Annotated in this window: 55 protein-coding genes and 5 pseudogenes (2 of these 60 cut by a window edge); 47 read left to right on the forward strand and 13 right to left on the reverse strand. The window is 63.2% G+C overall.

Annotated elements, in window-relative coordinates:
• Window positions 1–22, forward strand: partial view of an aldo/keto reductase gene (locus HZY77_RS16850; protein ID WP_296817326.1) — the 3' portion only. Its footprint begins 1,016 nt before the window's first position; 22 of the gene's 1,038 nt are visible here — the last part of the coding sequence; its start codon lies off the left edge, out of view; the stop codon is at window positions 20–22.
• Between the two features lie 117 nt (window positions 23–139).
• Window positions 140–343, forward strand: coding sequence for a hypothetical protein (locus HZY77_RS16855; RefSeq protein ID WP_296817329.1), 204 nt, complete (start codon window positions 140–142; stop codon window positions 341–343).
• 72 nt (window positions 344–415) lie between these two features.
• Here HZY77_RS16855 and HZY77_RS16860 read toward each other — a convergent pair whose 3' ends face one another.
• The 3 genes from HZY77_RS16860 to HZY77_RS16870 all read right to left on the reverse strand — a co-directional run bounded on the left by HZY77_RS16860 (window position 416) and on the right by HZY77_RS16870 (window position 2,701).
• Entirely contained in the window at window positions 416–556 is a 141-nt protein-coding gene (locus HZY77_RS16860) for a hypothetical protein (protein WP_296633636.1), read from the reverse strand.
• A gap of 149 nt (window positions 557–705) precedes the next feature.
• Window positions 706–1,221 (reverse strand): hypothetical protein, encoded by a 516-nt coding sequence (locus tag HZY77_RS16865; RefSeq protein WP_296817332.1) that lies wholly within the window; start codon window positions 1,219–1,221, stop codon window positions 706–708.
• A gap of 127 nt (window positions 1,222–1,348) precedes the next feature.
• The gene (locus HZY77_RS16870) at window positions 1,349–2,701 is read right to left on the reverse strand and encodes a TrpB-like pyridoxal phosphate-dependent enzyme (protein WP_296817335.1); all 1,353 of its coding nucleotides are present in this window, start codon (window positions 2,699–2,701) and stop codon (window positions 1,349–1,351) included.
• Window positions 2,702–2,954: 253 nt separating this feature from the next.
• On the opposite strand from HZY77_RS16870, the gene HZY77_RS16875 reads away from it, so the two are divergent.
• Together HZY77_RS16875 and HZY77_RS16880 are read left to right on the forward strand one after the other, a co-directional pair.
• Entirely contained in the window at window positions 2,955–3,374 is a 420-nt protein-coding gene (locus HZY77_RS16875; protein ID WP_296817338.1) for an AF1514 family protein, read from the forward strand.
• Window positions 3,375–3,419: 45 nt separating this feature from the next.
• Window positions 3,420–4,085: an FAD-binding oxidoreductase gene (locus HZY77_RS16880; RefSeq protein WP_296817341.1), complete on the forward strand. Its 666-nt coding sequence runs from the start codon at window positions 3,420–3,422 to the stop codon at window positions 4,083–4,085.
• A gap of 83 nt (window positions 4,086–4,168) precedes the next feature.
• Here HZY77_RS16880 and HZY77_RS16885 read toward each other — a convergent pair whose 3' ends face one another.
• Complete coding sequence (locus HZY77_RS16885) at window positions 4,169–4,822, reverse strand: rhodanese-like domain-containing protein (RefSeq protein ID WP_296817344.1); 654 nt, start codon at window positions 4,820–4,822, stop codon at window positions 4,169–4,171.
• Between the two features lie 642 nt (window positions 4,823–5,464).
• Here HZY77_RS16885 and HZY77_RS16890 point away from each other — a divergent pair.
• From HZY77_RS16890 to HZY77_RS16915, 6 genes are all read left to right on the forward strand, one after another.
• Complete coding sequence (locus HZY77_RS16890) at window positions 5,465–6,160, forward strand: DUF2238 domain-containing protein (RefSeq protein WP_296817348.1); 696 nt, start codon at window positions 5,465–5,467, stop codon at window positions 6,158–6,160.
• A gap of 626 nt (window positions 6,161–6,786) precedes the next feature.
• Window positions 6,787–7,293, forward strand: a complete 507-nt coding sequence (locus tag HZY77_RS16895) for a Spy/CpxP family protein refolding chaperone (RefSeq protein ID WP_296817351.1) — start codon at window positions 6,787–6,789, stop codon at window positions 7,291–7,293.
• Window positions 7,294–7,600: 307 nt separating this feature from the next.
• Window positions 7,601–7,975: a DUF6677 family protein gene (locus HZY77_RS16900; RefSeq protein WP_296817354.1), complete on the forward strand. Its 375-nt coding sequence runs from the start codon at window positions 7,601–7,603 to the stop codon at window positions 7,973–7,975.
• A gap of 54 nt (window positions 7,976–8,029) precedes the next feature.
• Window positions 8,030–8,932 (forward strand): NYN domain-containing protein, encoded by a 903-nt coding sequence (locus HZY77_RS16905; protein ID WP_296817357.1) that lies wholly within the window; start codon window positions 8,030–8,032, stop codon window positions 8,930–8,932.
• 146 nt (window positions 8,933–9,078) lie between these two features.
• Entirely contained in the window at window positions 9,079–10,407 is a 1,329-nt protein-coding gene (locus HZY77_RS16910; RefSeq protein WP_296817360.1) for a diguanylate cyclase, read from the forward strand.
• On the forward strand, window positions 10,404–10,865 hold the full coding sequence (locus HZY77_RS16915) for a DUF3465 domain-containing protein (RefSeq protein ID WP_296817364.1): 462 nt from the start codon (window positions 10,404–10,406) through the stop codon (window positions 10,863–10,865). Before HZY77_RS16910 ends, HZY77_RS16915 begins: the two co-directional genes overlap by 4 nt.
• A 25-nt stretch (window positions 10,866–10,890) precedes the next feature.
• Here HZY77_RS16915 and HZY77_RS16920 read toward each other — a convergent pair whose 3' ends face one another.
• The 3 genes and pseudogenes from HZY77_RS16920 to HZY77_RS16930 all read right to left on the reverse strand — a co-directional run bounded on the left by HZY77_RS16920 (window position 10,891) and on the right by HZY77_RS16930 (window position 14,923).
• Complete coding sequence (locus tag HZY77_RS16920; RefSeq protein WP_296817367.1) at window positions 10,891–12,225, reverse strand: hypothetical protein; 1,335 nt, start codon at window positions 12,223–12,225, stop codon at window positions 10,891–10,893.
• 23 nt (window positions 12,226–12,248) lie between these two features.
• Window positions 12,249–12,718 (reverse strand): annotated as a pseudogene (locus HZY77_RS16925) (DUF1854 domain-containing protein).
• A gap of 6 nt (window positions 12,719–12,724) precedes the next feature.
• Window positions 12,725–14,923, reverse strand: coding sequence for an ABC transporter ATP-binding protein (locus HZY77_RS16930; protein ID WP_296817369.1), 2,199 nt, complete (start codon window positions 14,921–14,923; stop codon window positions 12,725–12,727).
• Window positions 14,924–15,255: 332 nt separating this feature from the next.
• Between HZY77_RS16930 and cphA (HZY77_RS16935) the strand changes: the two genes are divergently transcribed.
• The 9 genes from cphA (HZY77_RS16935) (at window position 15,256) to HZY77_RS16975 (ending at window position 26,588) form a co-directional block, all read left to right on the forward strand.
• Window positions 15,256–17,445 carry a cyanophycin synthetase gene (gene cphA, locus HZY77_RS16935; RefSeq protein ID WP_296817372.1) on the forward strand — a complete coding sequence of 730 codons (2,190 nt, stop codon included), beginning with the start codon at window positions 15,256–15,258 and terminating at the stop codon, window positions 17,443–17,445.
• A gap of 55 nt (window positions 17,446–17,500) precedes the next feature.
• Window positions 17,501–20,074 (forward strand): cyanophycin synthetase, encoded by a 2,574-nt coding sequence (cphA, locus tag HZY77_RS16940; RefSeq protein ID WP_296817375.1) that lies wholly within the window; start codon window positions 17,501–17,503, stop codon window positions 20,072–20,074.
• A gap of 162 nt (window positions 20,075–20,236) precedes the next feature.
• On the forward strand, window positions 20,237–21,172 hold the full coding sequence (locus HZY77_RS16945; RefSeq protein ID WP_296817378.1) for a hypothetical protein: 936 nt from the start codon (window positions 20,237–20,239) through the stop codon (window positions 21,170–21,172).
• Window positions 21,173–21,260: 88 nt separating this feature from the next.
• Window positions 21,261–21,785 (forward strand): DsrE family protein, encoded by a 525-nt coding sequence (locus HZY77_RS16950; RefSeq protein ID WP_296817381.1) that lies wholly within the window; start codon window positions 21,261–21,263, stop codon window positions 21,783–21,785.
• Window positions 21,786–21,829: 44 nt separating this feature from the next.
• Window positions 21,830–23,068, forward strand: a complete 1,239-nt coding sequence (locus HZY77_RS16955) for a sodium:proton antiporter (protein ID WP_296817384.1) — start codon at window positions 21,830–21,832, stop codon at window positions 23,066–23,068.
• Window positions 23,069–23,292: 224 nt separating this feature from the next.
• Complete coding sequence (locus tag HZY77_RS16960; RefSeq protein ID WP_296817388.1) at window positions 23,293–24,540, forward strand: chloride channel protein; 1,248 nt, start codon at window positions 23,293–23,295, stop codon at window positions 24,538–24,540.
• 59 nt (window positions 24,541–24,599) lie between these two features.
• Window positions 24,600–24,854: a hypothetical protein gene (locus tag HZY77_RS16965; protein WP_296633587.1), complete on the forward strand. Its 255-nt coding sequence runs from the start codon at window positions 24,600–24,602 to the stop codon at window positions 24,852–24,854.
• 89 nt (window positions 24,855–24,943) lie between these two features.
• The gene (locus HZY77_RS16970; protein WP_296817391.1) at window positions 24,944–25,615 is read left to right on the forward strand and encodes an alkylmercury lyase family protein; all 672 of its coding nucleotides are present in this window, start codon (window positions 24,944–24,946) and stop codon (window positions 25,613–25,615) included.
• A gap of 145 nt (window positions 25,616–25,760) precedes the next feature.
• Window positions 25,761–26,588, forward strand: coding sequence for an HDOD domain-containing protein (locus tag HZY77_RS16975; RefSeq protein ID WP_296817394.1), 828 nt, complete (start codon window positions 25,761–25,763; stop codon window positions 26,586–26,588).
• A 1-nt stretch (window position 26,589) separates the two neighbouring features.
• On the opposite strand, the gene HZY77_RS16980 is transcribed toward HZY77_RS16975, so the two are convergent.
• The 3 genes from HZY77_RS16980 to HZY77_RS16990 form a co-directional block, all read right to left on the reverse strand.
• A complete protein-coding gene (locus HZY77_RS16980) occupies window positions 26,590–28,242 on the reverse strand; it encodes a diguanylate cyclase (RefSeq protein WP_296817398.1) in 1,653 nt (550 codons plus the stop codon).
• 286 nt (window positions 28,243–28,528) lie between these two features.
• The gene (locus tag HZY77_RS16985; protein WP_296633574.1) at window positions 28,529–28,900 is read right to left on the reverse strand and encodes a TusE/DsrC/DsvC family sulfur relay protein; all 372 of its coding nucleotides are present in this window, start codon (window positions 28,898–28,900) and stop codon (window positions 28,529–28,531) included.
• Window positions 28,901–29,103: 203 nt separating this feature from the next.
• On the reverse strand, window positions 29,104–29,382 hold the full coding sequence (locus tag HZY77_RS16990; protein ID WP_296633572.1) for a hypothetical protein: 279 nt from the start codon (window positions 29,380–29,382) through the stop codon (window positions 29,104–29,106).
• Between the two features lie 166 nt (window positions 29,383–29,548).
• Here HZY77_RS16990 and HZY77_RS16995 point away from each other — a divergent pair, with 166 nt between their 5' ends.
• The 21 genes and pseudogenes from HZY77_RS16995 (at window position 29,549) to HZY77_RS17095 (ending at window position 49,639) form a co-directional block, all read left to right on the forward strand.
• Window positions 29,549–30,085 carry a flavin reductase family protein gene (locus HZY77_RS16995; RefSeq protein ID WP_296817401.1) on the forward strand — a complete coding sequence of 179 codons (537 nt, stop codon included), beginning with the start codon at window positions 29,549–29,551 and terminating at the stop codon, window positions 30,083–30,085.
• Between the two features lie 131 nt (window positions 30,086–30,216).
• Entirely contained in the window at window positions 30,217–31,380 is a 1,164-nt protein-coding gene (locus tag HZY77_RS17000) for an MFS transporter (protein ID WP_296817404.1), read from the forward strand.
• 39 nt (window positions 31,381–31,419) lie between these two features.
• Complete coding sequence (leuC, locus tag HZY77_RS17005) at window positions 31,420–32,823, forward strand: 3-isopropylmalate dehydratase large subunit (RefSeq protein ID WP_296817407.1); 1,404 nt, start codon at window positions 31,420–31,422, stop codon at window positions 32,821–32,823.
• A 34-nt stretch (window positions 32,824–32,857) separates the two neighbouring features.
• Window positions 32,858–33,052, forward strand: a complete 195-nt coding sequence (locus HZY77_RS17960) for an entericidin A/B family lipoprotein (RefSeq protein WP_363154669.1) — start codon at window positions 32,858–32,860, stop codon at window positions 33,050–33,052.
• On the forward strand, window positions 32,962–33,600 hold the full coding sequence (leuD, locus tag HZY77_RS17015; protein ID WP_296817411.1) for a 3-isopropylmalate dehydratase small subunit: 639 nt from the start codon (window positions 32,962–32,964) through the stop codon (window positions 33,598–33,600). Before HZY77_RS17960 ends, leuD begins: the two co-directional genes overlap by 91 nt.
• A 57-nt stretch (window positions 33,601–33,657) precedes the next feature.
• Complete coding sequence (leuB, locus tag HZY77_RS17020; RefSeq protein WP_296817414.1) at window positions 33,658–34,719, forward strand: 3-isopropylmalate dehydrogenase; 1,062 nt, start codon at window positions 33,658–33,660, stop codon at window positions 34,717–34,719.
• Window positions 34,720–34,791: 72 nt separating this feature from the next.
• Window positions 34,792–35,904 (forward strand): aspartate-semialdehyde dehydrogenase, encoded by a 1,113-nt coding sequence (gene asd, locus HZY77_RS17025; RefSeq protein WP_296817417.1) that lies wholly within the window; start codon window positions 34,792–34,794, stop codon window positions 35,902–35,904.
• A 130-nt stretch (window positions 35,905–36,034) separates the two neighbouring features.
• Window positions 36,035–37,948 (forward strand): FimV/HubP family polar landmark protein, encoded by a 1,914-nt coding sequence (locus HZY77_RS17030; protein WP_296817420.1) that lies wholly within the window; start codon window positions 36,035–36,037, stop codon window positions 37,946–37,948.
• 72 nt (window positions 37,949–38,020) lie between these two features.
• Window positions 38,021–38,467 (forward strand): FimV/HubP family polar landmark protein, encoded by a 447-nt coding sequence (locus HZY77_RS17035; RefSeq protein ID WP_296817424.1) that lies wholly within the window; start codon window positions 38,021–38,023, stop codon window positions 38,465–38,467.
• A 141-nt stretch (window positions 38,468–38,608) separates the two neighbouring features.
• Window positions 38,609–39,070, forward strand: a complete 462-nt coding sequence (locus HZY77_RS17040) for a CbiQ family ECF transporter T component (protein ID WP_296817428.1) — start codon at window positions 38,609–38,611, stop codon at window positions 39,068–39,070.
• A gap of 12 nt (window positions 39,071–39,082) precedes the next feature.
• A pseudogene (gene truA / locus HZY77_RS17045) lies at window positions 39,083–39,860 on the forward strand (tRNA pseudouridine(38-40) synthase TruA).
• Window positions 39,845–40,438, forward strand: a pseudogene (locus tag HZY77_RS17050) (phosphoribosylanthranilate isomerase); the annotation flags it as partial. The pseudogenes truA and HZY77_RS17050, both read left to right, overlap by 16 nt.
• Before the next feature lie 24 nt (window positions 40,439–40,462).
• The gene (trpB, locus tag HZY77_RS17055) at window positions 40,463–41,662 is read left to right on the forward strand and encodes a tryptophan synthase subunit beta (protein ID WP_296820946.1); all 1,200 of its coding nucleotides are present in this window, start codon (window positions 40,463–40,465) and stop codon (window positions 41,660–41,662) included.
• 42 nt (window positions 41,663–41,704) lie between these two features.
• Window positions 41,705–42,511, forward strand: a complete 807-nt coding sequence (gene trpA / locus HZY77_RS17060; protein ID WP_296817431.1) for a tryptophan synthase subunit alpha — start codon at window positions 41,705–41,707, stop codon at window positions 42,509–42,511.
• Between the two features lie 13 nt (window positions 42,512–42,524).
• A complete protein-coding gene (accD, locus tag HZY77_RS17065; RefSeq protein WP_296817434.1) occupies window positions 42,525–43,394 on the forward strand; it encodes an acetyl-CoA carboxylase, carboxyltransferase subunit beta in 870 nt (289 codons plus the stop codon).
• Between the two features lie 100 nt (window positions 43,395–43,494).
• Window positions 43,495–44,766, forward strand: a complete 1,272-nt coding sequence (gene folC / locus HZY77_RS17070) for a bifunctional tetrahydrofolate synthase/dihydrofolate synthase (protein WP_296817437.1) — start codon at window positions 43,495–43,497, stop codon at window positions 44,764–44,766.
• Window positions 44,747–45,376, forward strand: coding sequence for an SPOR domain-containing protein (locus HZY77_RS17075; protein WP_296817440.1), 630 nt, complete (start codon window positions 44,747–44,749; stop codon window positions 45,374–45,376). Before folC ends, HZY77_RS17075 begins: the two co-directional genes overlap by 20 nt.
• The gene (locus HZY77_RS17080) at window positions 45,373–45,864 is read left to right on the forward strand and encodes a CvpA family protein (RefSeq protein WP_296817443.1); all 492 of its coding nucleotides are present in this window, start codon (window positions 45,373–45,375) and stop codon (window positions 45,862–45,864) included. The genes HZY77_RS17075 and HZY77_RS17080 overlap by 4 nt, the downstream gene beginning before the upstream one ends.
• A gap of 21 nt (window positions 45,865–45,885) precedes the next feature.
• The gene (purF, locus tag HZY77_RS17085; RefSeq protein ID WP_296817444.1) at window positions 45,886–47,409 is read left to right on the forward strand and encodes an amidophosphoribosyltransferase; all 1,524 of its coding nucleotides are present in this window, start codon (window positions 45,886–45,888) and stop codon (window positions 47,407–47,409) included.
• 410 nt (window positions 47,410–47,819) lie between these two features.
• Window positions 47,820–48,992: an O-succinylhomoserine sulfhydrylase gene (locus HZY77_RS17090; RefSeq protein WP_296817446.1), complete on the forward strand. Its 1,173-nt coding sequence runs from the start codon at window positions 47,820–47,822 to the stop codon at window positions 48,990–48,992.
• On the forward strand, window positions 48,989–49,639 hold the full coding sequence (locus HZY77_RS17095; RefSeq protein WP_296817448.1) for a hypothetical protein: 651 nt from the start codon (window positions 48,989–48,991) through the stop codon (window positions 49,637–49,639). Before HZY77_RS17090 ends, HZY77_RS17095 begins: the two co-directional genes overlap by 4 nt.
• 54 nt (window positions 49,640–49,693) lie before the next feature.
• Here HZY77_RS17095 and HZY77_RS17100 read toward each other — a convergent pair whose 3' ends face one another.
• Genes HZY77_RS17100 through HZY77_RS17110 form a run of 3 tightly spaced genes read right to left on the reverse strand, consistent with a single transcriptional unit; the run spans window position 49,694 to window position 51,672 of the window.
• On the reverse strand, window positions 49,694–50,443 hold the full coding sequence (locus tag HZY77_RS17100) for a UDP-2,3-diacylglucosamine diphosphatase (RefSeq protein ID WP_296817450.1): 750 nt from the start codon (window positions 50,441–50,443) through the stop codon (window positions 49,694–49,696).
• A gap of 7 nt (window positions 50,444–50,450) precedes the next feature.
• Window positions 50,451–50,942, reverse strand: coding sequence for a peptidylprolyl isomerase (locus tag HZY77_RS17105; RefSeq protein ID WP_296633536.1), 492 nt, complete (start codon window positions 50,940–50,942; stop codon window positions 50,451–50,453).
• Between the two features lie 19 nt (window positions 50,943–50,961).
• Window positions 50,962–51,672, reverse strand: a complete 711-nt coding sequence (locus HZY77_RS17110) for a tetratricopeptide repeat protein (RefSeq protein WP_296817452.1) — start codon at window positions 51,670–51,672, stop codon at window positions 50,962–50,964.
• Window positions 51,673–51,695: 23 nt separating this feature from the next.
• On the opposite strand from HZY77_RS17110, the gene cysS reads away from it, so the two are divergent.
• The 7 genes and pseudogenes from cysS to HZY77_RS17145 form a co-directional block, all read left to right on the forward strand.
• Entirely contained in the window at window positions 51,696–53,063 is a 1,368-nt protein-coding gene (cysS, locus tag HZY77_RS17115; protein WP_296817454.1) for a cysteine--tRNA ligase, read from the forward strand.
• Window positions 53,064–53,118: 55 nt separating this feature from the next.
• On the forward strand, window positions 53,119–53,574 hold the full coding sequence (locus HZY77_RS17120; RefSeq protein ID WP_296817455.1) for a hypothetical protein: 456 nt from the start codon (window positions 53,119–53,121) through the stop codon (window positions 53,572–53,574).
• Window positions 53,575–53,658: 84 nt separating this feature from the next.
• Window positions 53,659–54,471 carry an ABC transporter ATP-binding protein gene (locus HZY77_RS17125; protein WP_296817457.1) on the forward strand — a complete coding sequence of 271 codons (813 nt, stop codon included), beginning with the start codon at window positions 53,659–53,661 and terminating at the stop codon, window positions 54,469–54,471.
• Window positions 54,434–55,254: pseudogene (gene mlaE / locus HZY77_RS17130) on the forward strand (lipid asymmetry maintenance ABC transporter permease subunit MlaE). Before HZY77_RS17125 ends, mlaE begins: the two are co-directional and overlap by 38 nt.
• A pseudogene (gene mlaD, locus HZY77_RS17135) lies at window positions 55,255–55,720 on the forward strand (outer membrane lipid asymmetry maintenance protein MlaD).
• Entirely contained in the window at window positions 55,717–57,078 is a 1,362-nt protein-coding gene (locus tag HZY77_RS17140; protein WP_296817458.1) for a TolC family protein, read from the forward strand. Before mlaD ends, HZY77_RS17140 begins: the two are co-directional and overlap by 4 nt.
• Window positions 57,079–57,142: 64 nt before the next feature.
• A protein-coding gene (locus HZY77_RS17145; RefSeq protein ID WP_296817460.1) for an ABC transporter substrate-binding protein crosses the window boundary here: on the forward strand, window positions 57,143–57,671 show its 5' portion. It continues 104 nt past the right edge of the window; the window shows 529 of its 633 coding nt (coding positions 1–529); its start codon is at window positions 57,143–57,145; its stop codon lies beyond the right edge, outside the window.

Here is a 57,671-nt window from a genome sequence, read left to right on the forward strand (position 1 = left end):
GTTCCCCAATCCGGCACCCTGAACCCGGGGCAGGCTGTTCGCACTGTCCGGTGCGCGCATTCGCTGTGGTGGAAACTTACCAGTTTTCTGGCATGGTAATCGCACCTCCCTGATCGTTGGATCACTCAGGAGGTGCGTCATGATGACGGCCAGAAATGCGCCACCGCACGCCGAACGAAGCGATATCGTGGAATCGGAACTATTGGATATGTTGCAGACGCTGATCGATGCCCACTGCGGGCTGTCGGCAATTCATCAACTGCTTGATGAGGCCAAGACAATGCCGGAAATCCGCGTCCGGTTTGCGCAGTGGCAGGCGAGCCAGCGCGAGCACGACACGTAACGGACAGGCCCCTGCAGATGCCGGCATGCGGATGCCGACCATGCACGCCCGCCAACCCCGAGGCGTCGATCCTTAGGTTCTGTCCTGTGGAACGACGGTCTCCGGTGCCGGAGGCGTCTCGGGCACCGTGGCTTTCTTGAGCGCCTTCTCAGCTTTCTTCTTCTTCTTTTCCAGCTCGCGTTGCCGTTTTTCGTACTGATAGTTGGGTTTCATACCTGAACAATAATGGGCGCCAGGCCAAACAACAATAGCGGAAGCAGGGCGGCGCAGGATGCCGCAGAATGAACGTCGCTGGTTGGGGACTGCGGATGGTGCGATGTTTGACGGCAGGGTCCGCATGAACCCTGCCCGAATGCATGACCTCAGGGATGGGCTTCGTTCGTAGGAGCGGCGCTGGCTGCGACGGTTGAAACGGCTCCAGTAGTAGCCTGTGGCTGTTGCGTTCCTTCTGGTTTTTCCGCAGGTGGCGCATCAATGGTGACTTTTTCGCCCATCAGGACAGTGATCATGGTTGGGTAGTCATACGCAGCGCCGCTTGCCACGTCGACGCCTGCACCGATCACGCCGCCAAAAATGATGTTGCCGAACGCCATGGCCTTGGTCGACGACTTCACGCTGGCCAGCCCCGGCTCCTGGTTTTCCTTCTCACAGTTGATCAGCAGATCTTCGTAGCTGCGCCTGACGGTCACCGAGCCAGGACTTGTGACAAACCAGGTGCCCTTGTTGTTGGAGAGCTTGCAGTTCGCGCTCATGACAGCTTCGCCCTGCTTGCTGCGTGTTTCCACCGAGACGCTCTGATTCTGGCCGGAAACAATCGAAGCGCAGCCCGAGCCCAGCATCGTTGCAGACATTAAAACGACTAGATTGATCTTATTCAAAATAACTCCTCCCTATGAACGCCTTTCCAGTAAAGGCGGGAGGATTCTATCTGCCTGCTTGTGGGAGCGATAGCTTGCCGGCAACCGGTTGGGCGACGTCCGGACCGTACCGGACGTCGCGGGGCGATCAACCCACTTTCGGCAAGCGATCGAGGGCGGCCCGGATCGCTTCTTCCGGATAGGCGAAGTCTTCGAGCTTCCCGCTGAAGTAGCTGTCGTAGGCCGCCATGTCGAAGTGGCCGTGGCCGGACAGGTTGAAGAACAAGGTCTTCGGTTCGCCGCTTGCCTTGCAGCGCAGGGCCTCGTCGATGCAGGCGGCGATGGCATGGTTGGACTCGGGCGCCGGAACGATGCCCTCGGCACGGGCGAAGGTGACGCCGGCCTTGAAGGTGGCGAGCTGGTGCACCGCCACCGCCTCGAGCAGCTTCTCATGGTAGAGCTGCGACACCAGCGCCGAGTCGCCGTGATAGCGCAGGCCGCCTGCGTGGATGCCGGGCGGCATGAAGTCGTGGCCGAGGGTGTACATCAGCATCATCGGCGTGAGCTTGGCGGTGTCGCCGAAGTCGTAGGCATAGTGGCCGCGCGTCAGGGTGGGGCAGGAGGCGGGTTCGACCGCGACCAGGCGCACATTCTTGCCGGCGGCCTTGTCGGCGAAGAAAGNGAAGGCCGCGCCGCCGAAGTTGGAACCGCCGCCGCAGGGGGCGAAGATCATGTCGGGGTAATCGCCGGCCTTCTCGAACTGCTTCTTCGCTTCCAGCCCGATCACGGTCTGATGCAGCAGGACATGATTCAGCACCGAGCCGAGGGCGTAGTTGGTGTCGGCACGCGAGGCGGCATCTTCCACCGCCTCGGATATCGCCAGGCCGAGCGAGCCCGGGTTGTCGGGGTCTTCCGCCAGCGCAGCACGGCCGGAGTTGGTTTCCCTGCTCGGGCTGGCGAACACTTCCGCGCCCCAGGTCTGCATCATCGAGCGGCGGTAGGGCTTCTGCCCGTAGCTGACCTTGACCATGTACACGCGCACCTCGAGCCCGAACATCTGCCCGGCAAGCGCCATCGAGCAGCCCCATTGCCCGGCGCCCGTTTCGGTGGCGATGCGCTTGATGCCGGCTTCGGCGTTGTAGTAGGCCTGGGCCACCGAGGTGTTGACCTTGTGCGACCCGGCCGGCGAAACGCCTTCGTATTTGTAGTAGATCTTCGCCGGGGTGCCGAGCACCGCTTCCAGGCGGTGGGCGCGGAACAACGGCGAGGGGCGCCACAGCTGGTAGATTTCGCGCACTTTTTCCGGGATCGGGATCCAGCGTTCCGCAGACATTTCCTGCTCGATCAGGCTCATCGGAAAGATCGCCGTCAGCGCCTCGGGGCCGATCGGCTTGCCGTCCGGACCCAGCGGCGGCGCCGGCCGGTTGGGCATATCGGCGACGATGTTGTACCAGTGGCTGGGAATCTCGGATTCGTCGAGCAGGAACTTGGTTTGCGGCATGGCATTCTCCTTTTTATGGGATCGTGTCGGCATTTCGGACAGGCAGGTCGACCAAAACCATCATCGACCAATCGCTCCGGGCCGTCAACGAAGCCGCGAGCCGGTACGGTCCGAATGAGGCGGGTGGCGGGCGGCAGATCCGCACGCGAAATTCCTGATTGTTTTTGTCGGGTATTGGCCTACAAATGAGTACAGGCCGCACGCTTATCCCGCACTGCCCCCCGATGTTCCCTTAACTCAGGAGACGTTCACCATGAGAAACGTACATATCGACTATCAAGGCCCGGACCAAGGCTTCCAGGCCGCCAGCCTGCTCGCGAAAGAGGCGGCGAAAGCGAACCAGATGAAGGATCCGACCATCATGTCGTGGCATCGAAGCGGCGGGATGGGCGAAACGCTGCCTTTCTACGACGGCGCCGATCCGGAAACCTGGTGGGAAAAATACGGGGAGGGCAACGGTGGCAGGCTGGAGGTCAGCGTGGGGGATGGCTACCAGTTCATCCTGATGGACACGCGCGGCTACGAGACCGTGGGCGATATGCCGCTGCGCAACCTGACGGATCGCGACGGCAACCCGTACCTCTGCTTTACGCCCCTGCAGGGAATGGATTCCCCGGTGCCCAAGCGGGAGGCCTGCACCCTGCTGGATGGCTGGATGGCCGATCAGTTTTGACGCATACCTGGCGCCAGGCATGCATGCCACAGGAGAAACAGGGCAATGAACCATACCGTCACACTGCTGAGGAGCCAGTTCGTTACCCACGACGTGAAGCATTTTATCGTCAGCAAGCCGGAAGGCTTCTCCATCGTTCCCGGCCAGGGGGTGGAGCTGGCGGTCAACCGGCCCGAACTGCGGGAGCAGGGCCGGCCGTTCACGCCTACCGGGCTGGCCGGCGACCGGGTGCTCGAGTTCACCATCAAGGCCTATCCCGACCACGCGGGCGTGACCCAGGCGCTCCACCAGCTGGAGCCGGGCGCCGAGCTGCTGATGTCCGAGCCGTTTGGCACGATCCGCTACGAAGGCCCTGGCGTGTTCATCGCCGGCGGTGCGGGCATCACGCCTTTTCTCGCCATCCTGCGCGATCTGGGGGACAAGGGGGCGTTGGACAGGCAGACCCTGATCTTTTCCAACAAGGCCCCACGCGACGTGATCTGCGAAAGGGAATTACGCCATGTGCTGGGTGAGCGCTGCATTCTGACCTGTACCGGCGCCACGGCGCCGGGGTATGANAACCGGCGCGTCGATCGTGCGTTCCTGGAAGAAAGGGTCAGTGATTTCACGCAGCGTTTCTACGTCTGCGGCCCACCGCCCTTCATGGATGCGATCAACGCTGCCCTGACGGATCTGGGGGCGCGTTCGGAAAGCCTGGTGTTCGAACGATGACTTCCCAGCTCGCTTGCCCGGCCGGCAGGCTTTCAAATAAAACGGGGCATGCGCCCCGTTTTATTTTTCGATCAGCCCGTTTCTTATTTCACCGGTTTGACGGTAGCCAGGCCCAATACTTCCCAGTCCTGCATGCCGCCGCGGTACCACTTGATCTTGTGCGCGGGATAGCCGATTTTCAGCAGGCCCTTGATGTTGGTGGGAGATTGTCCGCACCAGGGGCCATTACAGAACATGACGACCGTCTTGGCGTTGTCGAACATATAGAAGCCGTCCTGATTCTTCACGCCGAGCTGCTTCTCGAGGATTTCCTGGACCGTAATGGGGTCGGACTTGCCGATGTTGAGCTTGTCCCAGGGAATATTGACCGAACCCGGTATCGTGCCCTTTTCCACCCAGTCCGGCGTGCGCGAATCGACCACCAGGATGGACTTGTCGCCGTCGCTCATTTNTTTCAGGTAGTGAATGATTTCAAGCTCGCCGATGGTCTCGACTCCCGGTGCGAGTTCGCCTGGTTGAATGCAGAAGGGCGGGCACTTGCGCGAGGTCTTGGCGAAATCGGGATTGACGGTGTTCTTCTGATCCTGATTGCGCATGATCGTGACCTTCTGGTCGCCATGCATGACTTCGACGGAGGCCAGGTCGGCAGCAATGTTCACGTCCAGGGCGCTGGCGGNTATGGGCGCCGCAAGCGCGGCGAAAAGGGTAGTGGTGGCGATTAACGAGCGAAGCTTCATGTTGTCTCCTAAGGTTATGCGGGATATGCGATGGGTCGATCTAGTCCTAGTCGCATTCCGGTTCTTCGTGGGTGGCACTGCTCTTCTTGGATGTAGGTGAGGCGTTGTGGGTATCCTCCTTTGTGCTGGGTTGGCTTGGTTGATCGCTGACGGCTTCAGGCGAAGGATGAGGCTGGACGTCAGCGGCTGCATAGGCGTTGCCTAGCGTCAGGCAGAGTATGGCCGCTACGATGTGGGATGGGCCGGTCATGCGTGTCATAGAGGATCCTCCATGGATGGGATTGATTGTTTATCCGCCGTAAACGGGCTGGGTTTGGGGTCCCTGCCATGCATGTTTCGTGCCGGTTTGTATCTATATGATTCTTAATACGATCGGGTTTCATGTGTGTACGACTATGACACAGTTGTCAGGAAATATGTCATGACAAGAAGATAGCGTACCCTTAGATAAACAGTCGAATCTTGAGGTGTTCCTGTTCCCAGTAAGGCCTGAGGGCGGCAGTTGAACATCGGGCAGGTTTCATGGAGGATTCCAGGCTTTCCTACTGAAGCCGCAGCGCGGCCGGATATCCCCATGATGCGAAAACCTGTGTGGCGCAATGTACGGTTCGTCGCAGGCAAGCTCGTCTGGCGGCTCGCGGCGTGACGCGTTACCACGCCTTGTTGCTGGGTCTATTTGCGCTCGTATGGGGATGGGCTGCTATCGGGCCGACGTATCCGCACGACTGGCTGCTGGAGAATTACCTGGTATTCATCTTCGTGCCGCTCATCCTGCTGACCGCACGCTATTTCAGGCTATCCGACCTCTCCTACACGCTGATCACCGTCTTCATGCTGATGCATGTGGTGGGGTCGCACTACACCTATGCCGAAGTGCCATTCGGCTATACGCTTCAACAGTGGGTCGGGGCGAGCCGCAACATGTACGACCGGCTGGTGCACTTCAGCTTCGGCCTGCTGCTGGCCTATCCGTTACGCGAGGTCTTCATGCGCGTGGCAAAGGTGCGCGGACTGTGGTCGTACTGGTTCCCGTTCGAACTGGTGCTGGCTTTTTCGGGTGCCTACGAGATCATCGAGTGGCTGGTGGCTGTCCGGGTCGATCCGTCGGCCGGCCTCGCCTTCCTCGGCGCGCAAGGGGATATATGGGATGCGCAAAAAGACATGGCGTTGGCGGCTGTCGGCGCGGCGATCAGCCTGCTGATCGTGGCCCTGGTCCACTGGCGCTACGATCCGGCCTTCGGCAGCGATCTGCGCGCCAGCCTGAAAATCGATCATGGCGACCGGCCCTTGGGTGAGCAGACCTTGTGGGCGATGCTCAGGAACCGGCGCCGGCGCTGACGCTCAGGCCTGTCTCCCGGCGGGCGCCAGGCAGGCGGCGCTAATCCCGCCTGCGGTCGTCATGATCGCGGTCCCGCTCGCCTCCGCCATCGCGGCCTCTGTATCGGATCTCCCGGGGATAACGGTCCCGCGGCAGCTCTCTCCAGGGGCCTGTTCGTTCGTGCGAATAGCTCCACCGTTGATCGTGGTAGTAATAGAAAAGCCATTGTGGTAGTANGTAGGGCTCGACGCCCAACTCGACCACCAGCGGCAGTGCGGGTGCCACGACCCATTCGGACCCTCGGTGCGAGGGAGCTACGATGCAGCCGGAGAGTAGGAGCGCGGCGAGCAGTGCGATAGAAAACTTCCTGTGCATGGGTTTCTCCTGGTCAGCATCGTNGGTGCGGTGCCCGCCCCCAGCCTGCTGACAGGAACGTGCGTGCCGGGTACGCGGGTGTTCGAGCTTGAAACCTAGCGCAAGCCGATTGAACTTCAAGCAGCCGGGCAGGCCAGGNTTACATTCGGTTACAACTCGTTACATAGTCACGGGTCTCCGACATCCCGGGGATACATCGCCGTCCCAGAATGCGTTTCATGCCGACCTGCTTCGNGCCGGCTTCTTGACAATCTTTCTGAAGGAGAGCGCAATGAAACTGATCCCGGGTTCTTTTACCAAACGTGCATTGATGGTGAGTTTGATCGCCGGCAGCGGCATTCTGGCGGCATCGTCTTTCGCCATGACGGCAGGCGGGCCTGCCGGCAAGGATGGCTGCGATGCCCGACAGGGCCAGAAAATCCACGCCAAGTGGGAAGCGCGGCGAGCCGAGCATCTGTCCGAGTTGAAGGAAAAACTCAAGCTGAGTCCTGAACGGGAAGCCGCATGGAACACTTTCACCCGTGCTAGCCAGCCCGGCATGCGTCATGCAAGTGCCGATCGTCAGGCCATGAGGAGCGAGTTTGAAAAGCTGAGTACGCCGCAACGCCTGGACAAGATGATGGCCCTGTCGGATGCGCGCCGCACCCGAATGCTGGAGCGCAACCAGGCCATCAAGGCGTTCTATGCCCAGTTGAACCCCGAGCAGCAAAAGGTGTTCGATGCCGAGGCGATGCCTGATCCCATGCGGGCACGCGGGCATCACCGCTTCCAGTCCTGAGTCGTCAGGCAGGCGTGGGCGGCAAGCGCCCACGCTTTTTATGGGGCTGGCTGGCCTCGAATAAACAATGGCGGAATGGCCGAGCTTCCAATACTATTTCCCGCATAAAAAATAATGGAGGAGGAGTTCATGTTCATCGGAACGTTATCGAATCGATCCGGCCGCGTGGCGGCCGCCTGGACGAAACGGACGATTACGCACGCGCCACGTCGATGATGTATTCGACAAGAAGGCATCCTGATCGCGCGGTAAGCGACGGCCCGGACTGGGTGCGTGATCAGCCGTGCGGACCCGGAAGTGCGGCACGATGAGCCGGTCGACGACCGCCGTCTTGCTGTCCGCATTCATATTGCCCGGCGCCGGCCATCTCTATCTGAAACACTATCCGCGCGGGCTCGCCCTGATCGCGATCAGCCTTGCATGCCTCTGGGTTTTCGTGGACCGGGCGATGCAGCAGGCGTCGTTGGTTCTCGATCAGGTGGTATCCGAAGGCGCAGCGGTCGATGTCGGCCGGTTATCGGAACTGGTCACACAGACGTCGAATGGCCCGGGCAGTCTCGTCGTTACGGTGGCTTCGCTGGTGCTGGCCGGCTGCTGGGCGATCGGGATCGTCGATGCCTACCGGATCGCACGAAACCAGCAGAACCAGAATGCAGCGTCCCGCAGTCCGGCGAGGCGATAAATAATTCGTCGCTCCCACGCGAGGAGGGAGCGAATGATCTGGAAAGGAAGAACGATGGCCACACCGGATATCCGCAACATTGCCGTATTTTGTGATTTCGAGAACGTGGCGATCGGTATCAAGGAAGCCAGCTATCCCGAGTTCAAGATTCGCCCAGTGCTCGAGCGCCTGTTGCTCAAGGGCAGTATCGTCGTGAAGAAGGCCTACTGCGACTGGGACCGCTACAAGGAATATAAGCGCGACATGCACGAGGCGGCCTTCGAACTGATCGAGATCCCGCATGTGCGGCAGTCGGGCAAGAACTCGGCGGACATTCGCATGGTGGTGGATGCGCTCGACCTTTGCTATACGAAGTCACACATCGATGCCTTCGTGATCATCAGCGGGGACTCGGATTTCTCGCCGCTGATTTCCAAACTGAAGGAGAACGGCAAGAGCGTGATCGGCATCGGGGTGCGCGGTTCGGCCTCGTCGCTGCTGATCGGCAACTGTGACGAGTTCATCTTTTACGAGGATCTGGCACAGATCAAGGCGCCGGCGAAAGCGCCTGCCAGAAAGCCGGCGCCGGCTGCACCGGCCAAAGAAGCGGCCGTCAGCACACCCAAGAGTCCGACCCGGCGGCGTACCCGGCCGATGGTGGAAAAGCCGGTTGCGGCCGACGAAGGGCGGGCCGCAGGAATGGTCGAGGCGACTGCCGAAGACAAGAAGAACCAGGCGATCGAACTCGTGGTGGGCACGGTCGAGCAACTGGTGGCGGAGCGCGGCGGCGAGGGTTCCATCTCGGCGTCGCTGATCAAGAGCACCATCAAGCGGATCCGTCCGGGATTCAGCGAATCGGAATACGGCTACAGCGCATTTGGAAAAATACTGGACGATGCGCACAANAAAGGCGTACTGGTGGTGGACAAGAAGGAGGGGGCGCCGTCATTNGTCAGCCTGCCGCCCTCGCGGGGCTGAAGTATGAGCGGACGTTCCGGTCTTTGCCGGAAGGAAAAACACTAAGCTGCGTCGGGATTGATGGGCCCCGATCATGAAGGCCACGCCGAGAACGACAACCCAGTCTGGCGGGTTTCACGGCTGAGGGTGGATTTGGAGCAAGACAGATGCTTTTTCCGTTGATCGACGAATTGGCCACGACCGACATCGTGAGCGTGCCGCCCCGCGTTGCAGTCCGCCATGCGTTGCAGAAGATGTCGCAGTACAAGGTGCGCAACGTGGTGGTGGAAGAGGAGCCGGGCGGCTACGGGTTGCTGACTGCGTCCGATGTGGTGCGGCTCCGCTTCTCGCAGCTGGGGCTCGATACCACGATCGGCGACGCGGGCTACCACGCCCTTCCCTACATCGCCAAGGGGAGCAATCTGCTGGATGTGATCGAACTGTTCGACGACGCACATGGCTACGCGGCGGTGATCGACGAGTCGAACAAGCTGTTTGGCATTGTCTCGAACACCGACATTCTCGCCAGCCTCGATCCGCAGACCATGTTGCAGCGCCAACAATTGCGTGATCTGTTGCGTCGCCACGAGGTCAAGAAGATGCCGCATGACACGCCGATCGGCGACGTACTGACCTGTCTGGTCGATCAGGACGATGCGGTGGTCGTGACCGAGCAGGGCGTGGGCGTCGGCATCGTGACGACGCGCGATGCCATCCGCCTGCTGCACGACGAGGTGGCGCTGGTGGACCCGGTGCATGTACACATGTCTATTCCGCTCCGTACCGTGACCTGCGACCTGACCGTGGGCGAGGCGGTGGCAGCCATGCGCGACCTGAATTTCAAGCGGCTGGTGGTGGAAGACCCGCGAAGCCGGGAATTGATCGGCATCATCACCCAGCATGATCTCATCGGCGTGGCCTACAGCCGGTGGGCCGAGCTGATGCACCACCATGCGCTGGAACTGCGCGAAATCATCCATGTGCTGGAAAACAAGACGGCACGATTGGAGAAAATCGCCGCGACCGANCCCCTGACCGGGATGGCCAACCGGACACGCTTCGAGGAATTGTTGCTCACCGAACAGGAGCGGCACAGCCGCCTGCCTACGGTGCCGTTTTCGGTGCTCATCGTCGACGTCGACCGTTTCAAGCAGGTCAACGACACCTGGGGGCACAACCAGGGCGATATCGTGCTGCGTGGGGTGGCGCAGCATATCCAGGGACAGTTGCGCCACATCGATACGCTGGCGAGATGGGGTGGTGAGGAGTTCGCGGTATTGCTGCCGCAGACCGATCTCGAAGCCGCCCATCTGGTTGCAGGCAGGATCTGCCGGTCGCTGGCGCAAAACGTGTTCGAACGTGTGGGGCGCGTGACAGCCAGCTTCGGCGTCGCCATGTACCAGACGGGCGAATCCGCGTCGGCGCTGCTCGGCCGTGCCGACGAGGCGCTGTACTGCGCGAAGCGCAATGGCCGCAACCGCGTCGAGAAGGGATGAACAGACTTCTGTTGATTGCCGCGCTCGCAGTCGCCGCCTACTTCACGTTTGCCCCGGGCCACCATACGCCGGGCAGCCGCGAGGCCCCAGCTTCGCACGGCGTGTCGCAGGCGGGGCAAGACGACAGCGATGCCGCCCTCGAACACGCATTCACGCATCGCATCGGCAACCTGCAAGTGGCCGGGCAGGGGACGGTGGTGAAGCTGCTGCCGGATGACGCCAGCGGCAGCCGGCATCAGCGCTTCATCCTGCGGCTGGCATCCGGCCGTACGCTGCTGGTAGCGCACAACATTGATCTGGCGCCACGCATCGAGACATTGCAAGCNGGGGATACGGTGGCCTTCTACGGCGAGTACGAATGGAATCCGAAGGGCGGCGTGATCCACTGGACACACCACGACCCGCAGGGGCGCCACGCTTCCGGCTGGATCAAACACGGCGGACGGATCTACCAGTAGGGACCAGGCCTGCCCGGCCTCGGCATTACCTGGAGTGGATGCCCAGATAGGCGGCCAGGTCGGTTTCGATCCGGGCGAATTGTTCCACGTGGCAGACCTCGCGAATTTCCTCGGAAAGGGAGTGGGCGGCTGCAGCATGGTGGCTGGGCGCAAGGAGGGGCAGACTGAAGCAGATGGCGACCCTGAGGCGGGTGCGGGCGCGCAGCAGGCGCAAGAATTTTTCCCAGCGTTCGACGGGCCGCTCGGGTAGCCGGATGTCTGCGGTGGCGGGATGGATGCAGCGAGGGTATTCCCGGGACGTGTCGATGCAGCCCCCTTCCTGATAGACCCCTTTGGGATCGCGCAGCCGCAGCATGCGCTGCAGGATGTACGCCTTGTCTGCCGGGTCGTTCAGCGAGGCTCGGACCCGTGCCTCGACGAGGCCTTCGTCCATCTGCGGCTCGCCGTGTTCGTCAACGTAGACGCCATGCCGCCAGTGATAGATTTCCAGGCATTTCGTCGTCAGGCTGAACGGCTGGTCGCGTTTCCAGAAATTGCTGAACAGGCCGTCTCCGAGATAGAACACCCATGAGCCTTCATAGCCGGTTACATCGGCGGAGCGTTCGTCGGGGTTGCGAAACCAGAGACGATCGCCCGGGACATAGTATTTCGGCGGCAACGGGGTTTCCATGGCGCCGTATTCATGCAGGAAGACATCGTGGAATTGCCCGGACATGATGGGCCGGCTCTCCCACTGCAGTTGCAAACGATGCAGCAATGCGGGGTTGCGGGCGGCCAGTTCCTGGGCCAGGCCCAGCAGAATGATGTATTCCGTCGCCCGATAGCAGGAAAACGCGTAGAGCTGGCCGGACACGTCGGGCTGGGTGGCCTTCACCAGACCTTCGATCAGCGATCGGCCCGGCAGGATGGTGAAGCCTTTGTCCTCGACGTAGGTCCAGTAATCATCGGGGCGCTCGGCCTCGGTGGTGTGGAAATCGAGTGCGGTCCGGCGTGCTGCCTGGACGATGTTGCGGCGGATATGGATGGCCGACATGGCTTCGGCGGCACTGGGAAACACGAAGGCCACCGGCCCCAGCAGCATGGCCACCAGGATTTCCCGTTCCAGGTCGCCGACGCGGGCAACTGGATCAAGATGGAGCTGCCCGCACAACCGGCTGGTGTCGAAGTCGGGCGCCCATGCCTGAGCGAGACTCGACGGCAGTCGGAAGCGGAGGTCGAGGCCTTCCTGGCAGGTCTCGACCTGATCATCGAGTTCCAGCGAGGCGAGATAGGTGAGGAAATCGCGGCGAGCGACGGCCAGGTTGGCTTCATCCTGTACCTGGATCAGGATGCCGCCGCAGGAAGCGTGAATACGGGTCATGGGAAGTGCCGCCTTGTTCGGGATTACATGAAGCGGTCGAGCAGCCGGCGACTGGTCTTGTCCAGCCTCGACAGGTCGCGGATCAGGTACTGCGCGCCGTGACTGTCGCTGATGAGCAGGGCGGCTGCGCCGAGGCGGCGGATATCTTCCTCGCCCTTGAGAATGAAGCGGGTCTCGCCGCGGTCGGTCTCGACCGTCCAGGTGCTGGGTGTGGCGAACGTGGAGACCTGCTGCAGCCGGTGGATCTCCGGCACGAATTCGCGACTGGCCAGTTCGGCTTCGATCAGTTTTCGCGTCACGTCGGGCACGTCGTCCAGATGATCGATCCAGGCCAGTTCGTGGCCGTCCGTGCCCATCAATGCAATGCCCTCTGCCGGCGCAGCGAGGGAAAAGCACGCACGGGCTGCACGCCTGCGTGCTCGCTGCCGTCCGAAGCCGTCAGCAGAAGTCGGCCATGCGGGTCGCGGGTGAGTTGGAAGGGAACGGGTGTCATGGCGGGTCACTTCGGCATAGGGGGCTTGGCCTCGGCGCTGGCCGTGGGCAGTTCGTCCAGGTCGGTGTCGACGTTGCGGGCCTGGGCTTGGTAGAGGCGGTAATAGTGTCCTTCGCGCGCCATCAGGTCGTCGTGGTTGCCGACCTCGACGATGCGGCCGCGATCCATGACGACCAGCCGGTCGGCCTGACGCAGGGTGGACAGGCGGTGGGCGATGGCGATTGTGGTGCGGCCGCGCACCAGGTTGTCGAGCGCCTTCTGGATTTCCTTCTCGGTCTCGGTGTCCACCGACGAGGTGGCCTCGTCGAGGATGAGGATGCGCGGATCGATCAGCAGCGCGCGCGCGATCGAGATACGCTGGCGTTCCCCCGACAGGCCCTGGCCGCGCTCGCCCACCAGCGAGTCGTAGCCGTGCGGCAGGCGCAGGATGAATTCGTGGGCATGCGCGGCGCGGGCGGCGGCGACGATCTCGGCCCGGCTGGCGCCGGGCTTGCCGTAGGCGATGTTCTCGGCGATGGTGCCGAAGAACAGGAAGGGCTCCTGCAGGACGAGGCCGATGTGCCGCCGGTACTCCGCGACCGGCAGGGAACGGATGTCGACGCCATCGAGGCGGATCGCGCCATCCGACAGGTCGTAGAAGCGGCAGATGAGGTTGACCAGGGTGCTCTTACCCGAGCCGCTGTGGCCGACGAGGCCGATCATTTNCCCGGGCCGGATATCCAGGCTGAGGCCACGGATCACGCTGCGGTTGCCGTAGCGGAAGAACGCGTCGCGGATCTCGATGCGGCCCTGCACCTGGGGCAGATGCACCGGCCGGGCAGGCTCGGGAACGCTGGAGACGTGGTCGAGGATGTCGAAGATGCGCTTGGTGCCGGCCGCGGCCTTCTGGGTCACCGAGACGATGCGGCTCATCGAGTCGAGACGGCTGTAGAAACGGCTGATGTAGGCGAGGAAGGCGGTGAGCACGCCGACCGTGATCTGGTCGTGGGCGATCTGCCAGATGCCGAAGGCCCACACCACCAGCAGGCCGACCTCGGTGAGCAGGGTGACGGTGGGGGAGAAGAGCGACCAGGTCTTGTTGAGGCGGTCGTTGACGGCCAGGTTGTGGCGGTTGGCCTCTCGGAAGCGCTGAGCCTCGCGCTTTTCCTGGGCGAAGGCCTTCACCACGCGGATGCCGGGAATGGTGTCGGCCAGCACGTTGGTGACTTCCGACCAGACGCGGTCGATTTTCTCGAAGCCGGTGCGCAGCCGGTCGCGCACGACGTGGATCATCCAGGCGATGAAGGGCAGCGGCAGCAGGGTGACGAGCGCGAGCGCGGGGTTGATCGAGAACAGGATCACCGCGGTCATGACGATCATCAGTACGTCGGTGGCGAAATCGAGCAGGTGCAGCGACAGGAAGACGCAGATGCGGTCGGTTTCCGAGCCGATGCGCGCCATCAGGTCGCCGGTACGCTTGCCGCCGAAGTACTCCAGCGAGAGCTGCAGCAGGTGTTCGTAGGTGGTGGTGCGCAGGTCGGCGCCGATGCGTTCGCTGACCCGGGCGAGGATGTAGGTGCGGGCCCAGCCGAGGCCCCAGGCCAGCAGGGCCGAGGCGAGCAGGCCGGCGAGCAGCAGGGCCACGACTCCGGTGTCGATCGGCTGGCCGTTCTGATAGGGAATCAGTACCTTGTCCATCAGGGGCATGGTCAGGTAGGGCGGCACCAGCGTGGCGCCAGTGGCGGCCAGGGTCAGCAGGAATCCGGCCAGCAACTGGCCCCGGTAGGGCCCGGCAAAGCGCCACAGCCGGAACAGGGTCCAGGTCGACGGCGCCTCGTGCAGTTCGCGGCTGCACAGCGGACATTCCGTCTGGTCAGGCGGCAGCGGCGTTCCGCAGGTGGGGCAGAGGGTTTCATCCGGGGACGGTACCGGCTGGCCGGAGAGGTGGGCTGCCAATTCCGCCGCAAAACGGTCGGCCAGCCGCAACGCGGCCCCGTTATGCGCCAGCGTGAAGCGCCAGCTGGCCAGGCGCGAGCTCGTGTCGTGGAGTTCCAGCGTGCCCACGCCGGCATGGTCGTGATGCTGCAGGGACAGGCTTGGCCGCAACGGCCAGTCTGCCCAGCCGGCGTCGCCCGCCGACCGGGCCAGCAGGCGCCGGTCGGTCAGGACTAGCCGGCCTGTGGCAAACGCCAGATGGGCGTCGAGATCGAGCGCCAGGGTGGCCACGACCGGCTCGCCGGGCGCAAGTTGGGCGTCCAGGTCGGCTTGCCAGGCGGCAGCGGCGCCAGGGAGGTGAGGGGGTACGGGTCATGAATGAATGGCATCGAACCGGGGAGGGCATACCCGCAGGCGCGGCAATAAATTTTTTCATTTTTCCCTGTGTATCGGCATCCGACCAGCCCCCGGCAAAGCGGGGTTTATTGTATGCTGCGCGGCGTGGTTCCGTGTAACCTGAACGTAGCAAACAACCATCTTTTCCGGCGAAGCCCCAGCGTCCCGATCCGCCCTTCCATGCCTGCCGCATTTCACCTCATCGTCCGGTACGGACGTCGTGCGTCGTGAACAGAAAAACCATCGAATTCCTGCGCGTCATGCATCTGGACGGGCCGAATATCTGGACCTACCGGCCTGTGCTGGAGGCCTGGGTCGACATCGGTGATCTCGAGGATTCGCCTTCCAATACCCTTCCCGGCCTGTACGAGCGCCTGACCGGTTGGCTGCCCGGCCTGATCGAGCACCGCTGTGGCGTCGGCGAGCGCGGCGGCTTTCTGCAGCGTCTACGCGAAGGAACCTGGCCGGCCCATATTCTCGAACACATCACGATCGAGCTGCAGAACCTGGCCGGCATGAAAGTCGGCTTTGGCAAAGCGCGCGAGACGGCCGAACGCGGCATCTACAAGATGGTGGTACGCACACGCAACGAACAGGTCGGCCGCGCCTGCCTGCAGGCNGGGCGCGACCTGCTGATGGCCGCCATCGAGGATCGCCCGTTTGATGTCGAGGGCACCGTGTCGCGTCTGCGCGATCTCGCAGACCGGCGCTGCCTGGGGCCGAGCACGGCCTGTATCGTCGATGGCGCGGCCAGCCGCCATATCCCATCCATTCGCCTGACCGAAGGCAACTTGATCCAGCTGGGCTACGGTGCCCGTCAACGCCGCATCTGGACGGCTGAGACGGACATGACGGGCGCGATCGCCGAAAGCATCGCAAGCGACAAGGACTTGACCAAGCGCCTGCTGAAGTCCTGCGGGGTGCCTGTCCCGGACGGCCGTATTGTCGACAGCCTGGAAGATGCCTGGGACGCCGCGGAGGAGATCGGCCTGCCGGTCGCGATCAAGCCGGTGGACGGCAACCATGGCCGGGGCGTGTCCCTCGACCTCACCACCCGGGAGGATGTCGAACGGGCCTATCGGCTGGCCCTGGCGGANGGAAGCGAGGTCATCGTCGAGCGCTATGTGCCGGGCAACGAGCACCGGCTGCTGGTGGTCGGCCCGCGCGTCGTCGCGGCGGCGCGCGGCGAGGCGGCCTGGGTGAAGGGCGATGGCCGCTCGACCATCGCCGAGCTGATCGACAGCCAGCTCAATACCGATCCACGGCGCGGCACGACGGAAGACTACCCGCTCAACCGGATCCTGATCGACGAAGACCCGGCGGTCGGCCTCGAACTGGCACGCCANGGGATTGCGCCAACCGACGTCCCGTCGGCAGGGCAGACCATCCTGATCCAGCGCAATGGCAACGTCGCTTTCGACGTCACCGACACGCTCCACCCCGATGTGGTGGAAACGGCCGTCCTTGCTGCGCGGGTGGTCGGGCTCGACGTCGCCGGCATCGACATGGTGGCGCAGGATGTCTCACGGCCGCTGGCGGAACAGGGCGGCGCCATCGTCGAGGTGAATGCCGGGCCGGGGCTGCTCATGCACCTCAAGCCTGCCGAGGGCAGNCCCCGTCCGGTGGGTCGCGCCATCGTCGACCACCTGTTTCCGGATGGGGAGAGCGGCCGCATTCCCATCGTCGGCATCAGCGGCTCACANGGGGGCGCCTCCATCGCCCATGTGGTCGCCCAGTTGATTGCCTGTACTGGCAAGCGCACGGGCCTGGCCTGTCGTGACGGGCTTTATCTGGGGCTGCGTCAGGTCAAGCCGGGCAATTGTGCTAGTTGGCGTGCGGGCCGGCAGCTGCTGATGAACCGGGGCGTGGATGCTGCCGTCTTCGAGCACGATGCCCATTCGATCCTCCAGGAGGGCTATGCCTATGACCGCTGCCAGGTCGGCGTGGTGACCGATCTACAGATGGAAGCCTCGCTTGCGGAGTACTACATTCGCGAACCCGGACAGATGGTCACGGTCATGCGCACCCAGGTTGACTTGGTGCTGCCTGACGGGGTGGCGGTTCTGCATGCGGGCGACCCGGCCGTGGCCGAACTGGCTTCGTTGTGCGACGGGACGGTGCTGTTCTATGCCCTCGAGCCTGGGCTGCCGGTGATCGACGCGCACTGTGCAGGCGGCGGCCGGGCCCTGTTTCTCCGCGACAACCATGTGGTCGTCGCGGGCGCCACGGGCGAGACGCCGCTCTTCAGCCTGGCGGCCTTGCACCCGGCCATGAGCGGAAAGCCGCTACTCCAGCCCCTGTACGTTCTCGCCGCAGTAGGCGTGGCGCTGGCGCTCGATATTCCGCCGGAACTGATTCGCGCGGCAATGGATACCTGCGTGTCGCTGCCCACCTCTGCGATCCAGGCCAACTACTAGGAATACGATCCGGCAGGGCGAGCCTGCCGCGGGATACCCAACAGGAACGGCGTTCATGGAAATATCACGCATCCGGGCACTGCGCGGGCCCAATCTCTGGAGCCGGCACACGGCCATCGAGGCACTGGCGCAGTGTGCGCCCGAGGAGCGGTTGATCGACTCGATCAACGGGTTCGAGGCGCGCTTGCGGGCGCGTTTTCCGGAAATTGGCCCGATGCGTCCGATCGGCCAGGAAGAGGATGACATTTCCGTGGCGCATGCGCTGGCGTTTGCCGCGCTCGGCCTGCAGGCGCAGGCTGGCTGTCCGGTCAGTTTCTGCGTTACGTCGCCCACGGTCGAGGCGGGAATCTACCAGCTTGTCTTCGAATATACCGAGGAGGCAGTCGGGCGACTGGCGCTCGAACTGGCCGAGTCGCTGTGCAGGGCCGCGCACGACGATACCCCGTTCGATCTGGAGGGTGCCTTGGCTCGCCTGCGGGAATTGGACGAAGACGTTCGCCTCGGCCCCAGTACCGGTGCAATCGTCCAGGCCGCCGTCGCGCGCGGCATTCCCTACCGGCGGCTGACGGCGAGCAGCCTGGTGCAGTTTGANTGGGGAAGCCGCCAACGGCGTATCCAGGCCGCCGAGACGGATACGACCTGCGCCATTTCCGAGGCGATCGCACAGGACAAGGATCTTACCAAGACGCTGCTGGAGGCTGCGGGCGTGCCGGTACCGCTCGGGCGGATCGTGACCGATGCCGAGGCAGGCTGGGCGGCCGCCTGCGAGATTGGTCTGCCGGTGGTGGTCAAGCCGCGCGATGGCAATCAGGGCAAAGGGGTGACGGTCAACATCCTGACGCGGGAACACTTCATGGCGGTCTATGGTGCCGCGGCGGCGATCAGCGAGGCAGTCCTGGTCGAGCGCTTCATTCCTGGCCATGACTACCGCCTGCTCGTGGTCGGCAACCGTCTGGTTGCCGCCGCTCGCCGTGAACCGCCGCATGTGATCGGCGATGCCGTCCATACCGTGCGCGAACTCGTTGCGCAGGTGAACAGCGACCCGCGTCGCGGCGAAGGCCATGCCACGTCCCTGACCAAAATCCGCCTCGACGATATCGCCATGGCCCGTCTGGCTGTGCACGGCCTGGATGCGGACTCGATCCCCGCCATNGGGGAGCGGGTCGTCCTGCGCAATAATGCCAATCTGAGCACGGGCGGCACGGCGACCGATGTGACCGACGATGTCCATCCCGACGTGGCGGCCCGCGCGGTGGAAGCCGCGCAGATGATCGGGTTGGACATTTGCGGCGTCGATGCAGTCTGCCAGACCGTGCACAAGCCGCTTGAAGAACAGGGCGGAGGGATCGTCGAGGTCAACGCGGCGCCGGGTCTGCGCATGCATCTCATGCCTTCCTATGGCAAGGGGCAGCCGGTGGGCGAGGCCATCGTCTCGGCCTTGTTNCCCCCGGGCGAGGATGGACGCATTCCCGTCGTGGCGGTGACCGGTACCAACGGCAAGACCACGACCGTGCGCCTGATCGCCCATTTTCTGACGCTTGCCGGCAAGCGCGTCGGCATGACGGCGACGGACGGCGTGTATGTGCAGGGGCGGCGCATCGACACCGGCGATTGCAGCGGCCCGAANAGCGCACGCAACATCCTCATGCATCCGGATGTTGATGCGGCGGTGCTGGAGACTGCCCGCGGCGGGCTGTTGCGCGAGGGGCTGGCGTTCGACCGCTGCAAGGTCGCGGTGGTGACGAATATCGGCATGGGCGACCATCTCGGCCTCAACTTCATCACCACGGTGGAGGATCTCGCCGTGCTCAAGCAGGTCGTGGTGCAGAACGTCGCGCCGGACGGCATGGCAGTTCTCAATGCCTGCGATCCCAAATGCGTCGAGATGGCGATCCATTGTCCGGGATCGATCATCTTCTTCGCCGGCGAGGCACATCATCCCATCATCGCGGCCCATCGTGCACAGGGACATCGGGTGGTCTACCTGGACGGAGACTGCCTCGTGGCGGCGCTGGGCGACAGCGAGCAACGCCTGCCGCTGGCAGAGATCTCGCTGACGCGCGGCGGCACCATCCGTTTCCAGGTCGAGAATGCGATGGCGGCCACGGCTGCCGCCTGGGCGCTGGAGCTGGACTGGGACCTCATCCGACGCGGCCTGCACAGTTTCGACAGTACGGCGCAGAACGTCCCGGGCCGCTTCAACCTGTTCGATTACCGTGGCGCCACGCTCATCGCCGACTACGGCCACAACCCCGATGCCATCCTCGCCCTCGTCAAGGCGGTGGACGCGCTGCCGGCGCAACGCCGGATCGTCGTGATCAGCGGTGCGGGCGACCGGCGGGACGAGGATATCCGCGAACAGACCCGTGCCCTGGGTGCGGCATTCGACGAGGCCATTCTCTATCAGGACCAGTGCCAGCGCGGCCGTGCAGAAGGCGAGGTGTTGGCCCTGCTGCGCGAAGGTCTGCGCGATGCCCCACGCACGCGTGACATCACCGAAATCACCGGCGAATTTCTGGCCATCGATATCGCCCTGTCGCACTTGAAGCCGGGTGACCTGTGCCTGATTCTGATCGATCAGGTGGAGGAGGCCCTGGCCCATATCGCCCGGCGCATCGCCGAGTCCTGACAGGCGCGTCGCTGACGCCGGATTCCCGTCCGGCGATGCTGGACGCCCCGCTGAACTATTGCCGACCGCCCCCTATCCAAGTGGCTGCCCGCTCGTCATGGGCATCGACTTTGCTTGTATCGAGGACAGGCATGCCGTTTCCCTGGAGGAGGTGGACACTTCATGAAAAACTCATGGAAAGACAGCATCTACCTGCAACGTGAAGAACTGGCCCGCATCCTGCGCGATCCATTGGCGCAGTTGGCCGGGCATTGCGCACCGGCATGGGGCGATGGCGAGGCGCTGGATGCCGTTCTCGTCACGCACTTTGACGACATCCCGCATTGTTCCTTCCTTTATTGCGTCGGGGTCGATGGAGTTCAGGTCTGCAACAACGTCGGCCAGCATGGAGTCGAGCCAGGTTACCTCGGGCGCGACCGCTCGCAACGTCCCTACATGAAGGAGGCGGTGCCAGTGTGNGGGTTTCTGCTCTCGGATGCCTACATCGGCCTGAATCGGCACCGCCCATCGCTGACTGCGCTGCAGGTCGTGAGCCGGGACAGCCGGACCCTGGGCTATCTCGGGGCCGACTTCGACTTGCGCAATCTGCCGGTGACGTCGGCGCTCTATGAGGAGCCCGGATATTGGCGGCAGGTGAAAGGCGATCCGGCGATACGCGGCACCGTATTTCAGCAGTGCCGGGTGGAAAGCCCGATGGATGGCAATCTGGAACAAGCCCTGTCGATTCTCGAGGAATTGCTGACGCAACGCGGCATGTTTCAATGCCAGATTCATTTTTCCAGCAGCCAGGCGACGATCTGGACCGTGGACGATCCATTCCGCTATCGCATTCTGGACGCGGATGCCCTGAGCGACCCGGATATCTGCCTGATCTATCCCTCGCGTCCGTATCCCGTCGATGCGACCATTCCGCCGGGCGACATCAACCGGATACTCGGTACGATGCAGGCCTTGCGGCTCACCGATCCGACTTTCTATCTGCGCATGGCCTCGATCAATATTTTCAACGGCATGGTGAGCGTGACGTTTTCATGCGATGGTTCCCACTACATGCCGCATGTGGAATTTCTGATGAAGGACACGTCGTTCTGGTTCTGATCCGGGCACAAAGACCTGCATGGGGCGCGATAATCGGGTCTCGAACGGGCGTTGAGCCCGAATGTTCCATAGGTTGGGAAAGGTCATCATGAACCGCAGGAAATTTCTTTGTGTGATCGGCTGCATGCTGGGGCTGGCAGCGCCAGCGATCGCGCAGACACTGGAACCCGCGCTGTCGACGCGGACGCTGGTCAATGTCGATCCGCACGCGCACTACAAGGTGGTGTACGACATTCATTCCGCCGAGACGGCGGCCGGCATCAGCAAGGGACTGTTCTATGCGCGCGGCCTGATCGAAGCCTTCCGCAAGCAGGGCGTCATGCCGCGGCAGCTCGATATTCATCTGGTGCTGCATGGCGAAGCGGCGCAGTATCTGCTCATCGACACGACCTATCGCGATGTCGTCAACGACCCGTTCGCGGTCAATCTCAATGCGAAGATCACCCAGGATTTGCTGGATATTGGCGTGAGCGTGGAAATCTGCCACAGCGTCATGAAATCGAAGGGCTGGACGGCCGACGATGTCCTGCCGGGGGCNACGATCGTTCACGACGGCTATACGCGCATCGTCAAGCTGCAGAACGACGGGTACGCCTATATCGGCGGATTTTGAACGGGCCGAGCGCCTGTATCCTGGATGCCTGAAATACTTACACCATGCTTGATATCGCCGCCATCTGTCTGGTCATCACCGCGCTGCTGTCGTACCTGAACCATCGTTTCATCGGACTGCCCACGACCATCGGCGTGATGGCGGCCGCGCTGGCGCTGTCCCTGGTGCTCATCGGCCTGGATGCGGTGGGCGTGGCGCATGGATTGCGCGCCTACGAGGAATCGCTGCTGCGCTCGATCGATTTCTCGGACGTGCTCATGCAGGGCATGCTGTCGCTGCTGCTGTTCGCCGGCGCGCTGCATGTCGATCTGAGCGAACTCAAGGCCTACCGCTGGCAGGTCGGGGCACTGGCCGTGCTGGGGACGCTGTTGTCAACGCTGGCCGTGGGTATCGGCTTGTGGCTGGTGCTGCCACTGATCGGGCTGGATTTGCCGCTGATGTACTGCCTGCTTTTCGGCGCGCTGATTTCNCCGACCGACCCGATCGCGGTGATGGGTATTCTCAAATCGGCCAATGCGCCGAAAGAACTGGAGCTGGTGATTGCGGGCGAGTCGCTGTTCAACGATGGGGTGGGCGTGGTGATCTTCTCGCTGCTCCTGGGCATGCTCGCGAGCGGCGTCGTACCGACTCCGGGGCAGGGTCTCGAATTGCTGCTGCACGAAGCGGGTGGGGGACTGCTGTTCGGCTGGGTGCTGGGCTATGTGACGTTCCGCCTGCTGAAGAGCGTGGACAACTACCAGGTCGAAGTGCTGCTGACGCTGGCCGCCGTGACGGGCGGCTATACGCTGGCCAGTGCATTGCACGTGTCCGGACCGCTGGCCATGGTGGTTGCCGGGCTGATGATCGGCAATCATGGCCGTGCGCTGGCCATGTCGGATACGACGCGCGGCTACCTGGACATGTTCTGGGAGCTGCTCGACGAGATGCTGAATGCAGCCCTGTTCGTCCTGATGGGCATGGAGGTGTTGCTGGTGGCATTTTCACTCCATGAACTGGTCGCCGCGGCGGTGGCGGTAGGCGTGACGCTGGCCGCGCGGCTGTTGACGGTCGGCCTGCCGGTGCGCCTGCTTCCGCGCGCCTTCAATCTACCAGCGGGCTCCTGGAAGGTATTGACCTGGGGCGGACTGCGCGGCGGGATTTCCGTCGCGCTTGCGCTCTCGCTGCCCGCAGGCCCGGAGCGCGACACCGTCGTCGCGCTCACGTATGGCGTCGTGGTGTTCTCGATTCTCGCGCAGGGGCTGTCGATCGGCGCGGTTACCCGCAAGGCGATTCGGTGCCGCTGACGCGTAGTTTTCCGGGAGGTTCCGGCGCGCAAGCCAGGCGGATCCGTCGCTGGATTCGGCTCCATTCGGCTCCATTCGATTCCGGCTTGAAACCGGCCGCCGAGACACGCCCCGGGCAGGTAGGTTAATATCGGTCCGTCATGGCTTGGCCCCGTCCCCGATTCCCCTACGTTCAAAAACGCCACCGCGTCGGCCTGCTTTCGCTGCGGTTGTGGTTGCGCCACATGCTTTTCTGGAGTGGGGCGGTCGTCGTCGGCTTGGCGGCCACGGCGTTCGCCCTGAGTAGTGATTATGCGCATACGCTGTTCCGCGCGGTCGTGGCGGCGTCCCCCTGGCTGCCCTTCCTGGTCACGCCCCTGACGCTCGCCGGCGTGGCTGCGCTGACGCAGCGTTATTTCAAGGGAGCGGAAGGCAGCGGCATCCCGCAGACGATCGCGGCCATCCGCATGTCTGAAGGCAGCAATCGCGACGCGGTACTGTCCCTGCGCGTGGCCATCGGCAAGATGTTCCTGACGTGCATCAGCCTGGCGGGCGGCGCCAGCGTGGGCCGTGAAGGTCCTACTGTCCAAGTGGGCGCAGCGCTGCTGTACAACCTGCGCTGGCTGGTCCGCTTCCCGCGGCATCTGATGGAGCGTGGCCTGATCGTTGCCGGCGGTGGCGCCGGCGTGGCGGCGGCCTTCAACACGCCGCTCGCGGGGATCGTGTTCGCCATCGAGGAAATGGCCCGGTCGTTCGAGGAGCGCTCCAGCGGCACCCTGGTCACGGCAGTCATCATTGCCGGCCTCGCCGCAGTCTATGTGCAGGGCAACTATACGTATTTCGGTGCGACCAATTCCACGCTCGCCGGAGCGTCCGGCTGGTTCGGCGTGTTGTTGTGCGGGTTGGCTGGCGGCCTGCTGGGCGGNGGATTCAGCCGTCTGCTGCTGGCCTTCTCGACGCATGGCCTGCCTGGCCGGGCGGGGACGTTCGTTCGTACCCACCCCGTGAAGTTTGCCGCGCTCTGTGGTCTGGCGCTGGCGCTGATCGGCTTCGCATCCGGGAGTGCCGTGTACGGCAGCGGCTACGTGGAGGCCAAGCGTCTGATCGAAGGCACGGGAACCGTGTCGGCGGGATACGGTATATGGAAAATGCTGGCAACGTTCGTGTCGTTCGTCAGCGGTATTCCCGGCGGATTGTTCGCGCCCAGCCTGTCGGCCGGCGCGGGAATCGGTCAGGTCGTGGCGGGCGTGCTTGGCCAGGCGGATGCCGGTGCATTGATCGTGATCGGCATGGCGGCCTATTTCGCCGGCGTGGTCCAGGCACCCATCACCGCGTTCGTCATCGTGATGGAAATGACCGGCAACCACGACATGGTGGTGCCNCTGATGCTGTCCACGCTGTTGGCCACCGCCGTGTCGCGGGTCGTGTGCCCACGGCCGCTGTACAAGGCCCTGGCGAGCAACTATCTGGCGCGCGTACGACCGCCTGCCTGAGACGTTTGCTGAGGGGAAGCCCAACGCAGCGCAGATCCTGTGACGACCCTGGAGTATCCATGAAAATCCTGACCGCCTTGTTGCTGGGCCTGATGCTGACGATGTCAGGCTGCAGCAAGCTCACGCTGGAGAATTACAACAAGATCGCCATGGGCATGCCGTACGACGAGGTCGTCCGGTTGATCGGGCCGCCCGATCGATGCGACGATGTGATGGGCGTGCGCAGCTGCCAGTGGGGCGACGAGAAACATTCCGTCCATGTGAATTTTCTTGCAGGCCAGGTGCTGTTGTTCTCGTCCAGCAATCTGAAATGAGTTCACCAACGCCCGCGGCCACCGCGGGCATGGCCAGCGTGCCTATGCTGCAAGCGACAGTGCGCCTCGCCCCGCCTTCNCAGAAGGACATGAGCGAATCCATCAAATCCTCCGTGCTGCGCCTGAACGACCTGTTGCCCCTGAAGGCGCGCCAGGACCGCCACGTGCCGGCATTCAGAGCTTTGCATCGCGCAGTGATCATGTCTTTGGTCGTACGTGGACGCCCGCCTTCCCGGGCGGAGATCGCTGCCCAGGTGGGCGACATGCAGGTCGAAGCGGCACTTGCCCGGCTGGCAAACGATGATCTCGTGGTGTTGTCAGCAGACCGACGAAATATCCTCGGAGCCTATCCCGTCACGTCGGAAGTCACGCCGCATGCACTCGAGGTCAATGGACACTCGATTCATGCCATGTGCGCGCTCGACGCGCTTGCGGTCAGCCCCTTGTTTGATTGTCCGGTAAGCATCCGTTCGCATTGCCGGGTGACGGGGGATGCGATCACGATCAGGCAGCACGGCGAGCGCATCGTGGACGCCAGCCCGGCCAGGGTGCAGGTGGGGGTGCGTTGGCAGGCGCCTTCGGGCGACAGCGCTGCGCACAGCCTGTGTACCGAGATGGTCTTCCTGAAAGACGTTGACGTCGCCGCCCAATGGCATGGGGGCGACGGGCATAACCATAGCCTATACACGCTGGAACAGGCTGTGGCATTTGGCGTGGATTATTTCAGGCCGTTGCTCGACGCGACGGCTGCGGATGCGTAGACCCTCAAGGGATGGCAGATGGCGCCGATAGACAATATGAGACGTCTCGAATTGTCTGCATAAGGTGAAGCGCGTTTCTCCTGCCGCCCGTCGGTTTTTCGTGTAGGCCTCACTACAATGCATTCATGCCGGACCAAAGGGGAGGATGATGGCGCTGCAACCCGCAAGCTTGACTGACTGGCTCGCTTTTCTGGGACGGGCCGATATCCCCGTGCTGAAGCGCACCGCGCGCGAGCTGGAACGGCTGCGCGAGGACGAGGTTCAGCTCAACGCACGCGCGGTTGCCGACGTGGTCACCGACGACCCGCTGATGACGGTCAAACTGTTGCGCTACATGCAGACGCACAAGCGGCGAAACCAGACGCACGAGCTGGTCGACGTGAAACAGGCGCTGCTCATGATGGGCCTGGATACGTTTTTCCGTGAAGTGCCGGCGATGCCGATCGCGGAAGAAATGCTGAAGGAGCACCGTGCCGCGCTGGTGTATCTGCTGCGCACGGTCAGGCGGGCGCAGCGTTCGGCGTACTACGCCTTCGACTGGGCACTGCGCTTGCACGACATGCATGCGGAAGAGGTGCAGGTCTCCGCGCTGCTCACCCATGTGTCCGAAATGCTGATGTGGTGTTTCAGTCCCGAGCGGATGCTCGAAATCCAGAAATTGCAGGCGACCGACCACGCCATGCGCAGTGCCGACGCGCAGACGCTGGTACTGGGCTTTGCCGGCCTGGAGTTGCAGCGCCAGCTGACCATTGCATGGCGCCTGCCCGAATTGCTGAGGAACCTGATGGATCCGGCGCTGGCACACTCGACCCGAGTGCGCAATGTCATGCTGGCGGTCAATTTGGCCCGACATTCTGCCCATGGCTGGCACGATGCGGCCTTGCCGGACGATTTCGACGAAATCGCCGCGCTGCTGCATATGGATCCGAACAAGGTGATGGCGTTGGTGAAGGCCGGCCCCGCGATTGCCTGAATCAGGCCGTTTGCCGGGCGGCGAGGCTAGGCCAGCTTGGGCATGACGGTTTTTCCAGCCGGGTGGCAAGCTGGGCGATGGCCTGTCCTGCCGGACATCCGGGGGCGTTTTGCATCAGCAGCTGGCGCCGCATCACGGCCTGGCGGACCTCGGGATCGACCGGGATGTCCCCCATGTGAATCAGGTGGACGGGATGACCGGTCACGGTCGTGACGAAACGATCAAGAACATGCTGCAGCTGGTGGGTGATCGGCAGCCCTGCGCCAGGACGGGAAGCCTGGTTGACGACGATGCGCACGGTTTGCCGCTGTTGTTGCCCCACCAGCACCTTGATGGTGGCGTAGGCATCGGTGAGCGAAGTCGGTTCGGNGGTGGCGACCATCAGGACCTCGGAGGCCAGTGAGACAGCAAACAGCACCACATCCGAGATCCCGGCGCCGGTATCCAGCAATACGATGTCGTAATTCGGCACCAGACTACCCATGATGCGCAGGAATTCGTTGCGTACCTCGGGGGTGAGTCGCGAATATTCGACCAGGCCGGAACCTGCCAGCAGGACCGAAAACCCGCCCGGTGCCTGCAGAACGGCTTCTTCCAGCTTGGCCTTGCCGGTGAACACGTCGTGCAGGGTGATCTTGGGATAGAGATTGAGCACCACGTCGAGGTTGGCGAGCCCAAGGTCGGCGTCGAGCACCAGGACCTTGTTCCCGCGCTGGGCCAGGGCGGCGGCGAGATTGGCCGAGATGAAGGTCTTGCCGACGCCGCCTTTCCCGCTGGTGACGGCGATGACCTTGCCAAGCGGCTTGAGCGGGAGACGGCTCGTGTCCTGGTTGCCGGAGAGAGAGGGTGTGAGCAGGTCGTTCATGCGTTGACTCGATGGGTGGAATGGCCCCGGGACCTGCACCATCAGGTGCGCTGTCTGGCGTCGTCGCGGCCTGGTCCATGACGAAATGACCGAACAGCAAGCCTTTTCCTCGGCGCTGACCGAAATCTCATGCGGCAGATCGAGAAACACCTGGTTGCGTCCGTCGGCCTTGGCGCGATAGAGCTGCTGGTCGGCGCGCTCGATCCATAAATCGGTGGTGGAGCGCACCCATTCCGGCGCATAGGCCCCGCCAATACTGATCGTGACATGCAGGTTGACCAGCGGTGTCGCCGGGATGGACAGCGACTCGATCGTGCGGCGCACACGCTCGGCAACGGCACGCCCGCAGTTGGGGCGGCAGTTGGGCAGGATCATGGCAAACTCCTCGCCGCCATAGCGCACGACCGTGTCCATCGGCCGCACACAGTGGCCCAGGCAGGCAGCGACGGCCTGCAATACCTGGTCGCCGGCCAGATGGCCATGGGTATCGTTGATGTGCTTGAAGTGGTCGATGTCGAGCAGCAGCAGCAGGATGGATTCACCGGATCGGGCCACCACCTCGATTGCGCGTTCCAGCGTCGCGATGAAGTGCCTTCGGTTGCCCAGGCCTGTCAGGGGATTCTTGAGTGAGAGCTCGCACAGTCCATTGATCACGCGCTGCAGATAGGCGAGCGGCGGTTCGTCGCTTGCCTGGCCGCTGTCTTGTCCGGCATGCTCCAGCAATGCACGCGCGTCATCCAGTTGCAAATCCTGCAGGTCGATCAGCGATGGATGGGATGTGGAAGCCACAGAAGGGGTTCTATACTCGGCGTCAGAATCGTGCAAAGGATCAGATAAAGAAAACCCGACTGCATGTGGCGCGAAGTATGTGTCTATTTGTGCGTTTGATCAAGCACTTGGCGGACGCGGCGAGAGAAGTGCCAGTCATTCGACGTAGGCGTATAGCCGATCTGCATGGCAGCAGATATTGCGCGGCCTTTCCGGGGAACGGACAGGGAGACGCAACCGGCAAATGGGCGTTACGGTTGGTTCCCCGTCAAGCGGCGAACGGGAACGATGTGCGCTACATCCCGCCTCAGGCCACGCTGCCGAAGCTGGGGTCCGTGGCGATATAAGGCGCTTTGAGGCCGGCTATGCGGCAACTTTGCGCGATCGGCCCGCCGGGAAACAAGGTATACAGGTATTTCACGCCGCCTTGCCGATGGAAGCGCTCGTCCAGGGCATCATGCAGATCGCGCAGATTGATGACGGTGTCGTCGGCGTGTTGTGCGTAATAGTGCTGGAGGGCGCGAATCACGTTCCAGTGATCTTCGGTGAGTATCAGGCCTTCCTCGCGGGCAATGTTCATTGCGTCGTCCCGGGTCCATTCCATCGGGGCGTCGGGAAAATTGGGATTGGGTTTGGACTCCCGGATCAGATGATTGATGTCGGCTGATTCGTGCAGCATGATCTTCTCCTTCGAGGGCTTGCAAGTTGTCCTTTTAAAGTAGGACAGGCCTCCTTTGGATACAAGGCGCGTTTCGACCGGGTGGTTTCGCATGGGAATGCCTGAGGTAATCGTGATGGCATGCCTCCCAGACACCCATAAAAACCATGCCCTTCAGGGCATGGTCTCGTTGGCAGGCTGCGGTGATTCGCGCGCCGGTCCGGTCAGCGACGGCCGCCTCCGCTTGCGATGGCGCTACTGCCTGCGCCCGACTGCAGGGTAGACGTATCCAGGTAGCGGTTCACCGTATCGGCACCGGCGCCCTGGCGTACGAAGTCGCTGAACTCGGCGCCGCTCAGGTCGTCCTCGATCTGCGTGTTGTGGATGTCATTCGGCATGTTGGCCCAGCCTGCGCCCATGGGGCTGTTGTGGTCGGCCAGCGCCGAAACCGAGAACAGCGCGGCAAGGGAACCGAAAACCAGGGCGTGTGCGATTTGCTTCATGAGTCACTCCTATTGAGATTGAAATATCCGGCATACGGGGAACGCATGCGGTATCTGCATGGTAGGGAGGCAGTGTGGCTCGTCTGTGTCCCGGCCGTTCCAGAATGTGGCAGTGTGTGACAGGCGGGCTAAGCTGAAAGGGTCCGATTCCTGTAAGGCGTCCATCATGTCAAAACGATCCTATCCGTTGTCCAAGGTCTATGGCCTGCTGGAACCGGGGCCGGTGGTGCTGGTGACGACCCGACGCAAAGGGAAGCCCAACATCATGACGATGTCGTGGCACACCATGATGGAATTCGAGCCGCCGTTGATCGGCTGCGTGATCAGCGGGCGCAATACCTCGTTCGATGCACTTCGGACGACGAGGGAGTGCGCGATCAACATTCCGACGCGGGAACTGGCGAAACAGGTGGTGGGCGTCGGCAACTGCTCCGGGGTTGCAGTCGACAAGTTCGCCCGATTCGGCCTGACTGCGGTCGAGGCTTCCGAGGTGAAGGCTCCGCTGATCGCCGAATGCTATGCCAGCCTCGAATGCCGGGTGGCCGACACACGGCTGGTGAATCGTTACAACTTCTTCATTCTCGAAGTGGTGCGGGCCTGGGTCGACACCGCAGTCAAGAACCCGCAGACCTTGCACCATCGTGGCAACGGAGTGTTTGCGGTAGCCGGCGAGACGGTCAAGCTGCGTTCGGCGATGAAATAGTTCGAACGGAACGGCGTGGCAGTCGGATTGCCGCCCGGCCAGACTGAAATCCCGGTTGACGCTTCCGGCGGCCAGGCCCTGGCCGCATAATGCGCGCTGCATTCTGGCCGCGTACGCGGCAGCCTGAGTTCATGCCCAATCTTCCTTACTGGCGCCTGTCCGGTTTCTACTTCTTTTATTTCGCCTTCGTCGGCGCCATGTCGCCGTTCTGNGGGCTCTATCTGCGCTCGCTGGCGTTCAATGCCTTCGAGATCGGCGTGCTGATGTCGCTGCTGCAGGTGATGCGGATCTTCGCCCCCAACATCTGGGGACATATCGCCGACCGAACCGGGCGCCGGACGACGATCGTGCAGATCGCGGCACTCGGCAGCGTGCTGGTGTTCGTCGGCGTGTTTTTCGGCAGCAGTTTCTGGTGGATGTTCGGGGTGATGGCCGCGCTGAGCTTTTTCTGGAGCGCGTCGCTGCCGCTGGTCGAGGCGATGACCCTGTCGCATCTGGGCGAGCGCACCGATACCTACGGCCGTATCCGCCTGTGNGGGTCGGTCGGCTTCATCCTGATGGTGGTGGGATTGGGCTACGCCTTCGACCATGTCGCGATCAGCTGGCTGCCCTGGGCGGTGCTGGCGGTGATGCTGGGCATCCTGGCGTTCGCGCGGGTGATCCCCGAGGCCGAAATCCTGCCGCACGCCACCGACCATCACTCGGTATGGGATGTCGTCAAGCGGCCCGACGTGGCGTCACTGCTGGCCGCCTGCATGCTGATGGCGGTGACGCACGGTCCCTACTACACCTTCTATTCGATCTATCTGGTCGACCATGGCTACGACAAGTCCACCGTGGGCTGGTTGTGGGCGCTGGGCGTGCTGTGCGAGATCGGCATTTTCCTGGTCATTCCACGCATCTTTGCGCGGGTGACGCCGCGCCGGCTGATCCTGGCGAGCTTCGCACTGGCGGTGCTACGCTTCCTGCTGATCGCCTGGGGCGTGGAATCGGCCTGGCTGGTGTGGGGTGCGCAGACGCTGCATGCCTTCACCTTCGGCACCTTTCATGCCTCCGCCGTGGCGCTGGTTCACCAGCATTTCCGGGGCCGGCACCAGGCGCGCGGCCAGGCGCTCTACACCAGCCTGTCCTACGGCATCGGCGGCACGATCGGCGGCCTGGCCAGCGGCCTGACCTGGGAATCGCTGGGGTCGGCCTGGACCTTTACCCTCGCTGCCGCCAGCGCGGCGCTGGCCTGGGTGGTCTATGCGGCCTGGGGCGGAACAAAACCCGTGCCAGCGGCNCCTAAGCTATGAAATAATCAGCGTTTTACGCGCTGTATGGCCTTATTCCGCATGCCCGGTCAAACCTTGTTCAAGAAGCTATGGGACGCCCACGTGGTTCATGTCGAACCCGATGGCACCACCCTACTGTATATCGATCGCCATCTGGTGCATGAAGTCACCAGCCCGCAGGCTTTCGAGGGGCTGAAGCTCGCCCACCGCAAACCACGCCGGACTGACGCGGCGATTGCCGTGCCCGACCACAACGTGCCGACGACCGACCGATCGCAGGGTATCGCCGACCCGGTCTCGCGCCTGCAGGTCGAAACGCTCGACGCCAACTGCGCCGAATTCGGCATCACCGAATTCAAGATGGATGACATCCGCCAGGGCATCGTCCATGTCATCGGCCCCGAGGAGGGGCTGACCCTGCCCGGCATGACCGTGGTCTGCGGCGACTCCCACACCTCCACCCACGGCGCATTCGGCGCGCTGGCCTTCGGCATCGGCACGTCCGAAGTCGAGCACGTGCTGGCGACGCAATGCCTGTGGCAGAAACCATCGAAGACCCTGCTGGTCAAGGTCGAAGGCCTGCTGGGCCGGGGCGTGACCGCGAAGGACATCGCGCTCGCGGTCATCGGCGAGATCGGCACCGCCGGGGGCACCGGCTATGCGCTTGAATTCGGCGGCTCGGCCATTCGTGCGCTGTCGATGGAAGGTCGCATGACCCTGTGCAACATGGCGATCGAAGCGGGCGCACGCGCCGGCATGGTGGCGGTCGACCAGGCGACCATCGATTACGTCAAGGGCCGCCCGTACGCGCCGAAGGGCGATGCATGGGACAAGGCGGTTGCGTGGTGGAACACGCTGCATTCGGATGCCGACGCCGAGTTCGATCGCGTGGTCGAGCTCGATGCCGCGACAATCGAACCGCAGGTCACCTGGGGCACCTCGCCCGAAATGGTGACGACCATCGGTGGCTGCGTGCCCAACCCGGCCGATGCGCCGAGCGAGGTCAAGCAGCACGACTGGACCCGCGCACTGGAATACATGGGGCTCCAAGCCGGCACGCCGCTTGCCGCGGTTGCGGTGGACAAGGTTTTCATCGGTTCCTGCACCAACTCCCGCATCGAGGATCTGCGCGAGGCGGCCGGCGTGGCGAAGGGCCGCAAGGTCGCTCCCAACGTCAAGCTGGCGTTGGTGGTGCCGGGTTCGGGCCTGGTCAAGCAGCAGGCCGAAGCCGAAGGGCTCGACAAGATTTTTGTGGAAGCTGGCTTCGAGTGGCGCGAACCGGGTTGTTCGATGTGCCTGGCGATGAATGCCGACCGGCTCGAGCCGGGCGAGCGTTGCGCATCAACTTCCAACCGCAATTTCGAAGGGCGGCAGGGGCAGGGCGGCAGGACGCACCTGCTCAGCCCGGCAATGGCCGCTGCGGCCGCCTGCGCGGGACATTTTGTCGATGTACGTCATTTTTAAGGAGAATACCCTCATGAAGCCAATGATTGCCCTGATGATCGCCGTCGCCCTGACACTGGCAGGCTGCAACACCGTGCGTGGGATGGGCCAGGATATTGAGAAGGCCGGCGACTCGATCCAGAAGGCCACCCATTANNAATGCAGGCTTTCACTGTTCTCGACGGGCTGGTGGCGCCGCTCGACCGCGCCAACGTCGACACCGACGCCATCATCCCCAAGCAGTTCCTGAAGTCGATCAAGCGCGCCGGCTTCGGCCCCAACTTGTTCGACGAATGGCGGTATCTCGACCACGGCGAGCCCGGCAAGTCGAATCACGATCGTCCGCTGAATACGGAATTCGTGCTGAACCAGCCACGTTACCAGGGGGCGTCGGTGCTGCTGGCACGCGAGAATTTTGGTTGCGGTTCCAGCCGCGAGCATGCGCCGTGGGCGCTGGAAGACTACGGGTTCCGCGCCATCATCGCCCCGAGCTTTGCGGATATTTTCTACAACAATTGCTTCAAGAACGGCATCCTGCCCATCGTGCTCGACGCGCAGATCGTGGATCGCCTGTTTCGCGAGTGCGGCACGAGCGAGGGCTACGCCCTGACCGTCGATCTGGACAAGCAGACGGTAGCGACGCCCACGGGCGAAACGATCCCTTTCGAGGTGGATGCGGGACGCAAGCACCGCCTGCTCAATGGACTGGACGATATCGGCCTGACCTTGCTGCAGGCCGACAAGATCAAGGCCTATGAGGAACGGCGCAAACAGGATGCCCCGTGGCTCTTTGCTTGAGTGGTTATTTATCCCCGGTCGCCCGTCAGGGCGTTCGCGGTCAACAGGTTTTAGAACATGAAAATTGCAGTTTTGCCGGGTGACGGCATCGGTCCGGAAATTGTCGCGCAGGCGGTCAAGGTCCTGGAGAAGTTGAAAGCGGAAGGCGCCTCCATCGAAATGGAAACCGCGCCCATCGGCGGCGCGGGCTACGACGCCTCCGGCGATCCGCTGCCTGAGGCGACGCTGAGACTCGCGCGCGAAGCCGATGCGGTGCTGCTCGGTGCCGTCGGCGGGCCGCAGTACGACACGCTGGATCGCCCGCTGCGCCCCGAGCGGGGCCTGTTGCGCATCCGCAAGGAACTCAACCTGTTCGCCAACCTGCGCCCGGCGCTGCTGTACCCGGAACTGGCGGGTGCGTCGTCGCTCAAGCCCGAAGTGGTGTCCGGGCTCGACATCATGATCGTGCGCGAACTCACCGGCGACGTGTATTTCGGTCAGCCACGCGGGATTGAGGTACGGAACGGCGAGCGCGTTGGCTTCAATACGATGCTGTATTCCGAGTCCGAGGTGCGCCGGGTCGCGCACGTGGCGTTCGGCATCGCGATGAAGCGCGGCAGGAAGCTGTGTTCGGTCGAGAAGGCCAACGTACTGGAATGCTCCGAGCTGTGGAAGGAAGTCATGATCGAGGTGGCCAAGGACTATCCGGAGGTCGAGCTCTCCCACATGTACGTCGACAACGCGGCGATGCAGCTGATCCGCGCGCCCAAGCAGTTCGACACCATCGTCACCGGCAACATCTTCGGCGACATCCTGTCGGATGCCGCGTCGATGCTGTCCGGCTCGATCGGCATGCTGCCGTCGGCTTCCCTGGACGAGCACAACAAGGGCATGTACGAGCCGATCCACGGTTCCGCCCCCGACATCGCCGGCAAGAACCTGGCGAACCCGCTGGCGACCATCCTCTCGGTGGCGATGATGTACCGCTACACCTTTGCCGACCTGGCCACCGCCGACCGCATCGAGGGCGCGGTGAAGAAGGTGATCGCACAGGGCCTGCGCACCGGCGACATCTGGACCGAGGGCACGCAGAAGGTGTCGTGCAGCGAGATGGGCGACGCGGTGGTGAAAAGTTTGTGAGGGTGAGGGGATAGGGTGAGGGAATCCTCACGCCTGACCCCTAACGCCTAACCAGGATATTTGGAGATGAACATGATGAAAGTAGGACTGGTCGGCTGGCGCGGCATGGTGGGTTCCGTGCTGATGGGGCGCATGAAGGAAGAGCGCGATTTCGATCACATCGAACCGGTATTCTTCACCACCTCGAACGTCGGGGGAAAAGGACCCGACATCGGCCGTGATGTGCCGCCGCTGAAGGATGCCAGCAGCATCGACGAACTGAAGGCCTGCGACACCATCATCACCTGCCAGGGCGGCGACTACACCAAGGAAATCTACCCGAAGCTGCGCGCCGCCGGCTGGAACGGCTACTGGATCGACGCCGCCTCGACGCTCAGGATGAAGGACGAGGCCATCATCATCCTCGATCCTGTCAACAAGAACGTCATCCAGGATGGCATCGCCAACGGCGTCAAGACCTATGTCGGCGGCAATTGCACGGTGTCGCTGATGCTGATGGCGATGGCCGGGCTGTTCGACGCCGGGCTGGTCGAATGGGTGTCGCCGATGACCTATCAGGCCGCTTCCGGTGCCGGTGCCCGCAACATGCGCGAACTGATCGCCCAGATGGGCGCAGTGCATGCCGAGGTGAAGGACCTGATCGCCGACCCGGCTTCCGCCATCCTCGAAATCGACCGCAAGGTGGCGGATTTCATCCGTTCCGACCGCTATCCGGTCGATGCCTGGCCGGTGCCGCTGGCCGGCAACCTGATCCCGTGGATCGACGTCGCGCTGGAGTCCGGCCAGTCCAAGGAGGAGTGGAAGGCGCAGGTCGAGGCCAACAAGATCATGCGCCGCAACGACAAGCCAATCCCCATCGACGGCCTGTGCGTGCGCGTCGGCGCGATGCGCTGCCACTCGCAGGCGCTCACCATCAAGCTGACCAAGGATATCCCGCTGGCCGACATCCACAGTCTGATCGCCGCCCACAACCAGTGGGTGAAGGTGGTGCCGAACGACCGTGAACTCAGCATGCGCGAACTGACCCCGGCCGCGGTGACCGGTACCCTCACCGTACCGATCGGCCGCATGCGCAAGCTCAACATGGGGCCGGAATACCTGACCGCGTTTACCGTTGGTGACCAACTGCTATGNGGGGCCGCCGAACCACTGCGCCGCATGCTGCGCATCCTGCTGGAAGCCTGACCGAATGGGGGTGAGGGCGGCCGGTTCAAGGCTGGTGCGATTGTTGCACTAAAGATTGCGCCTGCCGAGCCGTCAATAGTGGCGTCAAGGATTCAACAGCCCCGCCAGCGGGGCGAAAGGGAGAGACGGGATGAAATTGAAGCGCTTCACCACCCAACTGGTGGCTGCCGGCCTGATTGCCGTGCCGCTGATGGCGGATGCAGCCGGGTTGGGCAAGCTGTCGGTCACCTCGGCGCTCGGCCAGCCGCTTGCGGCCGAAATCGAGCTGTTCGCGGCAGACAAAGCCGAACTCGACAGCCTGTCGGCTAGCCTGGCTTCCGACCAGGCGTTTCGGGATGCGCGCGTCGAATTTGCTCCGGTGTTGTCGTCCCTGCGCTTCACGGTCGAGAANAAACCGAACGGCAAGGCCGTCCTGAAAGTCAGTTCCAGCCGCCCGGTGAATGATCCCTTCATCGATATGCTGGTCGAACTGAACTGGGGTTCGGGGCGGCTGGTGCGTGAATACACCATGCTGCTCGATCCCCCTGGTCTCGCGGCAAAACAGACGGTAGCGCCCATGACTGCCGTGGCGCCGGCAAACGGCCCTGCGGCCAAACCCGCCGCCTCCGCTCCGGCGGCGGCCCCGGTCGCGGCAGCGCCCAAAACCCCGACTCCTGCTGCGGCCAAGGCCGCGCGCCAGGCCACGGCGGCGGACCATGTCAAAGTCAAACGGGGCGACACCCTCATCGGGATTGCCAGCCGTGTACGTCCGGAAGGCGTGAGTCTGGAGCAGACCCTGGTTGGCCTCTATCGGGAGAATACCCAGGCTTTCGACGGCAACATGAACCGTCTGCGGGCAGGCAAGACGCTCGATGTTCCGTCCGCCGACAAAGTGGCCGCCATTCCGCAACAAGATGCAGTGCGTGAACTCAGGCTGCAGGCGGAAGACTGGCGCGCTTATCGACAGAAACTGGCCGGGACCGTGAGCGCAGCCCCCGCGGCCAAGGCGGCACAAGGCCAGGCCAGCAGCGGCAAGGTCACGCCCAAGGTGGAAGATCACGCCAAGCCGGCAGCCGAAGCGCCAAAGGACGTCCTGAAGCTGTCCAAGGCCGCGCCGGCTGCCACAACCGCGGGCAAGGCCGATGAAACCCGGGCGCTGCAGGANAAACTGCGCGCCCAGGAAGAGGATGCGACCGCACGCGAAAAAGCGCTGCAGGAGTCGGGGCAGCGCGTGGCGACGCTGGAAAAGCAGATCCAGGATATGCAGAAACTGGTCGAGATGAAGGAGAAGGCGCAAAAGAAGCCGCAGCCTCCGTTCCTGCTCCGGCCCCGGCTGCTCCGCAGNGCGGCCAAGCCCGCGCCCGCACCGGCGCCGGTTGCGCCTGTCGTCAAGGCGCCGCCGGCCAGCCCAGAACCGGCTCAGAACTGGTACGACCCTCTGCTCGCCGACCCGTTGTATTGGGGCGGCGGCGTAGCGGCGCTGGGCCTGGGCGGAATCCTGTGGTGGATGATGGCGGGTGGCGGACGCCGCCGCAAAACCGGCAGCGCCGCCCTGGAAGACAGCATCATGAGCGGCGGAGACGTGCGCCCGAACACGGTCATTGGTGCTGCATCCGGCGGTAGCGTCAATACCGGCGACACCTCTTTCCTGACCGATTTCAGCCAGGCGGGCCTGGGCACCATCGATACTCACGACGTGGATCCCATCGCCGAAGCCGAGGTTTACATGGCGTATGGCCGTGATGCCCAGGCCGAGGAGATCCTCAAGGAAGCCATCAGCAANAACCCGGATCGCCACGAAATCCGTGTCAAGCTTCTTGAAATCTACGCCGCGCGCCGCAATACCGCGGCATTCGAATCGGTTGCCGGCGAGCTCTATGCGGCGCTTGGCAACAAGTCGAGCCCGTTGTGGGACAAGGCCTGCGAAATGGGCCGCAGCATCGATCCGACCAACCCGCTGTATGGCGGCGTGCAGTCGAGCGTGCCCTCTGCCGCGGCGGAAACGGTAGCGGCGACCGCGGCGATCGCCGGTNNGGGGCCGTGGCCTTCGCAGGCGAGCAGGTAACAGCCGAGTCCGCCATCGAAGCGGCTCCCGCTTACCAGGCCGAACCCGAAATCGAACCCGAGCCTACGTCGGATGCCCAGGCCGAGNCCGGTAGCCGACAATGCACCGCTGGAATTCGAATCCGCGGGACATGTCCTCAATTTCGACATGCCGTCCGAGCCGGCGGCTGANAACCCTGCGGCCGGCTATGTCGAGGCGGATACCCAGAGCCTGAACTTCGACCTGCCGGATATCGATCTGCCTGCAGAGGAAGATGACTCGTTGAAGCTGGATCTCGGTCTGGAAGACGATAATGGCCCGGACAGCAAGTTCGATTTCAGCGGTCTCGATCTCGACCTGGGCGAGTCGGGTGACAACGAACTCGAGCTCGACGAAGTCGGCACCAAGCTCGATCTTGCCCGTGCCTATGTGGAAATGGGCGACAAGGAAGGTGCACGCGAGATCCTCAACGAAGTGCTGGCCGAAGGCAGCGAAAGACAGAAATCCGATGCGCAAGGCATGTTGAGTTCGCTTGGCTAACTGCCCGCACCCGGCTGCCCGCATCCTGCTGTGGTGTGGGTGGGCAGTGGCGGTGGAACGCGCTGCCGTGCCCCAGCTTTCCTGGCCGTCGCCCTCGCGACGGCCTTTCTGTTTGCGCCTGTCCGCCAGGAAGCCTGGCGTTTGCTACGCCGGACCCGCTGGCTGATGGTGGTACTGCTGCTGACCTATGCCTACACCATGCCCGGTACGCTGCTATGGCCACCGCTCGAATGGGCCAGCCCGACCTTGGAGGGAATCCGGCTGGGCGCGTTGCGCGTGGCGCGACTGGCACTGATGATCGCCGGACTNGGGGTGCTGCTCGCCACGACGATCCGCCCCCGCCTGATTTATGGCCTGTATGGACTGGCCCGGCCATTGGTCTGGTTGGGGTTTGATCGTCGCGCCTTCGCTGTACGCCTGGGACTGACCCTGGATTACGTCGAGCATGCGCCCAAACCGGCCCGATGGCTGGATGCGCTGCGTGCGCCGTTACCGGATGACGCCGGTCCCGATACTTACACCTTGCACACCGAACGCTGGCAAGGCTGCGATAGCGCCGTCATACTTGCGGGCTTGCTTGGGGTGTGGATCGTACTGGCGTGAGGCCGGGTGAGTATGCGTATCGTATTGGGTCTGGAATATTGCGGCATCGGTTTTGCGGCTGGCAGTCGCAGCCGCAGGGTGTGGCGTGCAGGACGCACTGGAAGCGGCCGTGTCGGCGATTGCCGGCGAAAAGACCATCGTCACCGCGGCCGGACGTACCGATACCGGCGTGCATGCGGCATTCCAGGTCGCACATTTCGACACGCCGGCCCAGCGCCCGCTTACGGCCTGGGTGCGTGGCGTCAATAGTCATCTTCCGTCCGGCGTGGCGGTGTTGTGGGCACGCGAGGTGGGCGGAGATTTCCATGCGCGTTTCGCCGCCACACAGCGGGGCTACCGCTATGTGCTGCTGAATCACCCGGTGCGGCCCGGTCTCAATCACGGGCTGATCGGCTGGCATCATCGTCCGCTCGACGCTGACGCGATGAACCGGGCGACGACGCACCTGATCGGTCGGCACGATTTTTCCGCTTTTCGTGCCGCCGAGTGCCAGGCCAAGTCGCCGGTCAAGGAACTGCGGCTGGCGCAGATCGAGCGGCGCGGCGATTATCTGCTGTGCGATTTCCGTGCCGACGGTTTCCTGCACCACATGGTGCGCAATCTCATGGGCTGCCTGATTCATATCGGTGCCGGCATGCAGTCGCCCGAATGGATGGGCGAGATCCTGCAAAGCCGCGACCGCACGCTGGCTGCGCCCACTTTCGACGCTGCCGGGCTGTATCTCACCCACATCCGGTATCCTGCGCACTTTGCCTTGCCGGAAAGTTCTGAACGATGGCCGTTCGCGTAAAAATCTGTGGCATCACCCGGTTGCAGGACCTGCAAGCCGCCTGCAGCGCGGGGGCGGATGCCGTGGGCTTCGTGTTCTANCGAAAAAGCCCGCGCCACGTAGCGGTCGAAGCCGCCGCTGAACTGGTGCGTGCATTGCCGCCCTTCGTCCAGAGCGTGGGCCTGTTCGTCAACGCCAAGCCGGCCTTCGTCGAAAGCGTGTTGCAACGTGTCCCCCTCGACCTGCTGCAATTCCACGGCGACGAGACGCCAGCCGACTGCGCACGCTTCGGCCGACCCTATATCAAGGCGGTACGGGTGAATCGGGACACGGATTTGCTAAAATGCGCGGCTGATTTCGATGCTGCGCGCGGACTGTTGCTCGATGCCTTCGTACCGGGCGTGCCGGGCGGCACCGGGGAACGCTTCGACTGGGGCCTGATTCCGCCAGACCTGCCCAAACCGGTCATCCTGTCGGGCGGATTGACGCCCGACAATGTCGCCGAGGCGGTGCAGCGCGTGCGGCCGTGGGCAGTGGACGTGTCCTCTGGCGTCGAGGCAACAAAAGGCATCAAGGACGCGCACAAGATTGCGCAATTCATNTGCGAAAGCGAAAGAAGCATCATGAAGCTCATCGATCTCCCCGATTCCCGCGGCCACTTCGGTTCCTACGGCGGCGTTTTCGTCGCCGAAACCCTGATGGCGGCGCTGGACGAACTGCGCGTCGAGTATGAGAAAGCGCGCAACGATCCCGCCTTCGTGGCCGAATTCGAGTACGAACTCAAGCACTACGTCGGACGTCCGAGCCCGGTGTATCACGCCAGGCGACTCTCCGAAGCCTACGGTGGCGCGCAGATCTACCTCAAGCGCGAGGATCTCAATCACACTGGCGCGCACAAGATCAACAACACCATCGGCCAGGCGCTGCTGGCGCGCCGCATGGGCAAGAAGCGCGTGATCGCCGAAACCGGCGCTGGCCAGCACGGCGTCGCCTCGGCTACCGTTGCAGCGCGCTACGGCATGGAATGTGTGGTCTACATGGGTGCCGAGGACGTTGCCCGCCAGTCGCCCAACGTCTTCCGCATGAAACTGCTCGGCGCGACCGTGGTGCCGGTATCGTCCGGTTCGAAGACGCTGAAGGATGCGTTGAACGAGGCGATGCGCGACTGGGTGACCAACGTCGAGTCGACNTTNTACATCCTCGGCACGGCCGCCGGGCCGCATCCGTATCCCATGCTGGTACGCGACTTCCAGTGCGTGATCGGCCGCGAATGCCTCGTCCAGATGCCGGAACTCACCGGCCGCCAGCCCGACGCGGTGATCGCCTGCGTCGGCGGTGGCTCCAACGCCATCGGCATCTTCCATCCCTATATCCCACATGAAAACGTGCGCCTGATCGGTGTCGAGGCCGGCGGCTCCGGCGTGGCCAGCGGCAAGCACGCCGCGCCGCTCACCGCCGGCACGCCCGGCGTGCTACATGGCTTCCGCAGCTACCTGATGCAGGACGAGAACGGCCAGATCATCGAGACCCATTCGGTCTCAGCCGGTCTCGACTACCCTGGTGTCGGCCCCGAACACAGCTACCTCAAGGATGTCGGCCGCGCCGAATACGTCGCGATCAACGACGACGAAGCGCTGGCCGCCTTTCACGATCTGTGCCGCTACGAAGGCATCATTCCTGCGCTCGAATCCAGCCATGCCGTCGCCCATGCCAAGAAGCTTGCCCCGACCCTGGGCAAGGACCAGATCATCCTGGTCAACCTGTCCGGGCGTGGCGACAAGGACATCAACACCGTGGCCAAGGTATCTGGGATCACACTCTGAACCGGCTCCCCAATTGAATCGAATCTTCCAGAAGACCACACCATGAGCCGCATCGGCCAGACCTTTATCGCGCTGAAGGCGCACAACAGAAAAGCCCTGATTCCCTTCATTACCGCAGGCGACCCCGGCAAGGGCCTGACGGTGCCGCTGATGCACGTGCTGGTGGAAGCCGGCGCCGACATCATCGAACTNGGGGTGCCGTTTTCCGATCCCATGGCCGACGGGCCGGTGATCCAGCGGGCGTCGGAGCGGGCGCTGGCGAACAAGGTCGGGCTGAAGGACGTACTGGCGATGACGGCGGAATTCCGCAAGACCAACACGACGACGCCGGTGGTGCTGATGGGCTATGCCAATCCGGTCGAGCGCATGGGTTACGAGGCCTTTGCCCAGGCGGCGAAGGCCGCCGGCGTGGATGGCGTGCTGACGGTGGATATCCCGCCGGAGGAGTCGGCCGGCGTGTCGGACGTGTTCAAGGCCCACGGCCTCGACCCGATTTTCCTCTTGTCGCCGACCACGCCGGAATCGCGTGTGAAACAAGTGGCTGCCGCCGCAGGCGGTTTTATCTATTACGTCTCGCTCAAGGGCGTGACGGGGTCGGCCAATCTCGACACCGAGGAAGTCGCGCAGAAGCTGGCCATGGTGCGCAAGCATTGCAGCCTGCCGGTGGGCGTGGGTTTCGGTATCCGCGACGCGGCCACCGCCGAAGCGGTGGCCCGCATCGCCGACGCGGTGGTGGTGGGCAGCCGCATCGTGAACGAGATCGAGACTGCGCCCGAAGGCGAATGCACCAACCGCGTCAAGCACCTGGTGGCCGAACTGCGCCGCGGCGTCGACGCGGCATCGAAATAAACGGAGAAGACACATGAGCTGGTTTCAGAAAATCCTGCCGCCGAAGATCAAGCGGCGTGCACAGGCGTCGAAGAAGTCGATGCCCGAGGGCTTGTGGTCTAAGTGCCCGGCCTGCAACGAGGTGCTCTACCGTGCCGATCTGGAAAGCAACCTGGAAGTGTGCCCGAAATGCGGCCATCATCATCGCATCGGCGCGCGGCAGCGCCTGGCCCTGTTGCTGGACGCGGAGGGACAGCATGAAATCGGTGCCCATATCACACCCCTCGACCCGCTCAAATTCAAGGACAGCAAGAAATATCCCGACCGCCTGAAGGAAGCGCAGACCGGCACCTCGGAAACGGATGCTTTGGTGGTGATCGGCGGCAGCGTCAAGGCGGTGCCGGTGGTGACCGCAGCGTTCGAATTCAAGTTCATNGGGGGCTCGATGGGGTCGGTGGTCGGCGAGCGCTTCGTCATGGGGGTGGAGGCGGCGATCGAGTCGAACTCGGCCTTCGTCTGCTTCTCCGCCAGCGGTGGTGCGCGCATGCAGGAAGGTCTGTTTTCGCTGATGCAGATGGCCAAAACGTCAGCAGCGCTGACCCAGTTGTCGCGCCATAGACTGCCCTTCGTGTCGGTGCTGACTGACCCGACCATGGGTGGGGTGTCGGCGAGTTTCGCCATGCTGGGTGACCTGATCGTCGCCGAGCCCAACGCGCTGATCGGCTTTGCCGGGCCGCGCGTAATCGAGCAGACCGTGCGCGAAACCTTGCCGGAAGGCTTCCAGCGCGCCGAATTCCTGCAGGAGAAGGGTGCCATCGACCGTATCATCGATCGCCGCCAGATGCGTAGCGAGCTCGCGTCCACGCTGGCGATGATGATGGGCCGGCCGGCGCTGGCAGCCTGAATCCCGGGCTGATTGGCCACCCAGGGTCGGCGGGGACATGCCTGCATCGCGGCGATTTGTTTGATTCCTGTCTGGCATACCGTCTCGGCGTAACCTGATCGTGCAACGGCTTACTTCCCTTGATGCCTGGCTGGCGCGGCTGGAACGACTACATCCCAGTACGATCGATCTCGGTCTCGACCGGGTGCGTCGGGTCAAGGACGCGCTTGGCCTGGTTCCGGATTTTCCGCTCATCGTCGTCGGCGGTACCAACGGCAAAGGCTCTACCAGTGCGTACCTGGCCGCCATCCTCGATGCCGCCGGCTACAAAACCGGCCTCTACACCTCGCCGCATCTGCTGCGCTACAACGAACGCGTGCGGGTCGCCGGCAGGGAGGCAGGCGACGCCGAACTCATCGCTGCCTTCGAACGGGTCGACGCGGCACGCGACGACGTTTCGCTGACCTACTTCGAATTCGGCACACTGGGCGCGATGGCCCGGTTCATCGATGCTGGCATCGATGTGGCCGTTCTTGAGGTGGGCCTTGGCGGGCGGCTCGATGCCGTGAACGTATTCGATGCCGACGTCGCGGTCGTTACCAGCGTCGATCTCGACCATATGGACTACCTGGGCGACAGTCGCGANAAAATCGGCTTCGAGAAGGCGGGAATTTATCGAGCCGGTCGTCCTGCCATTTGCGTCGACCCCGCGCCGCCTGTCAGCCTGCTTGAACATGCCCGCCGTATTGGCGCCGACCTGCGGTGCGTGGACCGGGANTTTTCCGCGCAGCGCGAGGACGACCACTGGACCTATCGCAGCCTCGCTACAGGATGGACGGAGTTGCCGTTGCCCGCCATGGCTGGCGCCTGCCAGTTGCGTAACGCGTCCGGTGCGCTGGCGGCGCTGGAAGCCATACAGGATCGTTTGCCCGTGGATGTGGCGGCGATCCGCCGCGGGCTGGCGGCCACGCACGTGCCAGGCCGGTTCCAGTACATCGCTCAGGCGCCGGCGGTCATTCTGGATGTGGCGCACAATCCGGAAGCCGCGCGGGCGCTGGCGGCCACCCTGCGCAGCCAGCCGGTGGGTGGACGCACACTGGCCGTGGTGGGTATGCTGGCCGACAAGGATGCGGCAGGGGTATTTGCGGCATTGCGCGACGAAATCGATGCATGGTGGACGTGTACGCCTGCTTCGTCACGTGCGCGGGATGCCCGGGCGCTGGCTGCCGTACTGCGCGGGCAGATGGGCGAAGCACCGATACACGTTCAGCCGGATGTCGTCCGCGCACTCGCCGAGGCGCGAAGCGCGGCACGCGAAGATGATAGAATTCTTATCTTCGGTTCGTTTTATACCGTTGCCGCCGTGCTCGACCATGCCGCCACCCAGCAGTGAAAATGACCTCAAACGCCTCGCCCGGCGCCGACTGATCGGTGCGGTGGCGTTGACCTTGCTGGCAGTGATCGCGCTGCCGCTGTTGCTGGAAGACGAGCCGCCGCCAACGAGTGCGCTATCGGTCCATATGGCCGAAGCGCCGGCGCCCGTACCCGAACAGGCGGCCGCGCCGGTGTCTGCAGCCGAGCCTGCGTCTTCTATGCCGTCGCAGCCCGCTCCGCCGCCCGAGTCCACCAAACCAGCCGAGCCCGCCAAACCGGTAGCCAGACCCGAGCCCAAACCCGAAGCCGAACCGGCCAAGCCTGAGCCGGTCAAAGCAGAACCCGCCAAACCGCAATCCAAGCCGCATCCTGTTGCTGCGCCTGTTCCCCAGAAAAAGCCTGCGGCAGCCAGCGAAATGTTCGTGGTGCAGCTTGCCGCCCTGTCTGATGGCGCCAAGGCTCGCGAACTCAAGGCGCGCGCGGCGCTGGCTGGATTGCCGACCTACACCGATACGGTTGGCAGCCTGACGCGTGTGCGTGTAGGGCCTTATCCGACGCGCGAGGCTGCGGAGGCAGCAGCAGGACGGCTGGCTGAAAACGGCATGACCGGGCAGGTGCTGGCCAAATGAACATGCTCGACCTCATCGTGGTGCTGGTGCTGGTCCTGACCGTGATGCGCGGACTGATGCGCGGCATGGTCGACACGCTGTTTTCGCTGGTGGCCTGGGTTCTCGCCTTTGCGCTGGGCAAATGGGGCGCCTTGCTGGTGGCGCCGCTTCTGCCGATTGGCATCGAGAGCCCGGGCATCCGCTATTTCGCGGGCTTTGCCGTGGTTTTTCTGGTGGTATTGATCGGCGTACTGCTGCTGGGACATGTCCTGTCTTCGCTGGTCAAGGCGGTGGGACTGGGCGGAGCCGACAAGGTGCTGGGTGGCGTGCTGGGACTGGCCAAAGGTCTGGCGATCCTGGTCGGCCTGACGCTCGCGGCCGGACTGACTTCGCTGCCGCGTACCGAGTTCTGGAAGCAGGCCAGATTGTCGGGCAGCCTGCAGGCCATGGCGCAGCGCGCCTTGCCGCTGGTGCCGGCCGACGTGGCGAAATACATTCGCTTTGAATAACTTTATGGACGGGTGCACATCATGTGCGGGGTAATCGGAGTCGTTTCCAATTCGGCAGCCAATCAGCTTCTGTATGACGGGCTGATGGTGCTCCAGCATCGCGGTCAGGATGCGGCAGGCATCGTGACGGCGGAAGAAAGCCGTTTTCACATGCACAAGGGGCAGGGGCTGGCGCGCGACGTGTTCCGCACCCGCGACATGCGCAACCTGCTGGGCGACATGGGTGTGGCGCACGTACGCTATCCCACTGCGGGCAGCGCGTCGTCGTCGGCCGAGTCGCAGCCGTTCTACGTGAATTCACCCTACGGCATCGTGCTGGGGCACAACGGCAACCTTACCAACACCCACGAACTCAAGGAATCGCTGTTCCGTTCCGACCTGCGCCACGTCAACACCAACTCGGATTCCGAGGTGTTGCTGAATGTGCTGGCGCATGAGTTGCAGGTGCGTGCCTCCGGGCGACAGCTGAATCTGGACACGATCTTTGGCGCGGTGTCCGGCGTGCATGCACGCTGCAAGGGAGCCTACGCGGTAACGGCCTTCATCGCCGGCTACGGCCTGCTGGCTTTCCGTGATCCCTACGGCATCAGGCCGCTGGTGATCGGGGTCAACGATCAGGTCACGCCGCACGAATACATCGTCGCCTCTGAAAGCGTGGCGATCGATACGCTGGGCTTCCGCCTGCTGCGCGATGTGGCGCCGGGCGAGGCGGTGTTCATCGATTACCAGCGCAAGCTGCACAGCCGCCAGTGCAGCGACAAGGCGGTGCTCAATCCCTGTATTTTCGAGTATGTGTATCTTGCTCGCCCCGACTCGGTGATGGATGGCGTCTCGGTCTACAGCACGAGGCTGGCCATGGGAGAATCGCTGGCCGAAAAGATCAAGCGCGAATTCGCCCACCTGAAGATCGACGTGGTCATCCCGATTCCCGACACCAGCCGGCCCTCGGCGCTGCAGCTGGCGAATCATCTCAACGTGCCGTACCGCGAAGGCTTCATCAAGAACCGTTACATCGGCCGCACCTTCATCATGCCGGGGCAGGCGCTGCGCAAGAAGTCGGTGCGGCAGAAGCTCAACGCCATCGGCGAGGAGTTCAAGGGCAGGAACGTGCTGCTGGTCGACGATTCCATCGTGCGTGGCACCACCAGCCGCGAGATCGTGCAGATGGCGCGCGATGCCGGCGCCACCAAGGTGTACTTTGCCTCGGCCTCGCCGCCGGTACGCTACTCCAACGTGTACGGCATCGACATGCCGACGCGCAACGAACTGATCGCCAATGGCCGCAGCGACGAGGAAATTGCGCGCGAAATCGGCTGCGATGCGCTGATCTACCAGGATATCGATGCCATGGTTGCGGCAGTCAGGGCGGGCAATCCGGCGATCCCCGATTTCGATACCTCATGCTTCGACGGCCGCTACATCACGGGCGACGTCACGCCGGAATACCTGAATTACGTCGAGGCGGTGCGCAATGGTGAAACACCGCCGCCTTCGGCCCTGTCGACACAGCAACTCGACCTTAACCTGGCGACGAATAATGGTTGACCGTATCCGGCACCGGGCGTAAATTGTTCCCGGCGCCGATTTGAACTTCAGCTTGCGGGCGCTTGATAAATTCGGCTAAAGCGGTTGGCAGGTCGTTGAAGATCTTTCCGGGAGCCGCGTTTGCTCGAGAAAGGCCTGGATGCAAGGCGCGGGCCGAAGGTCGTGGTCGCTCCACGAAGCCGAGGCCCGCAACGCGGCAGGCGGGTCTTTCTCGGGCAAACCAAGGGACGGGCTTTCCGGACGGCTCGCTTCGTTGCGCCGCTTGCGAAGGGAATGATCCTTCGCATCACGGCGCGCCTCGCGATCCATCCCGGAAAGCCCGCGTCGCGGCCCCGGAAAGATCTTCAACGGCCTGCCTTGGGAAACCCCGAACCGCGCGGCCGTTCGGGGTTTTTATTTTGGGACCAGACATGAACAACGACGAATACGAAATCGAGACGCTGGCCGTGCGTGCCGGCACCGTTCGCAGCCAGTTCAACGAGCACTCGGAGGCGATGTTCCTCACCTCCAGCTTCATGTTCGGCAGCGCAGCGGAAGCGGCGGCACGCTTCAAGGGCGAGCAGCCCGGCCCGATCTATGCGCGCTTCACCAACCCCACCGTCAACATGATGGAGACGCGGCTTGCCGCGCTGGANGGGGCCGAACGCTGCGTGGCGTTTGCGTCGGGCATGGCCGCGATCCTCGCCACCGTGATGGGCCTGATGAAGGCGGGCGAGCACGTCGTCGCGTCGCGCTCGATCTTCGGCTCGACGGTGCAGCTGTTTTCCAACATCCTCGGCCGCTTCGGCATCGAGACGACCTATGTGTCGCCGACCGATCCGGCGGAATGGCGCGCGGCGGTCAAGCCCAACACGAAGCTGTTCTTCGTCGAGTCGCCTTCGAACCCGCTCACCGAGGTCAGCGACATCCGCGCACTGGCCGACATCGCTCACGCAGCCGGCGCGTGGCTCGCGGTCGACAACTGCTTCTGCTCGCCGGCGCTGCAGAAGCCGCTCGAACTCGGCGCCGACATCATCATCCATTCCGCCACCAAGTATCTCGACGGGCANGGGAGAGTGCTCGGCGGCGCCGTGCTGGGCAGCCAGGCGCTGATGGAAGGCGTCTACACCTTCCTGCGTACCGCCGGGCCGACGCTTTCCGCGTTCAACGCCTGGGTGATCTTGAAGGGCATGGAGACGCTCTCGCTGCGCATGGAGGCGCATTCGAGGAATGCCCTGGCGCTGGCGCAATGGCTGGAGGCCCGGCCGGAGGTGGCGCGCGTGTGGTATCCCGGCCTGCCGTCGCATCCGCAGCATGAACTGGCGATGGCGCAGCAGAAAACCGGCGGCGGGATCGTGTCGTTCGAGCTCAAGGGCGGCAAGGATGCCGCCTGGAAGCTGATCGACGCGACGAAGCTGCTGTCGATCACCGCCAACCTGGGCGACACCAAGACCACCATCACCCATCCGGCCACCACCACCCACAGCCGCATGACGCCGGAGCAGCGCGCTGCGGCCGGCATCGGCGACGGGCTGGTGCGCATCGCGGCAGGGCTGGAATCGGTGGCCGACATCCAGGCCGATCTGGCACGCGGGCTGGCATGAGGAAAGCGCTGATCGGCCTGCTCGTCCTGTGTGCAGGGACTGCGCGCGCGGCCGACATGACGGTGCTGCGTTATGTCGACCAGGATCCGGGGGCGCCTTATGTGACGCGCATCCTAGTGACNCCCGCTTTCATGCGCATGGACAGCGGCGAGGACACGGGCGATTTCACCTTGCTGGACCGCAAGAAGCGCGTGGTCATCAACGTCATGCATGACAGCCGGCTGGCGATGGTGTTTGTGCCCGGCGCGCTGCCGCCGAAGCCCGCCAGCTGGAAGCCCGGACTGGTTGCGGACAGGGTCGAGCGCGGCGGCAGGCATTTCACGCTTACGGTGAAGGGCGTCGTCTGTAGCGAAGGCATCGCCGCCCGGCACGCCCTGGATGCGGCGCGTGCGATGGCCGAGCAGAAGTCCATTCTGGCTGCGACCCAGTACCGCGTGTGGAAGGCATCGCCGCCGGAGCTGCAGCACGACTGCGATCTGGCGAATCAGGTGTGGAACGCGGGCGACACGCTCACGCTCGGCCTGCCACTGGAGGAGCGCGAGTTCACCGGCCGGACCCGGACATTCGAGAGCGAAACCCGGCAGCCGGCGAATCCCGAACTGTTCCGCGTACCGGAGGGCCTGGCGCAGGTCAATGCGCCCTCATAAGGGACAGCGCAGGTCAATGCGCCTTCATAAAGGACAGCGCAGCCCAGCGCGCCGTCACAGGTCCTCGACCCTGAGCGCGCAGCCCGCGGCGTCGCATACTACATAGCCCCAGCGGGCATACCAGTCCGGCACCACCCAGCGCTCGCATTCGCGGCCGTCGACCTGATGAGCGTGCTGCGCGGGGCGATGGGTATGGCCGTGGATCAGGCGGCAGACCCGGTGTTCGCGCATCACACGCACCACTTCCGCCTCATTCACATCCATGATCTTGGCAGCCTTGTGCGCCTTGGCCGCTTCGCTGCCCGCCCGTGCCTGGCGCGCCATGCGGCTACGTAACGTCCGCGGCAGGTAGCGCAACAGCGCGCGCGTCAGCGGATGACGGACCCGGCGGCGGAAATCCTGGTAGGCCGTGTCGTCGATGCACAGGGTATCACCGTGCATCAGCAGCGTCGGCATTCCATACAGGTCGATTTGGGTCGGGTCGGCGAGCAGCGTCATGCCGGAGCGCGCGGCGTAGCGCCCGGCCAGCATGAAGTCGCGGTTGCCGTGCATGAAGTACACCGGCGTGCCGGCAGCGACCAGCGTCGCGAGCCGCTGCGCCGTGTCGTTTGCCACCGCTTCGTCGTGGTCGTCGCCGATCCAGGCCTCGAACAGGTCGCCCAGGATGTAGAGCGCGTCCGCACCGGCAACCTCGTCCTGCAAGAAGCGAANAANACGCCCGGTGGCAGCCGGGCGTTCGTCGGTGAGGTGCAGGTCGGCAACGAAATAGGTGCGGCCTGCGCCTGGTTTTGAGGTCAGGCTCACCGGCCGGTCAGGCGATTTCGGCCTTCGTGATCACCACGTCCTCCAGCGGCACGTCCTGGTGCCCGGCGCGGTTGCCGGTCTTCACCTTCTTGATCGCGTCGACCACGTCCATGCCCTCGACCACCTTGCCGAACACGGCATAGCCGTAGCCCTGCGGGGTGGGGGCGGTGAAGTTGAGGAAACTGTTGTTGGCGACGTTGATGAAGAACTGCGCCGTGGCCGAATTGGGATTGGGCGTACGTGCCATGGCGATGGTGTAGGCCTCGTTCTTGAGGCCGTTGGAGGCTTCATTCTCGATTGCGTCGCGGGTGGGTTTCTGCGTCATGCCGGGTTCGAAGCCGCCACCCTGGATCATGAAGCCGTCGATCACGCGATGGAAGATCGTGCCGTCGAAAAAGCCGTCACGCACGTATTGCAGGAAGTTTTCCACCGTCTTCGGAGCCTTTTCGGCGTCGAGTTCGAGGGTGATGATGCCGTGATTCGTATGCAGCTTGACCATGTGGAGTCCTATGGAAAATTTACAGGGATGAGGGGCTCGAGGCCGCGTTGCAGACACCGCGAGGGCTGCCTTTATTATTTTTTGTCGGTTGGCCGGAACCCGACACGGGTTTTCCCGCCGATTTGGTTGCTTGGCCGCCGAGCATGTTCTGGATCAGCTTGAGCCTCGTTTGTGCAGCCTGGTTGCCATTGTCCAGTGCCAGAACCTTGCCATACTCGATCGCCGCCATTTTGGCATAAATGTCACCAAGGTTCTCGTGCGCGGTGGCGTAGTCGGGATGGGTTCGAATGGCCATTTCGAGGGCATTCCGGGCCAGTTCATAGCGGCCCTGCGAAGCATAGAGCACGGCCAGATTGTTGTAGGGTTCGGGCAGCTCGGGATAATTCTCGGTCAGCCCCTTGAACACGTCGATGGCATCGTTGGTCTTGCCTAGGTCGCCGAGGATCAGGCCTTTCAGGAACAGGGCTTGCGCATCTTTCGGCTTGTTCGCCAGATAACGGTTGGCCCGGTCGAGCGCGGCGGTCAGTTCGCCCTTGCGGAACTGCAGGTTGATGTCCTGGATTTCATCGGCCTGCACGGGAGGCCGATGAACATGACGCCGGCAATAACGGCGGCAAGGAAACGTGGCAAGGCCATGTGATATGCTCGGATCATCTTTGGAAGCCGGCATTCTAACAACATCGACCCCGCTAAGACAGTCGGTGCGCCGCCCCGGATCGCCCCCTGACATTTCGCCCCAGGCCTGTTCGCACCATGCTGCACATTACCAATTCCCTCACGCGCACCAAGGAAGAGTTCGTCCCGCTCACGCCAGGCGTCGTCCGCATGTACGTCTGCGGCATGACGGTATACGACCTGTGCCATCTGGGCCATGCAAGGGTGTTCGTGGTGTTCGACATGGTGACGCGCTGGCTGCGCGCCAGCGGCTACCGGGTCGAATACGTCCGCAACATCACCGACATCGACGACAAGATCATCAAGCGCGCGCATGACAATGGCGAAACGCCGGCCGAACTGACCGGACGCTTCATTGCCGCGATGCACGAGGACGAGCGTGCGCTGGGCGTGCTGCCGCCAGACCACGAACCGCGCGCCACCGAATATGTGGCGCAGATGCTGACGCTCATCGGACAACTGGTCCGCAATGGCCTGGCTTACCCGGCGCCCAACGGCGACGTGTACTACAGCGTGCGTGCCTTTCCGGCATACGGGCGCCTATCCGGGAAAAGCCTCGATGAATTGCGCGCGGGCGAGCGCGTGGACATCGATCCCAACAAGCGCGATCCGATGGATTTTGTGCTGTGGAAAGCCGCCAAGCCCGGCGAGCCGGCATGGGCATCGCCATGGGGGCCGGGGCGTCCCGGCTGGCACATCGAATGCTCCGCGATGAGCGCGGAACTGCTCGGCAGGCATTTCGATATCCACGGTGGCGGCCAGGACCTGCAGTTTCCCCACCACGAAAACGAGATCGCCCAATCCGAGGGCGCCCATGGCTGTACCTTCGTCAACTACTGGCTGCATAACGGCTTCGTCCGCGTGGACAACGAGAAGATGTCGAAGTCGCTCGGCAATTTCTTCACCATCCGCGAGGTGCTGGCGAAATACGACGCCGAGGTGGTGCGCTTTTTCATCCTGCGCGCCCATTACCGCAGCCCGCTGAACTACTCGGATGCGCACCTCGATGACGCCAAGGGTGCGCTGACGCGGTTGTACACGGCGTTGAAGAACGCACCTGTCAATATGCCTGCCCCAGACTGGACACAGCCGGCCGCCCAACGTTTCCAGGCGGCGATGGACGACGATTTCAATACCCCGGAGGCGCTTGCCGTCCTGTTCGAACTGGCCGGTGAGGCCAATCGCGGCGATATCGCCGCCGCGACGGCGCTGCGCAGCCTGGGCGCGGTGCTCGGCCTGCTGCAACGCGAGGCCGCGGATTTTCTGCAGGCCGGGAGCGCGACCACCGGCTGGTCCGAAGCCGAGATCGAGGCATTGATCGCAGCGCGTCAGGCGGCGCGCAAGGCGAAGGATTTTGCCGAGTCCGACCGTATTCGAGATATGTTGGTGGCGGCCGGCATCGTGCTGGAGGACGGCGCCGGCGGGACCACCTGGCGCCGTGCCTGAACGACCTGGCGCAAGCGGGTGGCAGTGTGTGCCGCCACGGCAGGATAATGGCCGCATGACATCCCGTGCTCTCGTCTTGGTAGGCGCCATGAATTGGGACAGGCCCGATTGGCGCGGCAGCTTCTATCCGGAAGACCTGCCGGATGATTGGATGTTGTCTTATTACAACACGCAATTCCAGGCCGTCTACCTGCCGGCGGCTGTGTGGCAGACCGCATCGGATGCGATCTGGGCACAATGGCTTGGCGATACTCAGGACGGATTTTGTTTCGTGCTCGAGCCGGGCGACGCCGGGACGGTTCCACCGGTTTCGCCCCGCGTCCTGCTGGCGACGTCCGCATGGGCGGCGGCGCATGTCTGGTGGCTGGACCCGGCACCAGACATGCGCACACTGGCGCAGCGCATTGCGCAACAAGCGACAACCGGCGAGTCGCTCTTCGTCTTCAGCCAGAGTGGCGACCTCGTGCAACTGGAGCGGGTGAATAACCTGAAGCAGGTCATGGGTTATTGAACAGGCGGGAAAACGCCTGCCAATGGCGGCGGAGGGCCTAGCTTCGGTAGAATGCGGCCTCAACTAAAAAACAGGCCCGATTTCTTGCAAAACGACATTCTGGTCGAGATCGAAGATGCTGTATTTGGCTATGGCGCCCGGCCGGTTTTGAAGGGCATCAACCTGACCGCCAAACGGGGGCAGGTCGTGGCCATCATGGGCAGCAGCGGTTGCGGCAAAACCACCCTCCTGCGCCTGATCGGCGGCCAGATCAAAGCCGGCCAGGGCACGGTGCGCGTGGCGGGCGAGTCGCTGGGTGAGCTCGACCGGGCCGGCCTCTACCGGGTACGTCGCAAGATGGGCATGCTGTTTCAGTTCGGCGCGCTGTTCACCGACATGTCGGTGTTCGACAATGTGGCTTTCCAGCTGCGCGAGCACACCGACCTGCCGGAAGACGTCATCCGCGACCTGGTCCTGATGAAGCTGCATGCCGTCGGTTTGCGTGGTGCCGCCCACCTGATGCCCGCCGAACTCTCCGGCGGGATGGCGCGGCGCGTGGCGCTGGCCCGTGCGATTGCGCTGGAGCCCTCGCTGGTTATGTATGACGAGCCGTTTGCCGGCCTTGATCCCATTTCACTGGGCGTGACCGGCAACCTGATCCGGCGCCTGACCGACACCTTGGGGCTGACTTCGCTGGTGGTTACGCACGACGTGCAGGAATCGCTGAAAATCGTCGACTATGTCTATTTCGTCTCCGAAGGCGTGATCGTGGCAGAGGGCACAGCAGCGGAGATCCGGGCGTCNCGGGCTCCCTATGTGCATCAGTTCGTGCATGGCGAGTCCGACGGGCCGGTGCCGTTCCACTATCCGGCGCCGCCCTATGTCGACGACCTTAGGTTGGGAGCGCAGAGTGCTTAAGCAGGCTATCGAAAATCTGGGCAATCACACCATACAGGGCGTCTGGCGNNCATCGGCTTCGCCAGTCGTTTCTTCCTGTCGATGCTGCTGCATTCGGGAACCGCGTTCCGCCGCTTTGGCTTGACCATCCGCGAGATGTACTTCACCGGGGTGCTCTCGCTCATCATCATCCTGGTGTCGGGCTTGTTTGTCGGCATGGTGCTCGGCTTGCAGGGCTATGAAACCCTGCAGCGCTACGGCTCGGAGTCGGCGTTGGGCACGCTGGTGGCGCTGTCCCTGGTGCGCGAGCTGGGGCCGGTGCTGGCCGGGCTGCTGTTCGCCAGCCGCGCCGGGTCGGCCATCACCGCGGAAATCGGCCTGATGAAGGCAACCGAGCAGTTGTCGGCGATGGAAATGATGGCTGTCGATCCGATCGCTCGCGTGGTGGCGCCACGCTTCTGGGCNGGGGTGATTTCGATGCCGCTGCTGGCGGCGTTGTTCTCGGCCATGGGCGTGCTGGGTGGCTACCTGGTCGGTGTGAAGCTGATCGGCGTGGACGAAGGATCGTTCTGGTCGCAGATGCAGGGGGCCGTCGATTTCGAGCAGGACATCCTGAACGGCGTCATCAAGAGTGTCGTGTTCGGTATTGCCGTCACCACTATCGCGCTGTTCGAGGGCTATGATGCGCCGCCTACCGCCGAAGGCGTGTCGGGCGCCACCACGCGCACCGTCGTGACCTCCAGCCTGGTCGTGCTGGCACTGGATTTTGTCTTGACTGCATTCATGTTCCGGGGACTCAATTAAATGAACAGGACCGTACTCGATTTCTGGGTGGGATTATTCGTCATCGCGGGCATCGGCGCGCTGCTGTTCCTGGCGCTCAAGGTTGGCAGCATGAGTACCGTAAATTCTGCAGACAGCTATGAAGTCATTGCCGACTTCCAGAACATCGGCGGCCTCAAACCTCGTGCACCAGTCAAAAGTGCGGGGGTGGTCGTGGGCAGGGTGGCGGATATCCGCTTTGATAATGAAAAATACGAAGCTGCCGTCACGCTTCGCTTGGACAAGCGCTATGCTTTCCTAAGGATACCTCAGCGGCCATCATGACTTCGGGCCTGCTGGGCGAGCAATATGTCGGGCTGGAAGCCGGGGCGACAGCCAGAAACTGAAAAACAAGGATCGGATATTGATCACGCAGGACGCGGTGGTACTGGAAAATCTGATCGGCCAATTTTTATACGGTAAGGCTCAAGAAGGGGCGCCAAAATGACACGCAACACTTTGACCCGCACACTCCTGGCAGCAGGCATGCTGCTGACCGCTCTGCCCAGTGAGGCCGAGACCATCAATTTGCAGCAGGCTGTGGAAATGAGTCTGGCAGCCGATCCGCGCATCAAGGAACGCGAGCAGGTGGTCGAAGCCGCACGCGGCATGGTGCAGGAGGTTCAGGGGAATGCTGGCTGGCGGCTCAGCGCCAATGCGTTCATCGGATTGGCACCGCAAGTCGAAGGCGGGTTTTACCAGGGCGGGAGCTTTAGCGGGACCGTGCCGCGCACCGATGGCGACGAATTCCATGGCTTGTCCGACTGGACGCACCTCGATTTCGCGCTGATCAAGCCGCTCTTCACCTTCGGCAAGATCGAACATTACGGCGAGGCCGCGCAGGGCAATGTCGACCTCAAGCAGGGCGAACTCCGGCAAACGCGTACCAATACGGTGTACGACACCAAGCGTGCCTATTTCGGCTATCTGACCGCGCGCGATACCCGGGTTTTTCTGGAAGACATGCAGGATCGGCTGAACCAGTCCATCGAGTCGGTTCAACGTAATCTCAAGAAGGAAAACGGCGAGTCCAAGCAGTCCGACCTGTATGCGTTGCAGACCGCGAAAGGTTTGCTCTCCAAGTATGTGAATCAGGCACGTGCCGTCGAGAAAATCAGCCTGGACGGCTTGAAAGTGTTGACCGGCGTGGGCCTGAAGGAAGACCTGACCGTGGCGGACGAGCGCATCGCGCCGGTACCCTTCCCGCAGATCGATCTGGCCGAATTCCAGGCGCGCGCCCTGCAGGACCGTCCGGAAATGCAGCAGCTCGAAGCCGGGTTGCGCGCCCGCCGCGCCCTGGTGGCGGCCAAGAAGGCGGATCGCATGCCGGACGTATACGCAGGTGTGATTGGACAGTTCAACTACGCTTCGCAGCGCGATCGTCTGGATAATCCCTACATCAACGATCCCTTCAACGGNGGCGGTCTCACGCCGGTGGTGGGCGTGAAGTGGGATACGATCTTCGGAGCCGCTAATGCGCGCGTCAATCAGGCCCAGGCCGAGCTGGAAGCGCTCAACCACAAGAAGGCGTTTGCGGTGGCGGGTATTCCGTTCGAAGTGGGCGAAGCCTATATCAATGCCCAGGCTAACTTCAATGCGCAACGCGAACTGAGCGAGGGCGCCACGGCCGCGCGGCGCTGGATGGTGGCGTCGCTGGCCGATTTGTCAGCCGGGCTGGAAAGTGCCGACAAAGTGGCCGACGCGATCAAGAGCTATGTCCTGGTGCAGACGGAATATCTGCGTACGGTGAACGACTACAACATGAATGTGGCGCAATTGGCGCGCCTGACGGGTGAACTCAAGTAACGCGATCGCGTCTACTTCATAACCGATTTCCCGTATATCCATTAAATTCGAATAGGACATAGTTATGTTGCGCACGTTTTTTCTGCTTCTGACACTGGTGTCGGGATTCAGCACCCCGGTGCTGGCCGCAGATACGCCGCCCGATGTGCTGGCGCGCAGCACCACGCAGGAAGTGCTTGCCATCCTGAAGCAGGACAAGGAGATCCAGAGCGGCAACCTGAACAAGGTGTACCAGCTGGTCGAAGCCAAGATCCTGCCCAATTTCGACTTCAATCGCATGACCCAGCTGGCCGTCGGCAAGCACTGGACGCGTGCCACTGCCAACCAGAAGCAGGCGCTGGTGACCGAATTCCGCAATCTGCTGGTGCGGACGTATTCCAGCTCGCTGACGGCCTTCACCAATCAGACGGTCGAATTCAGGCCGCTGACGATGAAGCCGGACGATACCGACGTGACTGTGCATTCCGAAATCCGCCAGCCCGGCGGGCAACCGATTCCCATCGATTACAGCATGTACAAGACCAGCTTCGGCTGGAAAGTCTACGATGTGTCGATCGACGGCGTCAGTCTGGTCACCAATTACCGCGCTTCCT

This window comes from Thiobacillus sp. (assembly GCF_013693775.1).
Classification (GTDB): Bacteria; Pseudomonadota; Gammaproteobacteria; order Burkholderiales; family Thiobacillaceae; genus Thiobacillus.

Bases quoted from the DNA above. Each gene is read 5' to 3' on its own strand.
- HZY77_RS16855 (WP_296817329.1), top strand. From the start codon at position 140: ATGATGACGGCCAGAAATGCGCCACCGCACGCCGAACGAAGCGATATC.
- HZY77_RS16860 (WP_296633636.1), bottom strand. From the start codon at position 556: ATGAAACCCAACTATCAGTACGAAAAACGGCAACGCGAGCTGGAAAAG.
- HZY77_RS16875 (WP_296817338.1), top strand. From the start codon at position 2,955: ATGAGAAACGTACATATCGACTATCAAGGCCCGGACCAAGGCTTCCAG.
- HZY77_RS16895 (WP_296817351.1), top strand. From the start codon at position 6,787: ATGAAACTGATCCCGGGTTCTTTTACCAAACGTGCATTGATGGTGAGT.
- HZY77_RS16900 (WP_296817354.1), top strand. From the start codon at position 7,601: ATGAGCCGGTCGACGACCGCCGTCTTGCTGTCCGCATTCATATTGCCC.
- HZY77_RS16920 (WP_296817367.1), bottom strand. From the start codon at position 12,225: ATGACCCGTATTCACGCTTCCTGCGGCGGCATCCTGATCCAGGTACAG.
- HZY77_RS16965 (WP_296633587.1), top strand. From the start codon at position 24,600: ATGAAAATCCTGACCGCCTTGTTGCTGGGCCTGATGCTGACGATGTCA.
- HZY77_RS16970 (WP_296817391.1), top strand. From the start codon at position 24,944: ATGAGCGAATCCATCAAATCCTCCGTGCTGCGCCTGAACGACCTGTTG.
- HZY77_RS16975 (WP_296817394.1), top strand. From the start codon at position 25,761: ATGATGGCGCTGCAACCCGCAAGCTTGACTGACTGGCTCGCTTTTCTG.
- HZY77_RS16985 (WP_296633574.1), bottom strand. From the start codon at position 28,900: ATGCTGCACGAATCAGCCGACATCAATCATCTGATCCGGGAGTCCAAA.
- HZY77_RS16990 (WP_296633572.1), bottom strand. From the start codon at position 29,382: ATGAAGCAAATCGCACACGCCCTGGTTTTCGGTTCCCTTGCCGCGCTG.
- HZY77_RS16995 (WP_296817401.1), top strand. From the start codon at position 29,549: ATGTCAAAACGATCCTATCCGTTGTCCAAGGTCTATGGCCTGCTGGAA.
- leuC (WP_296817407.1), top strand. From the start codon at position 31,420: ATGCCCGGTCAAACCTTGTTCAAGAAGCTATGGGACGCCCACGTGGTT.
- leuD (WP_296817411.1), top strand. From the start codon at position 32,962: ATGCAGGCTTTCACTGTTCTCGACGGGCTGGTGGCGCCGCTCGACCGC.
- leuB (WP_296817414.1), top strand. From the start codon at position 33,658: ATGAAAATTGCAGTTTTGCCGGGTGACGGCATCGGTCCGGAAATTGTC.
- HZY77_RS17075 (WP_296817440.1), top strand. From the start codon at position 44,747: ATGCCGCCACCCAGCAGTGAAAATGACCTCAAACGCCTCGCCCGGCGC.
- HZY77_RS17080 (WP_296817443.1), top strand. From the start codon at position 45,373: ATGAACATGCTCGACCTCATCGTGGTGCTGGTGCTGGTCCTGACCGTG.
- purF (WP_296817444.1), top strand. From the start codon at position 45,886: ATGTGCGGGGTAATCGGAGTCGTTTCCAATTCGGCAGCCAATCAGCTT.
- HZY77_RS17105 (WP_296633536.1), bottom strand. From the start codon at position 50,942: ATGGTCAAGCTGCATACGAATCACGGCATCATCACCCTCGAACTCGAC.
- HZY77_RS17110 (WP_296817452.1), bottom strand. From the start codon at position 51,672: ATGTCAGGGGGCGATCCGGGGCGGCGCACCGACTGTCTTAGCGGGGTC.
- cysS (WP_296817454.1), top strand. From the start codon at position 51,696: ATGCTGCACATTACCAATTCCCTCACGCGCACCAAGGAAGAGTTCGTC.
- HZY77_RS17120 (WP_296817455.1), top strand. From the start codon at position 53,119: ATGACATCCCGTGCTCTCGTCTTGGTAGGCGCCATGAATTGGGACAGG.